Origin of the sequence: Amycolatopsis sp. NPDC051903, assembly GCF_044452505.1 — a bacterium.
GTDB lineage: Bacteria > Actinomycetota > Actinomycetes > Mycobacteriales > Pseudonocardiaceae > Amycolatopsis.
In genome coordinates this window covers 345330-402122 of sequence record NZ_JBITBT010000003.1, presented here as the reverse complement: position 1 = coordinate 402122, position 56793 = coordinate 345330, and the positions used below count along the sequence as shown (strand labels likewise).

The window sequence follows — 56793 nt, the reverse complement described above, 5'->3', positions numbered from 1 at the left end:
GGCATCGCCGTCGCGCTTCGGGTGGTTGGCGGCCGCGTCGGCTTGGCCGGACGTGCACCGCCGCGGCGCAGGTTCGCACCGTGCGGTGAGAACGGGCACGCCGCTCTGTGGACCGAGCTACGCCCGCGGCGGCATCGCCATGGCGCTGCGCTGACTGCTCGAGGCCGCGAAGGCTTAACCGGACGCTGCGCCCGGCGCGGGCTTGTCTTCGTGTGGTGAGACCGGGTGTGCTGTTCTTGTTTGGCGAGCAATGCGTGCGCTGGCATCGCCGTCGCGCTTCGGGTGGTTGGCGGCCGCGATGGCTTGGCCGGGCGCGCTGCGCCCGGCGCGGGCTTGTCCTCGTGTGGTGAGAACGGGTGCGCTGCTCTTGTTTGACGAGCTACGCCTGCGGCGGCATCGCCGTCGGGTTCCGGGTGGTCGGCGGCCGCGCCGGCTTGGCCGGGCGCGCACTGCCGAGGCCTGGTCATCGTGCGGTGAGAATTGGTGCGCCGCGCTTGATTGGCGACCAACGCCTACGGCCGCATCGACGTCGCGCTTCGGGTGGTCGGCGGCGGCAGCGACGGCCGGGCGCGTACTAGCGAGGCGCGGGCTGGTCATCGTGCGGTGAGAACCGCCGGGCCGCCCTTGCCCGGCGAACGCCGCCCGCTCGCATCGCCGGGTCGGCGGTGGCCGTCAGGCGTTGGCGCGGCGTGAGTGGTGAGCGCTGCGGCCCATCCGCGTCCATCCGCGCCCGGCCCGTTCGGAGATGACACCTCACGTGTCCTTTCTGTGCAGTTCACGGTGTTGTCAGACCCCCGCCACCGGGGTGAGGCGCAATGGGTTACGTGGCTAGCCGTCTGCTGGTATCGCTGTCCGGGACCGCCCCGCGCACGCTGCACCGCTGCGCCGACCTCGCCGCGGAGCTGGAGCGGCGCAAGGTGCCGTTGTCGATCCTGCACGTGGCGCGGACCGAGGACGGGCCGGTGACCGCGTGGGTGCGCACGCGCGCCGAGGCGGGCGATTCCGTGCTGTTGCACGGGTACGACCACCGCATCACGCCGACGCACCGGCCCATGCACCTGGGCAAGCGCGCGGAGTTCGCGGACCTGCCGGCGCACGAGGCGCGGCTGCGCCTGATCGCGGCGAAGGCGGCGCTCGCCACGACCGGCGTGACCGTCGACGGGTTCGCGCCGCCGCGGTGGCTGGCGTCGGCGGGGACGTTGCTGGCGTTGCGGGAGCACGGGTTCACGTTGTGCGCGGACGCGAACGCCGTCCGCGACCTGGTGACTGGCGAGGCGCACCGGGCGCGCGTGCAGGAGTTCGCGAGCCAGTCGCAGCGCACGGAAACCGTCCGCTGCTTCGCGCTCGTGCTGGCCTCCGCCCGCGCGGCCCGGCGCGGTGGCCTCGTCCGCCTCGGGATCGACGCCGCCGACCTCGCCCGCCCCGGCTTGCGCCAGGCGCTGCTCGACGCCGTCGACGTCGCCCTCGAGAACCGCGCGTTCGGCAGCACCTACGGCTCCCTGCGCAGCGCTGCCGCGGCCTGAGCTACTCCGCTCCGAGACCCGTCGCCGCCCGCACGCGCAGTTCGGTGAACTTCGTGTCGTCCTCGCGCGCCCGGCTCAGCTTCGACCCGACCACGCAGCCGAGGAACCCGAGCGGGATCGACACGAGCGTCGGGTAGTCCAAGGGGAACGGCGCGTGCGCGGCCCCGCCCGGCCACACCGCCGGGCTCAGCACGATCGGCACCACCGAACTCACCAGCCCGCTCGCGATGCCCGTCAGCGCGCCCGCAGTGGTGAAGCCGCGCCACGAGAGCGCCAGCACCAGCGCCGGGAAGTTCGCGCTGGCCGCGACGGACAGCGCGAGCCCGACGAGGAACGCGACGTTGAAGTTCGGCCCGGCCACCAGCGTCACCACCACCGCGACCGCCCCGATCACCGCCGACGACAGCCGCGCCACGAGCTTCTGCTCGCGTTCGGTCGCGGTGCCGCGGCGGATCACGTTGGACCACAGGTCGTGCGACGCCGAGCCCGACGCCGACAGCACCAGCCCCGCCACCACCGCGAGGATCGTGGCGAACGCGACCGCCCCGACGAACGCCATGAACACCTGGCCGCCGAACGCGTCCGGCCCGCCGCCGAGGTGCTGGGCGAGCAGCGGCGCCGCGAGGTTCGCACCCGGCCCGGCCGGTTTCTCGCCCGCGGACCCGAGCAGCGCGCGGGCGCCGTAGCCGATGATCGACGTCAGCACGAAGAACGTGCCGATCAGCCCGATCGCCCAGCCCACCGACGCGCGGGCGGTCTTCGCGTCCGGCACCGTGAAGAACCGGATCAGGATGTGCGGCAGCGCGGCCGTGCCGATCACGAACGCGACCGCCGCTGCGACCGTGTTCAGCGGGGTGCGGTGCGAACCGCCGGGAGCGAGGTACGCGTCGCCGAGCGGGTGGGCCGCGGCGGCGCGGTCGAACAGGCTGATCGGGTTCCAGCCGACCTGGCTCAGCACGCCGATCGTCAGCGCCAGCCCCGCCGCCATCAGCAGCGCGGCCTTGATGATCTGCACCCAGGTGGTCGCGAGCATGCCGCCGAACACCACGTACAGGAGCATCGCCGCGCCGGTGATGATCACCGCCGGCGTGAACGAGAGCCCGGTCAGCGCCCGGATCAGCACGCCGGAGCCGACCAGTTGCGCGATCAGGTAGATGGTGACGATGAACAGGTTCGCCGACGCCGTCATCGCCCGCACCGGCCGCGCGCGCAGCCGGTAGGACAGCACGTCGGCGACGGTGAACTGGCCCGCGTTGCGCATGCGTTCGGCGAACAGCAGCAGCACGAGCAGGAACGCGACGGCCGCGGCGATCGCGAGCACCCAGCCGTCGAAGCCGCTGAGGAAGATGAGCCCGGTGAAGCCGAGGAACGTGGCCGCGGACATCAGGTCGCCCGCCACCGCGAAACCGTTCTGCGCCGCGGAGATCCCGCGGCCGGCGGCGAGGTATTCGGTGGTCGTGTTCGTCTTGCGGGCCGCGAAGAACGTGACCACCAGCGTCACCGCGATCAGCAGCGCGAACGCGGTGAGCCGCACGGCGTTCACCGGGTCACCATCGCGGTCTGGCCGACAGCGGCGGCCTCGAGCGGGTCGAACAACCGGGCCGCGCGGCGCAGGTACGCCCACGTGATGACCCCGACCAGCACGAACTGGCTCAGGCCCAGCACGTACGCGAGCGTCAGGCCGCGGAACACCGACGAGCCCAGCGAGCCCGGCAGCCACGCGACGAGCACGAGGAAGAGCGTGAACCAGCCGAGCCCGGCCGTGAGGGCGACGGTCACGAACCGGCGCCGCGACCGCACGAGGATCCGGAAGGCCGGCGAGGCTTCCACCTGCGCAAACTCAGTGTCCACAGAGGAGGGGGAGGGAGTCGTCATGGACTGCTCCTTTCAAAGTGGACAGAGGCTAGCTAACGCTCGTAAGTAAGACAAGTGTCCGGTTCGCGAAGTCTGCGTGGCTCACCCGGGGGACGCGCCGCCGGCCCCGGGCGGGGGCTGGAATCATGGACCCATGGCTCAAGCGGCGGTCGGCAAGTCCGAGGCGAAGACGACGGTGAGCCCGGCCGCGGTCCGGGACGCCGCGCTCACGCTGTTCGCCGAGCGCGGCTACCACGGCACGGCGCTCAGCCAGATCGCGGCCGAGCTCAAGATCCGCACGCCCAGCCTGTACAACCACATGCGCGCCAAGCAGGATCTCCTGCGCGACATCGTCGCCGACACCACCGAACAGGTCTGGGCCGACTACGAGCAGGCGGTCGAGGGCGTCGACGACGTCGCCGAACGGCTGCGCAACGCGACCCGTGTGTACGCCCTGCGCCACGCCACCCACCGGCGCGAGGCCCTCATCGTCAACCGCGACATCGCCAGCCTCGAAGAGCCCGCCCGCGGCGAGGTTCTGGAGCTGCGCCGGCGCCACGCGCAGGCCATCAAGGACCTCATCGAGGAAGGCGTGAAAGCCGGCCGGTTCCACGAGGAGTCCTCGACGCTCGCGGCGTTCGGGATCCTCGAAATGTGCGTGAGCATCGCCCGCTGGTTCCGCGAGGACGGGCCACTTTCGGCTGACGAGGTGGCCGAGAAGTACAGCGAGTACGCCCTGCGCGTCGCCGGCTTGACCTGATCGGCCGCGGCGGCACCGTTCCCCTGTCTGGCGTAGCGCGGACACCTTGCCTAGGCCCTGGCCGCTCTCTACACTCCAGCAACTAACTATCATTAGTTAATCTCGTGGTGGAGATGTCGATGCTCAGAGTCGAGTTGATCCGTCCCATCCCCCAGCTGCTGGTCGGGCACGCGGCGCGCTTCGGCGGGAAGGTCGCGTTCTACGACGACCGCCGGTCGGTCACGTATGCGGACCTGGCCGAGCGCACGCGGCGGCTCGCGGGGAACCTCGTGGACGAGGGCGTGGCGCACGGCGACCGCGTGCTGATCTACCTGGACAACAGCGTGGAAACGGCCGAGGCGTACCTGCTGACGACCCGCCTGGGCGCTGTCGGCGTGTGCGCGAACCCGAACGCCGCGCCCGCCGAAGTGGCTTACCAGCTTGGCGACAGTGACGCCCGGGTGGTGATCACCGACGACGCGCACCTCGACCACGTCCGCACGATGGTCGCGGCGCGGGGCGTCGACACGCTGGTCCTGCTGGTCACCGACGGCGCCGTCCCGCGGGACGCCCGCTCGTACGAGGAGTTCGCGACCGCGGAACCGCAGCACGCGCCCCGCGACGACCTCGGTCTGGACGACGTCGCGTGGATGCTCTACACGTCCGGCACCACCGGCCGGCCCAAGGGCGTGCTGCTGACGCAACGCAGCTGCTTGTGGGTCGTCGCCGCGTGCTGGGCGCCGATCGTGGGGCTCACCTCGGCCGACCGCGTGCTGTGCCCGCTGCCCCTGTTCCACTCGTACGCGCTGGACCTGTGCGTGCTCGGCGTCTTCGCCGTCGGCGCCACGGAACGGATCCTGCCGCGGTTCGCGACGCCGCGGGTGCTGGAACTGCTCACCAGCGAGCCGTTCACCCTCATGCCCGGCGTGCCCACGATGTTCCAGTACCTGCTCCACGGCGCGCGCGGAAAAGGCTTCCGCAGCACCACGTTGCGCCTGTGCGTGTCGGCCGGCGCGATCATGCCGGCCGCGCTCAACGCCGAGTTCGAGCAGGAGTTCGGCGTGCAGCTGCTGGAGGGCTACGGCATCACGGAAACGTCCACGATGGTCACCATGAACACGCCCGGTGGCGGGCGGGTGCTGGGCTCGTGCGGCCTGCCGCTGCCCGGTGTCGGCGTGCGGCTCGTGGACCCGGTGACCGGTGAGGACGTCGGCGTCGGCGAGGAGGGTGAGCTGTGGGTGAGCGGCCCGAACATCATGCAGGGCTACCACAACCGCGCCGAAGCGAGTGCCGAGGCGCTGCGGCTCGGCTGGTACCACACGGGTGACCTCGGCCGGCGCGACGCCAACGGCTTTCTCACGATTTCCGGGCGCACCAAGGAACTCATCATCCGCGGCGGCGAGAACATCTACCCCGCCGAGGTGGAGGCCGTGCTGCTGAAGGTCGCCGGCGTGGCCGACGCCGCCGTGGTCGCGCGCAAGCACGCCGACCTGGGTGAGGTGCCCGTCGCGTTCGTGGTGCCCGACGAGGCGGGCAAGCTCGATGAGCCGGCGCTGCTGGCCGCGTGCCGGCAGGAGCTGTCGCACTTCAAGGTGCCCGAGCAGATCCTCGAGATCGACGCGATCCCGCGCACCGGCTCGGGCAAGATCATGCGCTTCCGCCTGCAGGAACGCCTGATCGACGCGTGACGCCCGGCGCACCGGGTTGACCCGGGGACGACGTCGGCCCTACTCTGCGAACTAACGTTAATTAGTAAGGTGGTGTGCGTGGACCTCTCCAACACCTTCACCGTCGACTTGCCGGTCGAGGACGCCTGGCGCGTGCTGACCGACCTCGAGCGCGTGGCCCCGTGCCTGCCCGGCGCCGCGCTGCTCGGCGTCGAGAACGGCGTGTACCAGGGCGCGGTGAAGATCAAGGTGGGCCCCGTTTCGGCGAAGTACCAGGGCACGGCGCGGTTCGTCGAGAAGGACGAAACCGCCCACCGCGCGGTGCTGCGGGCCGAGGGCAAGGACGCCGGCGGCCAGGGCAACGCGGCTGCCACCGTCACCGCGACGCTCACCGCGCAGGGCAGCGGGACCAAAGTGGACGTTCGGACGGACCTCGCGCTGTCGGGGCGGGTGGCGCAGTTCGGCCGCGGGGTGATCGCCGACGTCACCGGCAAGCTGCTCGGCCAGTTCGTCCAGCGCCTGGAAGCGGAGGTCGCCGGCACCGTCCAGCGCCTCAACGGCAAGCCGGTCACCCTCGACGACGTGGCACCGCTCGACGTGATGGGGAGTGTCGGCGGCACCGTCGCGAAGCGCGCGCTGCCCGTCGCGGCGGCCTTGCTGCTGGCCGTGCTGGCGATCCTGGTGGCGCGCAAGGGAAAGGGGACACGATGAGCGACCTGGTGCGGGAACCCCACCTCTACGTCGGCGGCCGGTGGATCGCCGGCGGCGGCAGCGACGCCGAGGTCGAGAACCCGGCGACCGAGCAACTCGCCGGGGTCGTCACGCAGGCCTCGCCCGCCGTCGTGAACCTCGCGGTGGCCTCGGCGAACGCGGCGTTCGACGGCTGGTCCACCACGCCCGTCGCCGAGCGGGCCGCGGCGCTGCGGCGGCTGCACGACGTGCTCTCCGAGCGGGCCGACCGGTTCGCCGAGCTCATCACGCTCGAACAGGGTTCGCCGCCGCCGGTGGCGCGGAAGCTGCACGTGGACACCCCACTTGCGGTGCTCGCCCGCACGGCCGACGCACTGGAGGAGTTCGAGTTCCGCCGCGAGCTCGGCAACTCCGTGATCCTGCGCGAGCCCGTCGGGGTCGTCGCCGCGATCACGCCGTGGAACCTGCCGTTGCACCAGATCATCGTCAAGGTCGTGCCCGCGCTGGCCGCCGGCTGCACCGTGGTGCTCAAGCCGGCGGCGCTGACGCCGCTCACCGCGTTCGAGCTGATGCGCGCCTTCGAGGCTGCGGGTTTCCCGGCCGGCGCGATCAACCTCGTCACCGGCAGCGGTGGCGACGTCGGCGACCAGCTGACGCGCAGCGCGAGCGTGGACCACGTGTCGTTCACCGGATCCACGCCGGTCGGCGCGCAGGTCGCGGCCGCCGCGGCGGAGACGATCAAGGGCGTCACGCTGGAGCTGGGTGGCAAGTCCGCCAGCGTCGTGCTGTCCGATGTGGACGACGCGCTGCTCGCCAAGGCGGTGAAGGTCACCGTGGCGAACTGCTACCTCAACGGCGGCCAGACGTGCACCGCGCTTTCGCGGCTGATCGTCCCGGCCGGCCGCCTCGCGCAGGTGGAGGAACTGGCGGCCGCCGCGTCGGCGAAGTACGTGCCGGGCGAGCGGCTCGGTCCGCTGATCTCGGCCGGGCAGCGCAAGGAGGTCGAGACCTTCCTCGCCCCGGGTGAAGCCCGCGCCATCACCGGCCCCGTCGAACTGCCGGACCGCGGTTACTACGTGCAGCCCACCGTCTACAGTGGAGTCGATCCCGACTCCCGGCTGGCACAGGAGGAGGTCTTCGGCCCCGTCCTGGCGATCCTCGCCGCCGAGTCGGACGACGAAGCCATCGCCATCGCGAACAACTCGCGCTACGGGCTCGGTGGTGCACTGTGGACCGGCGACCCGGACCACGCGCTGGACTACGCCGCGCGCATCCGCACCGGCCAGGTCGACGTCAACGCCGCGCCGTTCAACCCGCGCGCGCCGTTCGGCGGCTACAAGGCTTCGGGCGTCGGGCGCGAGATCGGCGACTACGGCATCGAGGACGTGCTCGAGATCAAGGCGGTGCAGCTGTGACCGAGATCAACGCGCTGGTCCTGCGGGAAACCGGAGTCCCCATGGCCGTGGAACGCATCCGGTTGCGCGACGTCGGGCCCGGTGACGTGCGGGTGCGCATCGACGCCACCGGCGTCTGCCACTCCGATCTGTCACTGGCCCGCGGGGTGCTCGCGCAGCAGCTGCCGGCCGTGCTCGGCCACGAAGCGTGCGGCACGGTGCTGGAAGCCGGCGCGGAGGTCACGGACCTGGCCGTCGGCGACCGCGTGATCCTGCTGTGGATCACCCCGTGTGGCGATTGCGTCCACTGTGGACGCGGCGAGGCGCACCTGTGCGTCAACGGATCGTCGCGCGGCGCCGAGCCGTATGCGGTGGACGCCGGGGGAAATCCCGTCTACGCCGGTCTGACGGTCGGCTCGTTCGCCGAGCAGACCGTCGTCCCGGCGGCGGCCGCGGTCAAGGTGCCCGACGACATCAGCTCGGCCGACGCCGCGTTGCTCGGCTGCGCGGTGACCACCGGCGTCGGCGCCGTCACGAAGACGGCGCGCGTGACGCCCGGTTCGTCCGTGCTGGTCATCGGTCTCGGCGGCGTCGGCCTGGCCGCGATCCAGGGTGCGAAGCTGGCGGGTGCGGGCCCGGTGATCGCCGTGGACCGCAACGTCGACAAGGCGGCGTACGCGACGAAACTCGGCGCCGACCACTTCGTCCCGGCTGATGACACCACGAAGAAGGCCGTCCGAGCGCTGACCGGCGGCGAGGGTGTGGACTACGCGTTCGACTGCGTCGGATCGGCCCGCACCATCCGCGACGCGTGGGGGATGACCCGGCGCGGCGGCACCGCGTGCGTGGTGGGTGTCGGCGGCAAGGACGACCAGGTCTCCTTCAGCGCGCTGGAGCTGTTCCACTTCGCGCGCACGCTCGTCGGCTGCGTCGCCGGTTCCCTCGACGCGGCCCACGACCTGCCGCGCTACTTCGACGACGTCCGTGCCGGCCGCCTCGACCTGGCCGCGATGGTGACCGGCCACGGTGGACTCGCGGACATCGAGAACGCCTTGACCGCCATGGCCGCCGGCCAGGGTGTGCGGACGCTGGTGGTGCCGGCGTGAAGGTCGGAGCGCTCACCATCGAACCGGTTTACGACGGCTACGGCCGCGAACCCGGCCGCGAGGTCCTGACCCGCCCGGGCGAGGCCGACGCGTGGGCCTGCCACGAGCACCTGCTCGACGACCGCGGCGACCTCGACCTCACACTCGGCGGGTTCCTGCTGCGCACGGGCGATCGCGTGGTGCTGGTCGACGCCGGCGTCGGCACGATCGACAACGACAAGTACCACGGCGGGCGCTTCCTCGAAAGCCTGCGCGGGCACGGTGTCGCTCCCGAAGACGTGACCGACGTCGTGTTCACGCACCTGCACTTCGACCACGTCGGCTGGGCCACGAAGAAGGGCCAGGTCGTGTTCCCGAACGCGACCTACCGCGTGCACGCGGCCGACTGGGCGCACTTCGTCGACAGCCCGGACGCCGAACCCGGCGCCGTGCGGAAGCTCTCGCCCCTGGCCGATCGGCTGCAGCCGTTCACCGAGGACACCACGCTCGCACCGGGCCTGGACACCCGGCACGTGCCCGGCCACACGCCCGGCTCGACGATCTTCGTCGTGTCCAGCGAAGGGGAACGCGCGTTGCTGCTCGGCGACGTCGCACACTCCACAGTGGAGCTGACCGACCCGGCGTGGGAAGCGGTCTTCGACGTCGACCGCACGGCCGCCCGCCGGGTGCGCGCCGGGTTGATCGACGAGCTCACCGACAGCCCGCACGCGGTCGCCGCCGCGCACTTCCCCGGCCTGCGCTTCGGCCGGGTGGTGACCGTCGCCGGCGAGCGCCGGTTCGAGTTCATCTGAAAGGGGATCCCGTGGACCTCAAGCTCAACGGCAAGAACGTGCTGGTCACCGGCGCGGGCCAGGGACTCGGCCGCGCGATCGGGATGGCGTTCGCGCAGGAGGGCGCCAACGTCGCCTTCCACTACAACACCTCGGCCGACGGTGCCGAAGCCGGCGCGAAGGAAGCGGCCGCACTCGGCGTGAAGGCCATCGCGGTGGGCGCGAACCTGCGCGACGGCGACTCCGTGCGCACCGCGATCGACGACGTCACGGCCCAGCTCGGCTCGATCGACGTGCTGGTCAACAACGCGGCGGCCACGCAGAGCAAGCCGTTCCTCGAGACGACCGAGGAGGACTGGGACCCGCAGATCGGCGTCACCGTGGCCGGCACCCTGCGGATCACGCAGGCCGTGGCCAGGAAGATGGTCGACAGTGGTGGCGGCGCCATCGTGAACCTCATGGGCGATTCGGGCCGCGTCGGCGAATCGCGGCTGCTGGTCACCGCCACCACGCGGTCGACCACGGTCGGCCTGACCAAATCGCTCGCGAAGGAGCTGGCGCGCCACGGCATCCGCGCCAACGCCGTGTCCATCGCGCTCGTGCAGACGTCCAGTTTGGCCGACCACACCGGACACGCCGACGACGCCAAGATGAAGAAGATCCTTTCCGCGTACCCGTTGCGCCGCCTCGGCCGTCCCGAGGACGTCGTGCCGACCGTGCTGCTGCTGGCCTCCCCGCTCTCGTCCTGGACCACCGGGCAGATCGTGTCGGTCAACGGCGGCTACACGATGCCGTGACGGCCATGGACGAGCGGACGGCGATCGGCAAGGTGGTGCGGCGCAAGGAGGACGCGCGGCTGATCACCGGCCGCGGCCGCTACGTGTCCGACCTGCAGCTGCCGCGGATGCGGCACGTCGCGTTCCTGCGCAGCCCGTTCGGGCACGCGCGGATCACCCGGCTCGACGCGGCTGCCGCGCGGGAACGGGCGGACGTGTTCACCGGCGACCAGCCCGAGTTCGCGAACGTGCCGCTGCGGGCGCTCTCGGCGCTGCCGTCCTACGTGGAGACCGAACAGCCGTTGCTGGCCCGGGACAAGGTGCGGTTCGCGGGCGAGCCCGTGGCCGCCGTCGTCGCCGCCGACCGCTACCGCGCCGAAGACGCGCTGGAGCTGATCGACGTCGACTACGAGCCGCTGCCCGTGAACGTCACGGCGTGGCTGCCGGTGACCGAACCGCTGCACGCCGAGGCGCCGGACAACGTGCTGCTGGAGCGCACCTTCGACACCGGCGAGGTGCCGGACGCGCTGGCTGGCGCGCATCTGGTGGTCGAGCGGGAGCTGATCACCAACCGGCACGCCGGCAACCCGATGGAGTGCCGGGCGGGCGTCGCGCTGTGGGATCCGGCCGACGACAAGCTGACGCTGTGGTCGGGCACGCAGGTCCCGCACCTCGCGCGCAACATGATCGCCGAACTGCTCGGCGTCCCCGAGGGCGACGTGCGGGTGATCGCGCCGGACGTCGGCGGCGGGTTCGGCGTGAAAGCCGTGGTGTACCCGGAAGACGTCGCGTTGTGCGTGATCGCGCGGCAGCTGCGCGGCACGCCCGTGAAGTGGGTCGAGGACCGCGCGGAGCACCTGCTCGCCGCCACGCACGCGCGTGACCACCGCTACGTCGTCAAGGCCGGGTTCCGGTCCGACGGCGAGCTGGTGGCGCTCGACGCGGACGTGACCTGCAACGTCGGCGCGTACTCCGTCTACCCGTGGACGGCCGGGATCGAACCCTTGATGGCCGGTGGTCTGCTGTCGGGTCCGTACCGGCTGCAGCACTACCGCTGCACCGTGCGCGGGGTCGCGACGAACACCGCGCCGTCCGGCCCGTACCGCGGGGTCGCGCGGCCGGCGAGCGTGTTCGCGATGGAGTCGGTGCTCGACGCGGCGGCCGCCGAGCTGGGACTGTCCGGTGTGGACATCCGGCGGCGCAACCTGATCCGGCCGGAGGAGATCCCCTACCGCATGCCGTCACGGCTGGTCGACGACTCCGGCTGGTACGGCGAATGCCTGGAGCAGGCCGTCGAATCGATCGGGTACGACGAATTCCGCGCGGAGCAGCAGCGCCGGCGCACCCAGGGCGAGAACCCGATCGGCCTCGGGCTCGCTTGCTACAACGAGCTGACCGGACTGGGCCGCGCGGCCGCCGCCGGTCCGCGGATGCCGTTCCGCACCGGCCACGACGCGTGCACTGTGCGCGTCAACCCCGACGGCCGGGTCACCGTGCTGTCCGGCGTGACGTCGCAGGGGCAAGGCCTCGAAACGACCGTGGCGCAGATCGTCGCGGACGCCGTCGGAGTGCCCTACGCGGACGTCGAGGTGCGCATCGGCGACACCAACGAATCGTTGTGGGGCTTCGGCGCGTTCTCCTCGCGCCAGGCCGTGATCGGTGGCGGCGCGGCGCACCGGTCGGCGGTCACCGTGCGGGAGAAGATCATCCGGCTCGCCGCGGAGCTGTACGAAGCCAACCCGGACGACCTCAAGCTCGTGAACGGCGAGGTGTTCGTCGTCGGCGAGGCCAAGCCGCTCGGCACGCTCGCGGAGCTGGCACGAGTGGCCTACCTGGAGTCGAACCGGCTGCCCGACGGCATCGAGCCCGGCCTGGAGTCCACGCAGTTCTACGACCCGATCCGCGGCGCGTTCGCGGCCGGCGCGCAGGCGGCGGTCGTCGAGATCGATCGGGCGACCGGCGAGCTGAAGATCCTCAAGTACGTGTGCGTGGAGGACGCCGGCACGGTGATCAACCCGCAGGTCGTCGAGGGCCAGATCGCCGGGTCGATCGCACAGGGCATCGGCGGCGCGCTGTACGAGCACCTCATCTACGACGAGGGCGGCAACCTCTCGACGGGCACGCTCATGGACTACCTCATGCCGACGAGCGCCGAGGTGCCCGAGCTCGTGATCGGCCACCTGTCGCACCCGGCGGACAACCCGCTGGGCGTCCGCGGCGTCGGCGAGGGCGGCACGCTGGGCCCGAACGCCGTGCTCGCGGGCGCGGTGGCCGACGCGCTCGGCGTGCAGATCACGCACCTGCCGCTGACGCCGGCCGCGATTTGGGAGGCGATCCGATGATCACGTCCGAGGTCCGCGACGACGTGGGCATCGTCGCGCTCGACCGGCACGAACGGCGCAACGCGCTGGACGTCGAGCACCTGGACGACCTGCGCAAGGCGGTCGAGGACATCGGCGCGCGCGTGCGCGCGCTCGTCATCACCGGGCGGGGCACGAGCTTCTGCGCCGGCGCCGACCTGCGCGGGGTCCACGGCGACGGCTTCCGGACCGCGCTCTACGCCGCTCTGCACAGCATCACGGCGCTGCCGATCCCGGTGCTCGCGGCCGTCAACGGGCCGGCGATCGGCGCGGGGACGCAGCTGGCGATCGCCTGTGACCTGCGGGTGGCCGCGCCGTCCGCGGTGTTCGCGGTGCCGACCGCGCGCAACGGCCTGGTCGTGGACCCGTGGACGGTCCGGCGCCTCGGCTTGCTCGCCGGCGGCGGCGCCGCGCGGGCGCTGCTGCTCGGCTGCGATCGGCTCGACGCCGCACTGGCCCACACCCGTGGGCTCGTCGACCGGCTCGGCGACTTCGACGCGGCTTTCGCGTGGGCGCGGGAGATCGCCGAGTTCTCGCCGTCGTCGCTGCGGTACTCGAAACAGGCCCTCGACACGCTCTTCGAGGGTGCCTGGAGTGCCACCTTGGACGATCTTTTCGAAGCGAGCTGGCCGAAGGAGGTGCCGACGTGAAACCCGCCCCGTTCGACTACGTCCGGGCGCACAGCGTCGACGAGGCCGTGCGGACGCTCGCCGACGCCGACGGGGAGGGCAAGGTCCTCGCCGGCGGGCAGAGCCTGATGCCGGTGCTCGCGTTGCGCATGGCCCGCCCGCGCGTGCTGGTGGACGTCAACCGGATCCCCGGCCTGGCCACGATCACGCCGATCGACGGTGGCGTCCGGCTGGGTGCCCTGGTGCGGCACGCGCGGTTGCTCGACCAGCCGCACCACCCGTTGCTGGCCGAAGCCGCGCGCTGGATCGGGCACACCGCGATCCGCACGCGCGGCACGAGCGGCGGCAGCATCGCGCACGCCGACCCGTCGGCCGAGCTACCGGTGGTCGCGGCGGCGCTGGAGGCGACCGTCCACATCGCCGGGCCGGCCGGGCGCCGGTCCGAAGTGGCCACCGACTTCTTCGCCGGGCCACTGGAAACCACGCTCGCCGACGACGAGCTGATCACCGCCGTGGACCTGCCGGTACCGCAGCGCTGGGGGTTCGCGGAGTTTTCCCGGCGCCACGGCGACTTCGGGCTCGTGCTCGTCGCCGCGGCGGAGGTCGCGGGCCGGTGGCGGCTGGCGATCGGTGGCGTCGGCGGGGTCCCGCTGCGGCCCGCGGAAGCCGAGCAGCTGCTGAACGACGGCGCGAGCGCCGACGCGGTCGCGGCCGCCGCCGCAGCGGAAACCCGGCCGCAGAGCGACATCCACGCGTCGGCCGAGTACCGGCGGGCGATGACGGCGGAGTTCGTCCGCCGCGCCCTGGCGCCCCACGGAAAGAGAGCCGCCGCATGAGAGCCGAGTTCACCGTCAACGGCACCCGCCACGACGTCGACGTCGAACCGCGCCGCACGCTCGCCGACGCGCTGCGCGAGGACCTCGGGCTGACGGGCACGCACCTGGGCTGCGAGCACGGCGTCTGCGGTGCGTGCACCGTGCTGGTCGACGGCGAGCCCGTGCGCGCCTGCCTGATGCTCGCCGTGCAGGCCGACGGGTGCTCCGTCAGCACCGTCGAAGGCCTCGCGGCCGACGACGGCACGCTGCACCCGTTGCAGGAAGCGTTCTGCGCGAAGCACGGGCTCCAATGTGGATTCTGCACGCCCGGCATGCTGATGACGGCGCTCGACCTGCTGGACCGCGAGCCGGCGCCGGATCGCGAACGCATCCGCGAGGAGCTGTCCGGCAACATCTGCCGCTGCACGGGTTACGTCGGCATCGTCGACGCGGTGGAAGCCGCCGCGCGCGAGCTGAACCCGTGAGGACCGCCGCGTGGCTGCGGCTCACCGGTGTGCCGGCCGACGCGGCGCGCGAGACCTGGCGCGAACTCGACCGGCACGGCTGCGCCACGTTCTACGTCGACGGTGACCTCAGCCTGTGCGCGGCGCTCGCGGTCGAGACCACCACCGCGCGCATCTGCTGCTTCGTCCCGCTGGGCCGGCCGGAGCACGTGCTGGCCGGCGCGCGCACCGTGGCGTACCTCAGCACCGGCCGGTTCACGCTCGGGCTGCGCCCGGCCGATGACGACGACGGGGCGTTCGGATCCGTCACCGCGTGCGCGCGGCTCGCGGAGGAGGTGCGGGCGGTGGTGGGGCCGTTGCCGATCACCGTCGCCGGGACGGGGCGGGGTAGCGTGCGGTTGGCGGCGGAGTTCGCGACCTGCTGGCAGACCACGGAAGTTCCGGGCGAACCGGACGCACTCGCCGCGCACTGCGCGGAGTTGGGTCAACCGGAGCCGGAGCGATCCGTGGTCACGACCGGCGCGCGGCGGTGCGCAGTCGCCGCCGACGAGGTGGTGCTGCCGGTCGACCGGCCGCTGACCGGTGCCGAGTTCCTCGGTACCGCCGGCCTCGTGACGGGGAGGAACTGGTGACGGCAGCACGTAGCGCGGTCAGCGAAGAGGTCGTGCTCGACACGGCGCTCACGCTGTTCGCCGAGCGGGGGTACCACGGCACCGCGCTCAGCCAGATCGCCGAGGTGCTGCAGATCCGCACGCCCAGCCTGTACAACCACATGCGGTCCAAAGAGGACCTGCTGCGGGCCATCGTGGACCGGACCACCGCGGCCGTGCTCGAAGACTTCGAGCGCGTGACCGGCGAGGACGACGACTGGGCCGGGCAGCTGGCCCGCGCCACTCGCGTGTACGCCTTCCGCCACGCCACGCACCGGCGCGAAGCCCTGGTGGTCAACCGCGACACCGACTGCCTCGGCGAACCGCACCGCACCCAGTTCCAAGCCCGCCGCCGGCGCCACGAGCACGCGTTCCGCGCGATCATCGCGTGCGGCGTCGACGCGGGGGTGTTCCACGTGGACTCGCCGGCGCTCGCGTCGTTCGCCATCCGCGAGATGTGCGTCAGCATCGCGCGCTGGTTCCGCGACCGCGGCGCCATGACGGCCGACTCCGTGGCCGATGAGTACAGCCGGTACGCGCTGCAGATCGTGGGTTCACAAACCGGTCATCAGTGAATATTTCACCCTAACGGGTAGAACGGGTTGACTCTTCCCGTTCCCTTTGCTTTGATACATGCCACTAACGAACGATAGTTAGTGAATTTCAGCGTTCCTGCGCCGGCGCAGACTCCGCGCCGCGCGGAAACCATTTCCGGAAATCAGCACCGGTGTGCCCACCCGGGTTTGTGGAACCGGGCGGTGATTGTTGTTCATCCGATCAACGGTGACGGTTGATCGACGTCTGGGAAAAGAGTCTCCCCATGTTGCGGAAAAAGCTCATGGCCGGGTCCGTGGTGGTCGTGGTGGCCGCGCTCATCGCCGGAACCACCACGTCCGCGGCCGCCGCGCAACGCCTGGCACCCCCGTTCTTCCAAGGTGCCGCGAACGGCGGTGTCACCACGGCGAAGAGTGATCCGGCGAAGTTCAAGAACTGCGCCGACCCGAAGAAGGGTGAACCGTTCGGCACGGCGACCCCGCAGGAAGCCGGGCTCGACCCGGCGGTGCTGGACCAATTGGCGACCACGCACCTGCTTTCGCTGCAGCGCACGCTCTACGTGCTGCGGTTCGGCTGCCTCGTGAAGACCGGCCCGCTGAACGCGGTGTTCGAGAACACGCCGCAGCACGTGTGGAGCATGACGAAGGGCTTCTCCACGGCGGTGATCGGCCGGGCCGTGACCATGGGCATCTTCGACGTGCACGACACCGTCGGCAAGTACTTCCCCGACCTCGGCGACGCGGTGCACCGGTCCGTGACCGCGCAGCAGCTCCTGCAGCACACGTCGGGCGTGAAGATGAACTGGGCCAACGAAATCCCGGGCATCGAATTCGACCGCGTGCAGGCTTGGGGCTCCGCGCCGATGCAGCACGCGCCCGGCACGTACTTCGAGTACAGCCAGAACGGCCCGGCGACCGTGAACGCGATGGCCGAGAAAGCCATGCAGCAGCACGGGTACAAGGACTTCCAGGACTTCGCGCAGCGCGAGCTGTTCGACGCGATCGGCATCGACCGCGACAACTACTTCTGGATGCGCGACCAGGCCGGGCACACCGAGGGCTACGCCGGGCTCCACATGCGACCGATCGACCTCGCGCGGTTCTCGTTGCTGGAGCAGAACAACGGCGTCTACGGCGGGCAGCGGTTGATCTCGCCCGAGTTCATGCGCGAGGCCGGCACGGGGTCGGAGGCGAACCCCGGCTTCGGTTACCAGACGTGGGTGAACTCGGCGCCCTGGTACAACACCGTCGGGCTCAACGGCTTGAAGGAGAAGATCGACCAGCCGCTGATCGCGAGCGCCCCCACGGACATGACCTACGGCTGGGGCTGGCGCGGCCGGCACTTCTTCACCATGCCGAACTTGGGCCTGGACATCGTGACGACGTCGATCGAGCACGACTTGGAGTACAACCCGGCGACGGCGGGCAGTGAGGTCGTGGTGCAGGGCGAGCAGCTCTCGGGCTACCACGAGTTCTTCCGCACGGCGATGCACGCGGTGACCGACCAGAAGGTGCCGGACCCGGGCCCGTACACCGGCCGGGCGGCGAGCCTGACCGCGTTCAACCCGGGCAACTGGGTCGACCCGATCTACACCGTGCAGGGGCGGTTGGCGGCCGGGATGCTCGACCAGAACAAGCCGGGCATCAAGCAGAACGTGGCCGACCTGGTGCGCGTGATGGCGCACACGGGACCGTTCGTGCTGTACAACTGACCGGCTCCCGGGGTGGCCACCGCAGCGGCGGCCACCCCGGGTTCGTCACAGCTGCGTGGCGACGCCGCGCTCGACGACCTGCACCTCGGTGCCTTGCGGCGCCAGGCTTTCGAACAGTCCGTAGTGGAGAGCCGGGCTCGAGAGCACGGCCTCGTGGATCGGCACGGACTTGCGCGGCGCGACCGCGCGCAGGAAGTCCACGGCCTCGCCGGCCTTGAGCCAGGGCGCGCCCGTCGGCAGCCCGAGGACGTCGATCTTCTGCTCGGGCACGAAGAACGAGTCGCCCGGGTGGTAGAACGCGCCGTGGCCGAGGATGAAGCCGATGTTCGGAATCACCGGGATGTCGCTGTGGATCACGGCGTGCTCGCCGCCGACCACGTTGACGGCGGTGTCCCCGATCTCGAAGGCGTCGCCGGGGTTCGCGACCTCGTACTGCAGGTTCAGCTTCTCCACGGTCTCGACCGACCCCGGGTCGACGACCAGCTTGGCGTCCGGGTTCGCCGCCAGCAGCTTCGGCAGGCGCTCGCCGTCGATGTGGTCGAAGTGCTGGTGGGTGATGAGGACGGCGGACAGCTCGCGTTCGCCCTCGAAGTCGGTGGAGAACGCGCCCGGGTCGATCAGGATCCGCTCGGAGTCGGTCTCCAGCAGCACGCAGGCATGTCCGAAATGGACGATCCGCATCAGGATTCTCCTTCACACGTGGTCACATTCACCCTATGCCCGCCCACAGCGCGTCGCCAAGCTCGGTCCGCCGGTAGAGCACGCGGTGCCCACGGCGCGTCGCCGTCGCCAGTCCCGCTGCTCGCAGCGCCGTGAGGTGCGCGGAAACGGTCGCCTTCGCCAGCCCGAGCCGCTGCGCGAGCTCCGTGGTGGCCGCCGGCCGGTCCAGCGCGGTGAGCAAGATCGCCTTGGTCCGGCCCACCACGGCGGCCAGCGCTTCGGGCGCCCGCGCGGGCTCCGTCCACAGCGCGGCCACGCCCCGCGCGGGGTACAACACCGTGGGTTGCCAAGGCGGCACCGCCACGACCCCCACCGAGGGCCAGGCGAACACGCTCGGCACGAGCAGCAGCCCCCGTTCGTCGAGCGTCAGCCGCTCCCGCGCCGCGACGTCGACCAGCACCGCGTCCCCGGCGACGCGGATCTGCGCGTGCAGATTTTCGAACACCCGCCGGACGCCGTGCTCGCCCAGCACCTGCGTGCGGTACGCGATGTCCGCGGCGATGACGTCGTGCAGCCGCGCCCAGTGCGGTGCCACGTTCGCGCGCCAGACGGCCTCCAGCTGGTCGGCCAGCAGGTCCCGCGCCCGTTCGGGCTCGCGCGGCAGCGCACCGAGGTCGGCGTCCACCATCCCCAGCTCCAGCGCCACCTGCTCCGGCGGCGTCCGGCGGACCACGGCGAGCTGCTCCTCCACCGTGGTCTCGGCCGATTCGGGCGGCGGGCTCAGGAATTCGGTGATGTAGCGCCGCGCGCCGAGCACCGCCTCGAGCTCCGGCACGGCCGGCCGCGCGCCGTGCAGCCACTCGGCGGCGCCGGGCAACCGCCGCCTGCCCAGCGCCACCCGCACCACGCCCACCGCTTCCTCCAGCGGCGACGCGGCGAACCGCACCCCGGCGGGACTGAGGACGAGTTCCAGCACAGATTCGGGTATAGCCGAACCTCTGTCGGCGCACCAGCCGCCCGGCCAGGCTCGACGGCATGCTCACCACCACGTATTGGCGCTGGTCGGCCGGGGTGCAGCTCGCCCGGCTGCCGACCGCGATGGCGCCGCTGGCGTTCACGTCGCTGACCACGGCGGCGACCGGGTCGTACCGGCTCGGCGGAGTGCTGATGGCGGTCTACGTCGTCGCGGAGATGGCGGGCGCCGTGCCGGTCGGGCGGGTGCTGGATCGCGTCGGTGCGGCGCGCGGGCTGCGGGTGTTGCTCGTGCTCGTCGCGGCGGGCACCGTCGGCTTGGCCCTCGCTGCGGCGGGGGGCGCGAGCGGACCGGTGCTGCTCGCCCTCGTCGTCCTGCCCGGGCTCGCGGGTGGCGGGCTCTCGGGCGGCTTCCGGTCCTTACTGGCCACGGTCGTGCGTCCCGACCAGCTCACCCGTGCCATCGCGGTGATGGCCGCCGCTGGGGCCGGGGCCGCCGTGCTCGTGCCGAAGCGGACCGCGAAACGCGCAACCACCCGAGCCAAAGTGCCCCTCGCCGCCTGCCTGCCTTGGCTGGCCTGCCAGTTCACCGTCGGGCTGTTGCTGTCCACGATCGAGGTCGCGCCCCTGCCGCTGGTCCAGCGCCTCGGCGCCCCCGCGGCCGCGGCACCCGTGGTGGTGGCCGTGCTCTGCGGCGCCAGCATCACCGGCAGTGCGGTCTACGCGTGGCGGGGCCGCGGCGGCCCGCGGCTCTTCCTCACCGCCTTCATCGCCGGCGGTGCGCTCGTCGCGGCGGACCTCGGGTGGCCGGGGCTGCTCGCCGGCGTCGTGCTCGTCGGTGCGGTGACGGGACCGCTCGTGACGATCGCGTCCGTCCACATCCAGCGACTGCTGCCCGAGAACCGCCGGTCGGAGGGGTTTTCGGTGTCGTTCACGGTCCAGTCGTGCGGGTACGGGCTGGGGTCGCTGGCCGTCGGGGTCCTGCCGCTGTGGCTGGCGCCGCTGCTCGGCGTCGTGGTCTCGACCGCCACGATCGTGTTGCTCTTTCCCCGGGGCGGCCGCCGGTGCGATGCTGACGCGGAGTCTCGGGCGACTATTGGCACTGCGTCAGCAACCTCGTAGCCTGAACCACAACGCCGAAGAGCAGGGGAGACGCCGATGACCGCCGTCCAGCCGAACCCGACCTCGGTCGGGGAGACCTTCGATTCGCTGAGCCCGGCGACCGACGAGGTCGTGGGCACGTACCCGGTGCACACCGCCGCGGACGTGCGCGCGGCGGTCGATCGCGCGCGCGTGGCGGCGGGGTGGTGGGACGGGCTGGGCTTCGCGGGGCGCGCCGACCGGCTGCGGCAGTGGAAGGGTGTGCTCACGCGGCGGCTCCCGCAGCTGTGCCAGGTCGTGCGCGACGAGACGGGCAAGCCGATCGCCGACGCCCAGCTCGAGAGCGTTCTCGCCATCGAGCACATCGCGTGGGCCGCGAAGCACGCGCGCAAGTACCTCGGCCGGCAGCGCCGCTCCGCCGGGCTGCTGATGTCGAACCAGGCCGCGACGGTCGAGTACCGCCCCCTCGGCGTCGTCGGCGTGATCGGCCCGTGGAACTACCCCGTGTACACGCCGCTCGGCTCGATCACGTACGCGCTCGCCGCCGGCAACGCCGTGGTCTTCAAGCCCAGCGAGTACACGCCGGGTGTCGGGAAGTGGCTGGTCGACGCCTTCGCCGAGATCGTGCCGGAGCAGCCGGTGCTGCAGCTGGTCACCGGCTTCGGCGAAACGGGCGGCGCGCTGGTCACGTCGGGCGTCGACAAGATCGCGTTCACCGGGTCGACCGCGACCGGCAAGAAGATCATGGCCGCCGCCGCGAACACGCTCACCCCGGTCGTGATCGAGGCCGGCGGCAAGGACCCGGTGCTCGTCGACGCGGACGCCAACCTCGACGCCGCCGCCGACGCCACCGTCTGGGGCGCCTTCTCCAACTCCGGTCAGACCTGCATCGGCGTCGAGCGGGTGTACGTCCACGAGCGCGTGCACGACGCGTTCGTCGCGAAGGTCCTGGAGAAGAGCAAGGACGTGCGCGCCGGCTCCGACGAGGACGCGCAGTACGGCCCGGTCACCATGCCGTCGCAGCTCGCGGTGATCCGGCGCCACATCGCCGACGCCATCGAACGCGGCGGGCGCGCGGTGCTCGGCGGGGTGGACAGCGTCGGTGATCGGTACGCCCAGCCCACCGTGCTGGTCGACGTGCCGGAGGACTCCGAAGCCGTGCGCGAGGAGACGTTCGGCCCGACGGTCACCATCGCCAAGGTCCGCGATATGGACGAAGCCGTCGAGAAGGCCAACGCCACCACCTACGGCCTCGGCTCCACCGTGTTCTCCAGGTCGCGCGGCGTCGAGCTCGCGGCGAAGTTGCGCACCGGGATGACGTCGATCAACGCGCCGCTCTCGTTCGCCGGCATCGCCTCGCTGCCGTTCGGCGGTGTCGGGGACTCCGGGTTCGGCCGCATCCACGGCCCGGAGGGACTGCGCGAATTCGCCCGCACCAAGGCCGTCGCGCGGCAGCGCTTCACCGCGCCGGTGACCCTGACTTCCTTCAACCGCAAGGAATCCACCGACGCACTGGTCGCCAAGCTCATCACGATCATGCACGGCAAGCGCTAGGGTCGAGGCCGCGCCCCGGGGTTCCGGGGCGCGTCCGGCACCCAGAAAGAGCCCGCATGACGCGCTACGGCGACTTCCAGAACGAGATCTACTTCGCCGGGCTCACCGGCCGTGTCCCGGCCCTGCCGATGGTCTACGCCGACCTCGAAGCCCGTGCGGCGCAGGCACTTCCGCCGTCGGTGCTGTCCTATGTGGCCGGTGGTGCCGGTGACGAGCGCACCCAGCGCGGCAACGTCGAGGCGTTCTCGCGGTGGGGCCTGGTGCCGCGGATGTTCGTCGGGGCGAAGGACCGCGACCTGTCGGTGGAGCTGTTCGGGCTGACGCTGCCGTCGCCGCTGTTCCTGGCGCCGGTGGGCGTGATCGGCATCTGCGCGCAGGACGGTCACGGTGATCTCGCCACCGCGCAGGCCGCCGCGCGCACGGGAGTGCCGATGGTCGCGTCGACGCTGTCCGTGGATCCGCTGGAGCAGGTCGTGCCGGAGTTCGGGGACACGCCGGGGTTCTTCCAGCTCTACACGCCGACCAACCGCGACCTGGCGGCGTCGCTGGTGCAGCGCGCGGAGGCGGCGGGGTTCAAGGGCATCGTGGTCACGCTCGACACGTGGGTCACCGGGTGGCGGCCGCGGGACCTGTCCACCGCCAACTTCCCGCAGCTGCGCGGTCACTGCCTCGCGAACTACTTCACGGACCCGGTGTTCCGCTCGCTGCTGGGGAAGGCGCCGGAGGACGACCCCATGGCCGCGGTCGGGCTGTGGGCGCAGCTGTTCGGCAACCCGCTGACCTGGGACGACCTGCCGTGGCTGCGGTCGCTGACGAAGCTGCCCCTGATCGTGAAGGGCATCCAGCACCCGGACGACGCCCGCCGCGCCATCGACGGCGGCGTCGACGGCATCTACTGCTCCAACCACGGCGGCCGCCAAGCCAACGGCGGCCTCCCGGCCCTCGACTGCCTCGCCTCGGTCGTCGACGCGTCCGGCGACACCCCGGTCCTGTTCGACTCGGGGATCCGCTCCGGTGCCGACGTGGTCAAGGCGCTGGCCCTCGGCGCCCGCGCCGTGGGCATCGGCCGCCCGTACGCGTGGGGCCTCGCCCTCGGCGGCGCGGACGGCGCCGTCCACGTCCTGCGCACCCTCCTGGCCGAAACCGACCTGATCATGGCCGTCGACGGCTACCCCACCCTCGCCGACCTCACGCGGGACAGCCTGCGGACGGTCGGTTAGGTCCGACCCACCCCGCGGCTCGCCTGGCTCCGGCCCACCTGGGGACAGCTGCCTGGGTCGGACCAAGCTGGGGACAACTGCCTGGGTCCGACCCATCTGGGGACAGGTCGCTGGGTCCGACCCAGCTGGAGACAACTGCCTGGGCCGGACCCATCTGGGGACAGGTCGCTGGGTCCGGCCCAGCTGGGGACAACTGACTAGGTCCGGCCCACTCAGGGACAGGTCACTGGGTCGGACCTAGCTTGGGGACAGCTGCCTAGGTCCGGCCCACCTGGGGACAACTGACTGGGTCTGACCCACCTGGGGACAACTGACTGGGTCCGACCCACCTGGGGACGGGTCACTGGGTCCGACCCAGGATGGGGACAGCTGCCTGGGTCGGACCCACCCAGGGACAACCGACTGGGTCTGACCCACCTGGGGACAGCTGCTTGGGCTCGACCTAAGCGGACCGGCCACTGATCAGGTCGGCGGCCTTTTCGGCGACCATGATCGTCGGGGCGTTGGTGTTGCCGCGCGGGACGACGGGCATGACCGAGGCGTCGACGACGCGCAGGCCGTCGATTCCGCGGACCTTCAGTGCCGGGTCGACGACCGCGCGCTCGTCCGTGCCCATGGCGCAAGTGCCGACCGGGTGGTAGAGCGTCTGGGTGTTCTCGCGCACGTGCTCCGTCAGCGCATCGTCCGACAGGTCGTGGGTTTCCGGCAGGAAGGGCTTGTCCAAGAAGCGCGCGAGCGGGCCCGACTTGCCGATTTCGATGAGTGAGCGCAGCGCGGTCTTCATGGTCTCGAGGTCGATCGGCTCGGAGTAGTAGGCCGGGTCGATCTCGGGCTTCCACAAGGGATTCGCGGACTTCAGGCGGAGCCGTCCGCGGCTGGCGACGTCGACGAGGGTCGCCGCGGAGGTGAAACCCGGGACGGTGGGTTCGCGCAGGCCGTTGTCGTAGAAGAGCGTCGGGGCGACGTGGATCTGCATGTCGGGAGCCGAAATCCCGTCGCGCGTCTCGTAGAACGCGCCCGCCTCGCCGATGTTCGACGCGAGCGGCCCGCGGCGGGTCAGCTGCCAGCGCACGAGTCCGGCGGGCGTCGCCGCGTCGACGAGGTCCGTGGTGCCCTTGGTCGACCAGATGATCCCGGCGGCCGGGTGGTCGTGCAGGTTCTCGCCGACGCCCGGCAAGCCCGCGACGACGTCGATGCCCCGCTCACGCAGGTGCTCCGCCGGCCCGACACCCGACAGCATCAGCAGCTGCGGCGAGTTGATCGCGCCGCCCGAGAGCAGCACTTCGGCGCTCGCGCGGGCCGTGACCTCGACGCCCTTGTGCAGGTACGCGACGCCGACCGCACGCGTGCCCTCGAACAGGATCCGCGTCGCCTGCGCGTGGGTGTGGACAGTCAGGTTGGGCCGGTCCCACGCCGGGCGCAGGTACGCGTCTGCGGCCGACCAGCGGCGGCCGCGCTTGCACGTGACCTGGTAGAGGCCCGCACCCTCCTGGGACTCGCCGTTGAAGTCGTCGGTGTGCTTCAAGCCCCAGGCCACGGCGCTGTCGACCCACGCGCTCGACAGTTCGTGGGTGAAGCGGCGGTCTTCGACGTGCAGCGGTCCGTCGGTGCCGTGCAGCGGGCCGCCGAGGCGCTGGTTGCCCTCGGCGCGCTTGAAGTACGGCAGCACGTCGTCCCAGCCCCAGCCGGTGGCGCCGTGGGCGTCGCGCCAGCCGTCGTAGTCGGCGCGGTTGCCGCGGATGTAGATCATGGCGTTGATCGACGAGCAGCCGCCCAGCATCTTGCCGCGCGGCCAGTACGCGGGCTTGCCGGTGTGCTTCTGCTCGACGGTCTCGTAGTTCCAGTCCCACTTCGTCTTGAACAGCGCCGCGAACGCGGCGGGGATGTGGATCTCGTCGGCGGTGTCCTCACCGCCCGCCTCGAGCAGCAGCACCTGGGCCGACGGGTCCTCGCTCAGCCGCGCCGCGAGCACGCACCCCGCGCTCCCCGCGCCGACGATGACGTAGTCGAAGGACTCCTGACCGGCCACGAATGCCTCCAGCTGCTCATGTTGGCGTGCTGTCAACGACTCATCATGGCCCAGCACGCGGGCCGGGGAAAGGCCCCGCGAGCAGCATCCTCCAGCCGTGCGGTGCGGGCCAGTTGTGACCTGCGCTGCCCTCGCCGCCACCGGACGGGCGTCGGCCGCCGCCGGTCAAGTACGCTGCGTCCGTACCCACGACCTGCGTGAATAAGGAGCAGCCTGCCGTGGCCCGAGTCGTCGTCGACGTCATGCCGAAACCCGAGATCCTCGACCCGCAGGGCCAGGCGGTGGCCCGCGCACTGCCGCGGCTGGGGTTCACCGGTGTCACGGAAGTGCGCCAGGGCAAGCACTTCGAACTCGAGGTCGACGACACCGTCGACGACGAGACGCTCGCCAAGATCGCCGAGGGTTTCCTCGCGAACCCCGTGATCGAGCAGTGGACGATCCGCCGGGTGGACGCGTGAGCGCGCGCATCGGGGTCATCACCTTCCCGGGCACCCTCGACGACGGCGACGCCGCCCGCGCGGTCCGCTACGCCGACGCCGAGGCCGTACCCCTGTGGCACGCGGACGCCGACCTGCGCGGCGTCGACGGCGTGGTCGTCCCCGGCGGCTTCTCCTACGGCGACTACCTGCGCGCCGGCGTCATCGCGCGTTTCGCGCCCGTGATGGAGTCGGTCATCGACGCGGCCCGCAAGGGCATGCCGGTGCTCGGCATCTGCAACGGCTTCCAGATCCTCTGCGAAGCCGGCCTGCTGCCCGGCGCGATGATCCGCAACGTCGGCCTCCACTTCGTGTGCCGCGACCAGTGGCTCCGCGTTGACGACAACACCACGGCCTGGACCAGCCGCTACGACAAGGGCGCGGAGATCCTCATCCCGCTCAAGAACAACGACGGCTGCTACGTCGCGGACCAGTCCACTTTGGACATGCTCGAGGCCGAGGGCCGCGTCGCGTTCCGCTACGTGGACGGCAACCCCAACGGCTCGCGCAACGACATCGCGGGCGTCCGCAGCGAGAACGGCCGCGTCGTCGGCCTCATGCCCCACCCGGAACACGCGATCGACGCACTGACCGGCCCGTCCGACGACGGGCTCGGCATGTTCCTCAGCGCCGTCGACGCGCTGGTGAAGGCCTGAGCTTTTCGACTTGAGACGGGGCGGCATCGCCCGTTCGCGTGCGCCGAGGTGGCAGATACCACAGCCGCGTGGACGTCAGCGGGCGGTGACCACCGTCGAGACGGTGGCGGTCACGGGCGGGACCGGGTGCAAGTCGCTGTTGCGTTCGCACGACGAGGTGCCGAACACGACGGCAGCTGCGAGGGCGGCTGCCGACACCCGCCGTGCGCGCGTCCTGGCTCGCCCAGTGTGCATCGCGGTCAGTTGAACTCGCGGGCGAACGCCGCGTAGGTCGGTTCGCCGGCACGCTTGTCCAGCACGGCGAAGACGACATGGTCGAAGCCGGCGTGGCGCGCCAGCGCCTGGCGGAACGCGTCGGCGACCACGGCGGGGTCGTTTTCGAAGACGCCGCAGCCCCACGCGCCGAGCACGAGCGAGCGGTGGCCGTGCGCCGCCGCGATCGCGACCACGCGTTCGGCGCGCCGCCGCAAGACGGCCGGTACCGAGGCGGCGCGGTCGGGCTGGGTGCGCCGGATCGCCCCGAGGTTCGGCGCGGCGGCGGTCAGGAACGACACCGGGTACGCCTCGCTCAGCAGCGCGCCGGAGTCGTCGCGGAAGACCGGCACACCCGGTGAGTGGATCACGCGGTCGCTGTAGCGCAGATCCGGGTCGGCGCGGTGGTGGGCGTAGAACTCGCGGGCTTCCAGCAGGCACGCGTAGAGCGCCGACCCGCGGGCGATCGCTTCTTCCTGGGCCTGGGCCCCGTTGAGGAACCCGCCGCCGGGATTACGAGCCGAGGCGAACACCAGGCACGCGACGTCCCCGCCCAGCCGGCGCGCGGCCGCGAGGCTGGATTCGTTGGTGACCTCGATCTCCGGGGTGACCCGCGTCCGCGACTCGGGGCGCGGCAGCGCCTCCTCGGGCAGGTGGAGCCGGGTCGACTCGCGGGCCCGGGTCACCAGGTCGCGGAGCACGACCTCCGTGTCGCCCGAGTGGTACGAGCCGCGGTCGACGATCTGCACCGTCTCGGCGGCGAGGGCTCTCAACCTGCTGCTCACGCGCGCCATCGTCCTCGAGCGAACGGCTGCGGCACAACAGGATTACGACGCCGCCGCCACCAACCGGGCGTACGGGCCCGAAGCGGCCATCAGCTCCGCGTGCGAACCGAGCTCCGTGATCCGCCCGCCCTCGACGACCGCGACGCGGTCCGCCGCCGCGGCCGTGTGCAGGCGGTGGGCGATCGCGATCACGGTGCGCCCGGCGAGCACCGCGTTCAGCGAGCGCTCCAGTTCGCGGGCGGAACCCGTGTCCAGCAACGAAGTCGCCTCGTCGAGGACCAGCGTGTGCGGGTCCGCGAGCACCACGCGCGCCAGGGCCAGCTGCTGCGCCAGCGCCGCCGGAACCGCGTACGCGCCCGAACCCAGCTTGGTGTCGAGACCGTCCGGCAGGGTCGAAAACCACGTCGACGCACCGGCCGACGACAGCGCGGCCAGCAGTTCGCCGTCGGTCCACTCGCCGCCGTCCTGGCGGGCCGGCAGGGAGAGGTTTTCCCGCAGGGAACCGGAGAACGTGTGGTGCTCCTGCGTCAGCAGCAGCACCTCGCCGCGCAGCACGTCCTCCGCCAGGGCCGACACCTCCGTGCCACCCACCAGGATCGACCCCGACGACGGTGCCGAGATCCCCGCCAGCAGCCGCCCCAGCGTCGACTTCCCGGCACCCGACGGGCCGACGATCGCGAGCCGCTCGCCGCGCGGCACGACCAGGTCGATGCCGTGCAGGACCTCGCGATCGGCCGTGTACCCGAAGCGCACGTCGCGCACCTCGATGTCCCGGCCCGCCGGCGCGGCCGAAACCGAAGCGCGCGAAGGCGCCGGCTGCACCCCGAGGATCCGGCGCGCGGCGGCCAGCGCCACCTGCAGGTCCTCCATCCAGAACAGCGCCTCGTTCAGCGGCGCGGTCATGGCCTGCGCGTACGCGAGCATCGTCGTGATCGTGCCCAGGTCCGCCCAGCCGTGCGAATACGCGAACACGCCGATCAGCAGCAGCGCCGCGATCGGCAGCACGTAGCTGATCTCCAGCGACGGCAGCCACCGAAGCTGCAACGCCCGCATCCGCCGCTCGCCCAGGACCGCCTCGTCCAGCGCGTCGCGGCCGACGCGCACGCGGCGTTCGGTCAGGCTCAGCGCTTCCGTGGTGCGCGCGCCCTCCACCGTCTCGTGCGTGGCCGACTGAAGGTCGCCCCAGCGGTCGAGCATCCACGCCATCAGCGTCGGGATCCGGCGCTGGTACCAGACGTTCACGGGCACCAGCAGCGGCAGCGCCACCAGCAACGCCAACGCCAGCGGCGGCGACGTGGTGATCATCGCGGCGGTCGTGAGCAGCACCGTCACCACGGCGATCAGGATCTCCGGCGCGGCGAAGCGCACGGCGTGGTCGAGCCGGCTGATGTCGCTCGTCGCGCGGCTCAGCAGGTCGCCGGTGCCCGCGGCCTCGACGGTGCCCAGCGGCAGGCTGAGCGAGTTGGCGACGAACCGTTCGCGCGTCTGGGCGAGCACGCGCTCGCCGAACATCCGCCCGCGCAGCCGCGCCGCCTTCTTCGCCCACGCCTGCAGCACCAGCGCCACGATGAACCCGGCCGCCAGCAGGTCGACGCGGGTTCCGCTACCGCCGTCGACGACACCCTGCACGAGCAGGCCGAGCAGCTGCGGCCCGACCAGTCCGATCAGCGTCGCCAGGCAGAACAGCCCGAGCATCACCGAGAACTCCCGCCGGTGCTCGGCGGCCGTGCGCACCGCCCAGCGCCGCACGTCGCGCCTCGACGCGAGGGGCAGCCGCTTCACACCGTCACCGCCTTCTCGCTCACGACCTCGTCGGCCACATGGGTCCACAGTGGACTCTGGCTGAACACCACCGTCGTGCGGCCGCGCCGCAGCTCGGCCACGCGCCGGGTGATCCGCGCCTCCGTGTGCGCGTCGACGGCCGACGTCGGCTCGTCGAGCAGCAGCACGTCGGCGTCGGTCGCCAGCGCCCGCGCCAGGCTCAGCCGCTGGCGCTGCCCGCCCGACACCTCGCGCCCGCGCTCGCCGATCAGCTCGTCGACTCCCCGGGGCAGCGCCTCGATGATGTCGTCGGCATCGGCCGCGGACAGGGCGTCTTCGACGCTCACCGCACTCGGCCGCGCGGGCGCCAGCTGGTCGCGCAACACGCCCGAGAACCACAGGTCCTGGTTGTGCGCGTACACGACCCGGGAACGCAGCTCCGCCAGCGCCACCTGGTCCACCGGCACCCCGCCCACGAGCACGCGCTCGCCCTCGGCCGCGTCGGCGAACCGCGCCATCCGCTCGGCGATCGCCTCCGCCCCGGCGCCCAGGTCGACGACCGTGAGCTTGCCCGGCTCGACGCGGATGCCGCTCTCGGTGTCCACCAGCTCCAGCGGCCCGGCGGGCAGCGGCACCGGCGAATCCGGTTCCGCCAGTTTCGGCTGCAGCGACAGCAGGCCGCACACCTTGCGCGCCGCGACGAGCCCGGAGCTCACCGCGCCCACGGCCTCCGTCGCCGTGTCCACCGGCACGATCAGGAACGCCGACACGCCGTAGAACGCCACCAGTTCGCCGACGCCGATCGTCCCGTCGAGCGCGAGGTGCGCACCCAGCCACGTGATCGCGACGGTGACCAGGCCCGGCAGCACGATCGCCGCCGCGGCCAGCCACGCCTCCGCGCGCCCGACCTCGACACCCGAGCGGCGCACGAGCTGGCTCGCGGCGCGGAACCGCTTCAGGAACCGCCGTTCACCCCCGACGCCGCGCAGGATCCGCAGCCCGGACACGATGTCGGCGCCCAGGGCGTTGACATCGCTCAGGTTTTCGCGCTGCACGGTCTTGCGCTTCTGCAGCGGCCGCAGCAACGGCCCGATGCCCAGCACCGCCAGCGGCACACCGACGAGCGCCACCACGCCGAGCAGCGGCGACGTGCCCAGCATCGCCACACCGATCACCACGAACGCCACGACCGAACCGACGGTCCGGCCGATCACCTCGTACGTGTTGCCGATCCAGTTGATGTCCGACGACGTGACAGCCACGACGTTGCCCGTGGTCGTCGCGTCGCGCAGGGTCGCGCCCAGGCGCGTGGTGTGCGCCGTGACCAGGCGCTGCGTGGTGCCCGCGCCGTGCAGCCACATGCCGTAGGAGGTGAAGTGCAGCCACGTGCCGAAGCCCGCCTGGAACACGCCTAGACCCGCGGCGACGAACGCCCACCGCCACAGCGCACCCGTGTCCTCGGCCGCGATCGCGTCGATGCCGCGGCCGATCACGAGCGGCAGCAGCGCGCTCGGCAACGACCAGCAGGCACCCGTGAGCGCGGCCGTCACGACCATCCACGGGCGCGAGCGCAGCACCGCGAACAGGTAGCGGCCGGCCGTCGGCCGGGCAGGCAGCCGGGGCGTGGCGAAGGGATATGTGGCGGAGAGCACGATAGTCGACGGTAAGTGCGCCGATGCAGCTCGCGCGACTCATTTACCAATCGGGCCAAAAGTAGGCGGACACCCAGCCGGACGTTACCGCGTGAGCCAACTGTTTCCGCCGTGGCTGTGGTCGGATTGGTAAACGAGCAGATCAGTATCCAGGGGCGAACGATCCGGGCGGCTGTGGGTGTGACCTGGCCGACACGTAGTCTTGACGGTGTGGCGAACCCTGACACGGACACTGGGACAAACACTGTGACCAGCAGCTCTGTTATCGCAGACACCACCGCGCGGGCAGCGGAGACCCCTGACACCACGCAGCCCTACGTCGAGCTCGGTCTCGCCGAAGACGAGTACGCCCGGATCCGCGAGATCCTCGGCCGCCGGCCCACCGACGCCGAACTGGCCATGTACTCCGTCATGTGGAGCGAGCACTGCTCGTACAAGTCGTCGAAGAAGCACCTGCGCTACTTCGGCGAGACGGCCACCGACGAGATGAAGGCGAAGATGCTCGCGGGCATCGGCGAGAACGCCGGCGTGGTCGACATCGGCGACGGCTGGGCGGTCACCTTCAAGGTCGAGAGCCACAACCACCCGTCCTATGTGGAGCCGTACCAGGGCGCGGCCACGGGCGTCGGCGGCATCGTCCGCGACATCATGGCCATGGGCGCGCGCCCGCTCGCGGTGGCCGACGCGCTGCGCTTCGGCCCGGCGGACGCACCCGACACGAAGCGCGTGCTGCCCGGCGTGGTCGCCGGTGTCGGCGGCTACGGCAACTGCCTCGGCCTGCCGAACATCGGCGGCGAGCTGGTGTTCGACCCGTCCTACAGCGGCAACCCGCTGGTCAACGCCCTGTGTGTGGGCGCCATGCGGGTCGAGGACCTGCACCTGGCGTTCGCCTCGGGCACGGGCAACAAGATCATCCTGTTCGGCGCGCGCACCGGCCTCGACGGCATCGGCGGCGTGTCCGTGCTGGCGAGCGACACGTTCTCCGGCGACGAGACGGCGGCCGGCCGGCGCAAGCTGCCGAGCGTGCAGGTCGGCGACCCGTTCACCGAGAAGGTGCTCATCGAGTGCTGCCTCGACCTGTTCAAGGAAAAGCTCGTCGTCGGCATCCAGGACCTCGGCGGGGCCGGGCTGTCCTGCGCGACGTCGGAGCTCGCGGCCGCCGGTGACGGCGGGATGCACGTCTACCTCGACCGCGTGCCGCTGCGCGCCACCGGCATGACGCCCGCCGAGGTGCTCTCGAGCGAATCGCAGGAACGCATGTGCGCGGTCGTGGCGCCGGAGAACGTCGAGGCGTTCATGGCCGTGTGCGCGAAGTGGGACGTGATCGCCACCGACATCGGCGAGGTCACCGACGGCGACAACCTCGTGATCACCTGGCACGACGAGGTCGTGGTCGACGTCCCGGCCCACACCGTCGCCCACCAGGGCCCGGTGTACGACCGGCCGATCCAGCGCCCCGCGAGCCAGGACACGCTGATCGCGGACACGTCGGCGGCGCTGCCGCGGCCGTCGACGCCGGACGAGCTGCGGGCCGACGTGCTCAAGCTCATCGCGGCGCCGAACCAGGCGTCGAAGGAATGGGTCACGGCGCAGTACGACCGCTACGTGCGCGGCAACTCCGTGCTCGCCCAGCCGTCCGACTCCGGCATGATCCGCATCGACGAGTCGAGCGGCCGCGGCGTGTCGGTGGCCACCGACTGCAACGCGAAGTTCGTGTACCTCGACCCGTACCGCGGCGCGCAGCTCGCGCTGGCCGAGGCGTACCGCAACGTCGCCACGGGCGGCGCCACGCCTGTCGCGGTGTCCGACTGCCTGAACTTCGGCGCCCCGACCGACCCGGCCGTGATGTGGCAGTTCGAGCAGGCCGTGCACGGTCTCGCCGACGCGTGCGTCGAGCTCGGCATCCCGGTGACGGGCGGCAACGTGAGCTTCTTCAACCAGACCGGCGACACGGCGATCCTGCCGACGCCGGTGATCGCCGTGCTCGGCGTGATCGACGACGTCACCCGCCGCATCCCCACCGGCATCGGCGCGGAGGCCGGCGAGACGCTCCTGCTGCTCGGCGACACCCACGACGAGCTCGACGGCTCCGCCTGGGCGCGCGAGCTCCACGGTCACCTCGGCGGCGTGCCGCCGCGCATTGATCTGGCCCGCGAGAAGCTCTTGGGCGAGATCCTCGTCGCCGGCTCGCGCGACGGCATGATCTCCGCCGCCCACGACCTCGCCGACGGTGGCCTCGCCCAGGCGCTCGTCGAGACCGTCCTCATCGGACAGTGCGGCGCGCGGGTCTTCCTCGACCGCGACCAGGACCCGTTCGTGCAGCTGTTCTCGGAGTCCTCGGGCCGCGTCCTCGTCGCGGTGCCGCGCACGGAGGAGCTGCGCTTCACGGAGATGTGCACGGCCCGCGGCCTGCCGTGGCGCAAGACCGGCGTGGTCGACCCGGAGTCCGGCACGCTCGAACTGCAGGGCATCACGGAGTTCTCGCTCGACGAGCTGCGCGAAGCGTGGGAAGGCACGCTGCCGGCGCTGTTCGACTGAGGCACCGCTGACGGAGGGCCGCTTCCCCGAGAGGGAGCGGCCCTTCGTCGTTCGTGTCAGCCACTGTGAGGCCGGAGTTACACTCGGCCCATGGTCAGCGAAGGACGGCGCGGCGGGCTGCGCGAGGTCACGCGCAGGGCGGTCACGGCGGAGATCTCCGCGAAGGCGATGGAGCTGTTCGCCGAGCGGGGGTTCGAGGAGACGACCGTGGACCAGATCGCGGCCGCGGTCGGGGTGTCGACGCGGACCGTGTTCCGGTACTTCGCCGGCAAGGAGGACATGGTCGTCGGCAGCCTGATGGACCTCGGGCACGAGCTGGCCCGCGCACTGGAAGCCCGCCCCGCCGAAGAAGAACCGTGGGTCGCGCTGCGAGCGGCGCTTCAGGTGTGCGTGGTGTCGCTCGAGGAATCGGGGATCAGGCGCGCGCGGATGCTGGCCGAGACGCCCGCGTTGCGCATCGCCTTGCTGCGCAAGCACCTGCAGTGGCAGGAGCTGCTGGTACCGGTCCTGGCCGAGCGGCTCGAGGACGAACTCGCCGCCCACGCGCTCGCGGCGGCCGCACTGTCCTGTTTGGACGTCGCGGGGTTCGAGTGGACGCGCGGGCAGAAACCGTTGGGTGAGCTGCTGGACCGGGCGATCGCGGCCGTCAGTTCCCGGCCACGGTGATCCGGGCGACGCCGTCGTCGAGCGGTTCCAGCAGCCAGCCCTCGGGCAGCTGGTTGTCCTTCACCGCCCGCACCTTCGTGTTGTACAGCGACAAGTGCTCCGGCACGCGCGCGAACCGAAGGTCCGTCTGGCCGCCGAACGACGCGTGGCGCAGGTCCAGTGAGTCCTCGAACACCACGCCGGTGAACACGGCGTCCTTGGTGAACACCGCGTCCTTGAAGGCGGTGCGCCCGGCGAACGTCGTCTCGGTGAAGTCGGCGTTCTCGGCGAACGAAGTGCCGCTGAACCAGGCGTAGTCGAGGAACTTCGCGCCGCGGCAACGGAAGTTGCCGATGAGCCGCCCCTTGCCGGTGCCGGCGGCGGTGAAGTAGGCGCGGTCGGTGATCACACAGCCGCTGAGGTTCGTGCTGCTGTGCAGCGACGCGTAGCGCAGCAGCAGGCGACCGATCTTCCGGCGGGACAAGTCGAGGTACTCCACCACGGCGCCGGTCAGGTCGAGGTCGTAGCTCGGGGCGTCCACTTCGGACGCCCACGGCAGCAGTTCGGCGACGAGGCGCTGCGCGGTCAGCCGCACCTGCAGCTCACGCTCCACCTCGGGCTCGGGATCGGCGCGGTCCGGCCCGTGGTAGCGGGAGTGGTCGAACGGCCGCCGCAGGTAGGAACACAGCACGTCGAGCACCGTCTGCGTGTACTCCGGCCGGCTGCGCGCCAGGCCGGCCAGCGCGTGCAGCGCTCCGACGCGCACCTGATCGGCTTCGTGCCCCAGCAGCTCCACGGACTTGGCGAACCGCTCGTCGGACACGCGCTCGCGGTCCTGGTCGGCGCGGCGCATCTCCAGGTCGTGGCGCTGGCGCTCGATCTCCTGGCGCGCCTCCTCGACGCGGCGGCGCCGGTCGTTGAGCCACAGCGCGTACAGCGCGACGACGGCGCCCCCGGCGAGACCGCCGGTCTTCAGCGCGTCGCTGCGGCTCGTGGCGGGGTCGGCGAGCAGCCAGCCGCCGACCCCGACGAGCAGCAGCACGGACGCGACGAACGTCCAGAGCAGTGGGGACCGCACGCGTCAGACGGCCAGCACGAAGAAGAACCCGATGCACCAGTTGCCGCCGACGCTGGTGGCGATCACCGAGCCGTTGGCGTCCTTTCCGGACAGGGAACCGCCGACGCTGGCGGTGACGGTCGCGGTGCCGTCGTAGCCCTCGACCTTCAGCTGCGGCTCGCCGCCGGTGGCCTCGTCGATGCTGTCCTTCGAGAAACCCTCACTGCCCTGGCACGTCATCGCGGTGGCACCGGCGGCGTCCTTGGCGTTGATCTTGGCCACGAAGTCGTCGACGGCCTGCTTGCCCTCGGCCGGCGAACCGCTGCCGTCGCCGGTGCCGGGGATGTCCGTCTCGTCGGTCGGCAGGCCCGGCTCCGACGGCTCACCCGTCGGCAGCTGCGGCCGTGACGTGTTCGGCGTCGACGCCGGCGGCGGCGCGGGGTTCTGCGACTGCGCCGTGGTGCCCGAGGAGTCCTTGCTCAGGAAGAAGCCGGGCGCGACGAACCCGGTGATGCCGAGCGCCACCACGACCACCACGGCCACCGCGATGCCGATCCACAGCCCGGTCTTGTTGTTCTTCGGCGGCTGCGGCCCGCCGCCGTACCCGCCGCCGTACGGCTGGTTCGGGTCCCAGCCCTGCTGCGGGTACTGCTGGGTGCCGGGGTAGGGCTGCCCGTACGGCTGGGTGCCGGGGTAGGGCTGCTGGCCGTACTGCTGCGTGTTCGGGTCCCACCCGGGCTGCTGGCCGTACTGCGGCTGTGGCGCGTTGGGGTCCCAGCCCGGCTGCTGCTGTGGCGCGTTCGGATCCCACCCCGGCTGCTGACCCGGCTGCTGCTGGGGCACCCCGCCCGGCCCGGGTTGCTGCCAGCCCTGGCCGTAGGGGTCGGGCTGGCCGCCCTGCCCGGGCTGCGGTGGGTAGGTCATCTCCGGTTCCGCCTTCCTGCTGCACCGTCTCGCGCCGTGGTCTGACGACCGGCGAGCGCCGGCGGTTCCTGCCCCGCCCCACGTGACCAGCATTCTGCAAGGTCGGACGGCCCGGCACAAAAGAGGCTCCCGGCCGCACGCGGCGGCCGGGAGCGTCGTTTTCCCGTCAGGAGTGGCTCAGCCGTTGGCCAGCGCCTGCACCCGGTCGTAGGCACCGTTGAAGGTGTCCTGGTCGAGCGGGCTCGAGGTGTACTGCCAGACGGTGTAGTAACCCCAGCCGTTCGGCAGGGTGCCGGCCGACGAGGCGTACCGCGCGACCCACAGCGGCACCGTGCTCGAGAAGTTCTGCGACGTGCCCACGCACTGGTTCCACCAGCTCGTCGAGGTGTAGATGACGGGCCAGCGGCCGGTCTTGGCGTGGTAGGTGTCGTGGAAGTCGCGGATCCACGAACCCATCGCGGCCTGGCTCAGGCCGTAACACGTCGCGCCGTACGGGTTGTACTCCATGTCCAGTGCGCCCGGCAGCGTTTTGCCGTCCTTGGACCAGCCGCCGCCGTGGGCGACGAAGTAAGTGGCCTGCGCCGCGCCACTGGAGGTGTTCGGGGTGGCGAAGTGGTACGCGCCGCGGATGAAGCCCTGGTTGTAGGAGCCGTTGTATTGCTGAGTGAAATAGGGGTTGGTGTAGGACGTGCTTTCTGTCGCCTTGGTCCAGACGAACCGCTTGCCCTGGCTCCACCAGCTCGCCCAGTTGACGTTGCCCTGGTAGCTGGCGACGTCCATGCCGGCCACAGTGGCCAGTGCTTGGTTCGGGATGGCGGCCGCGGGCTGCGGCTGCTGGGCGGCGACCTTCGACGCGGACGTCGACTCGTCACCCTCGACGCGCCGGATCTGGGACCCCAGTTCGTGGTTGTGCGCCTGGATGTCGGCGTTGATCGAATTGACCTGGCTCGTCGTGAGGACCGAACCGGGTGGTGCGGCCAATGCCGGTGCTCCTGCGCCGAGCAGGAGCGCCACGGTGGGGACGGCCAGGACGGAGAGCAGGGTTGCTCGCAGTCCTCTTCGGGAAGTGGACATCGTTGAATCCCTTCACAGATACCCTCGCTGTGAGCGGCTATGTGCAGGTAGCCGCCCGGGGGAGATTCTTGATGACGGTCTTCGGTTTGTCATCAAGTTCCGTGAATTCACATGGACGCGTGGGTGATTTTCATCGGTTCCTGATGACTATTCCGTGGTCCGGCAACAAATGTTCACCCGATTGCCAGATCGCGGAGGGTTGCCAGGGGACCGTTGAGCCAGTTCTGGTCTCCCGGCAGCGTGCCCTTGTCCGCGAACTGCCAGATCGCCTGGCTGTGCCAGCCGGCCGGCAGTTCGCCGATCTGCGTGTTGTAGCGCGCGAGCCACAGTGGATTCGCGCCGAACGCCGCGCTGTTGCCGGTGCAGCGTTTCCACCAGCTCGTGGACGTGTAGATCGCCGGCAACCGGCCGGTCCGGGCGCGGTAGGTGTCCGAGAAGGACCGGATCCACGCGACCAGGCCGGCGGCGTCCTTGCCGTAACAGGTTTCGCCGTAGGGGTTGTACTCCAGGTCCACCGCGCCCGGCAGCGTCTTGCCGTCGTTCGACCAGCCGCCGCCGTGCGCGAGGAAGTAGTTCGCCTGCGCCGCGCCGTCCGACACGTCGGGCCGCGCGAAGTGGTACGAACCACGGATGATCCCGGCCTGGTACGAACCGTTGTACTGCTGGGCGAACTGCGGGCTGACGAACCCGGTGCCCTCCGTGGCCTTCACGTAGACGAACTTCGCCCCGGCCTTGACGGCCGCGGTCCAGTCCACCGCGCCCTGGTGCCCGCTCACGTCGTGGCCGAGCACCTGGTCGCTCGCGGTGTACTCCACGTGCGGGGCGCCTTCGACGCCCTCGTACTTCTCGATCTGCGAACCGGCGTAGTGGTCGTCCGCGCCCTGGTAGCTCGGCGCGGCGGTGGCCGGGGCGCACAGGGCGAGCCCGGTGCAGACCACAGTGCCCCACGCGGTGGCACCCCCCAGCACGGTCCGCTTGAAGGAAACACGGTCGGTGACCCGGCGCAGCAGCGGACGACGCTTCACCCTGGACTCCCCACCGGACGCGTGTACTCCTTCGCAGTGCACGATGCCCGGAAGCCGCCGTTCCTGCGACTCGGTGATCACCCGACCGGGTCAGTTGCGCAGGTCGAGACCAGGCGGTTTTCGTGTGGGTGACAGGCCCCGCGTACGAAAAGGCCCGCCGTCCGGAGTGGACGGCGGGCCTTTTCGTGAACCGCCGGTGTGAAAATCCCGGCGGGGAACTTCAGCGCCGTTCTTCGGCCACGGCCTTGAGGAGGTGCTCGGCCGGGACGACGGCGGTGATGAGGTCGTGCGGGTTGATCGTCAGCGGGTGACCGGCGAGCAGGCTCACGATGTCGCGGCCCAGCACGGCGCGCGCGTGCGGCCACTCGCGCGGCACGAGCGACTTGGTCGTGTACGCGGGCACCATCACCCGGCCGTCGGCGTTGTGGAAGCCGATCACGGTGCGCTGCACGGGCGAGAGGGCGTAGACGAACAGCGTCGAGTCGAGGATGACCTTCGGCAGGTCCTCGGCCGGGCGGTGCTCGGTGCGCACGAGCTGCAGCAGCCGCTCGAGCTCGGTCTTGGGCTCGGGGAAGCCGAGCGCCTTCGGCGAGGGGCGGTAACGGTCGTTGGGGTGGAAGTCCTCGACGACGTCACCCGCGGCGTTCACCGGGTACGCGCCCACCACGGCCCACGACGGCACCGGGCCGGCCGGGTCGAAGGCCTCGTCGATCACGTAGAGCCAGCTGTTCGGGTTGGCGCGCGCGTTCGCCCGCATCTCGGGGGTGATCTCCGGTTTGCCCTGCGGTCCGCGCCGGCCGTGCCGGCCCGCTGCGGCCGGCTTGCCCGCCGCCTTGCCGCGGGGACCCGCGGGGGAAACCATCCGATCTGCCTCGTCCCGTTGCGCCATCGCCGTCCCTCGGTGCCGGGTGCCTGAATGTCGGTCCGACGTCACTCTACTGTTGAGCCATGGCCTCTTCGCGTTCGGTCGATCCCGCTGAGTTACGGGCGGCGATCTGGGCCGTTTCGAGCTGGTTGCGAGGTGAGGGCCCGGATCCGGCCCGCCCCGAGCTGGCCGCCGCGGTCCGGCTGAGCCTGCGGACGCTCGCCGCCGACGCACCGGGCCGCAGCGTCGAGGTGCGGGTGCCGCCGTTCGCCGCCGTGCAGTGCGTCGAGGGTCCCCGCCACACCCGCGGCACGCCGCCCAACGTGATCGAGACCGACGCGCGGACGTGGCTCGAGCTGGCGACCGGCCTGCTCGAGTGGACCACCGCCGTGGAGGCCGCGCGCGTGTCCGCGTCGGGCTCGCGCGCCGACCTCTCGCACTGGCTGCCGGTGATCCGGCTTTGACCGTCCGTGGTCTTGACCTGTGATTACTCACCTGTCCGTGTGCTTCCGGGCGCACTCTCCGTAGAATCGTGAGGACAAACGCGACGCGAGCCAAGCCGTGCTATACGGGTTGGCTCTGTACGTGTACTTTGGGTAGCCGGGCTGGAATCCCACAGGTCAACGAGCGGCGCACGGAAGGTCCCGGTCAATGAACGCGGTGAACGCGTCCGGTGGCGAGCAGAGTCTCGGCCCGACTGCGCGCCGGATGATCCTGGGCTCGCAGCTGCGCAAGCTGCGTGAGGAAGCCGGGATCACGCGCCAGCAGGCCGGCTACAACATCCGCGGTTCCGAGTCCAAGATCTCGCGCCTCGAGCTGGGCCGCGTCGGCTTCAAGGAGCGCGACGTCGCCGACCTGCTCACCATGTACGGCGTCGCCGACGACGAGGAGCGCCGCGCGTTCCTCGACATGGTGAAGCAGTCGAACGAGGCCGGCTGGTGGCGCAAGTTCGGCGACACCGTGCCCGGCTGGTTCACCGACCTCGTCGGGCTGGAGGAAGCCGCGTCCCGGATCCAGATCTGGGAGCCGCTGTTCGTCTCCGGCCTGCTGCAGATCGAGCCGTACGCCCGCGCGATCTTCAGCCACGGCCGCCCGGAGATGGCCGACGAGAAGGTCGACCAGCTCGTGGCCCTGCGCATGCGGCGGCAGAAGATGCTGGCCCGCCCCGACGCGCCCCGCATCTGGGCGGTGCTCGACGAGTCGGTGCTCTACCGGCCGATCGGCGGGCCGAAGGTGTTCAAGCAGCAGCTGGAGTACCTGCTCGAGGTGACCACGCTGCCGCACGTGTCGGTGCAGATCCTGCCGTACTGCCGCAGCGGTCTGTCGGCCGAGCACGGCTTCGCGCTGCTGCGGTTCGCGGAGACGGAGCTGCCGAACATCGCGTACGTCGAGTACCTGACCGGTGCCCACTACCTCGACAAACGCGACGAGATCGAGAAGTACGGCCGTGCGCTCGACCTGCTGGCCGTCGACGCGGAGACGCCGGAGCGCAGCCGTACCCGCCTGGCGAAGCGGCGCGCCGAGATCTGAGTGGGGTTTCGGCGGTTCCGCTGAAAACTTCGTCCTCACCCCTGGGTGGTGTTCCTTCACGCACTGCCACTGGGTGATCGGAGGTTCTTCGCTCTACGCGACGAACCCGCGATCAACAGCAACTCTGCGTGATATTTCACCCCTTCGGGTGGCGCTCCGTACGTCCGACAGGGACTTTCTACTGAACTTTGTCGTCACGCAGTGAGAAACTTGCAGAAACTTCTGCACGTGCATTTACCACTGCATGAGCGCGTGCTAGCGTCCCAGTCACAGGTAGATGCACGTGCAGATGCCTGAGCTTTTCACCGTCCCGGAAGGTGGGGATCATGGCTCAGCGGTTCGAGAACGGCGTTCCGGCCGATCGTTTGACCGGCGCCCAGTGGCGCAAGGCGAGCTACAGCGGCGCCGTGGGCAACTGCGTGGAGGTCGCTCCGCTGGCCTCGGGAGAGATCGCGATGCGCAACTCCCGCTTCCCGACCGGTCCCGCGCTCGTCTACACGCGCGCCGAGATGGCCGCCTTCCTCGCCGGGGCGAAAGACGGCGAATTCGACGATGTCCTCGGGTGAGGCCCTCGGGTCCTGCTGCGACGTCGAGGCCGGCCTGCAGGAGCTCATGAGCCGCGGGTACCAGTTCGTGCACCAGACGGACGCGAGCGGTGAGGTCGAGGCCGTGGTCGGCGTGCGGGTGCACGACAACGTGGTGGACGTCGTCCGGCTCAACGCCGAGGACGACGCCGTCGCGACGCGGCTGCCGGGAACTGAGGACAACGTCTTCGACCCCGAGAAGTGGCTGTGGCGCCGCAGCGGCGACGCGGCCGGTGTGCTGACCGAGGTGCTCGCCCTGCCCGACGAGGACGACGACACCGCCCCCGCGCCCGCCAAGGGTTGCTGGGTGCCCGGGCGTGGTGGCACGTCCAAGTGGCTCGCCGCCCGCTGAACACCCCCGAACTCCAGGCCCCGGCCGACGTGCACGAGACACGACGGCCGGGGCCTGGCTCACGTCCGGGACCGGTTGCAAGATCAACACCGGTCCGAAACGCGAGCACCGATCTCCCCGGAAGTGGGCAGCACCACGTCTTGTCCGGTGAACACGCCCTTAACACCCCTTACACTTGGACTTGGCCCGACCACGTCTTCCTGGGAGCACCTCGGTGGTTTCCGACCATTCCGCCAGCCCTGATCAGCCCGAACCGGAACCCCGTGAGGAGTGCGGCGTCTTCGGCGTCTGGGCTCCAGGCGAAGAAGTCGCCAAGCTGACCTACTACGGCCTGTACGCGCTACAGCACCGTGGGCAGGAGGCTGCCGGCATCTCCGTCTCGGACGGTTCGCAGATCGTCGTCTTCAAGGACCTCGGCCTGGTGAGCCAGGTGTTCGACGAGCAAGTGCTGCAGTCGCTGCAGGGGCACATCGCCGTCGGGCACTGCCGCTACTCCACGACCGGCTCGACGATCTGGGAGAACGCGCAGCCGATCTTCCGCACGACCGCCACCGGCAGCGGGATTTCGTTCGCGCACAACGGCAACCTCGTCAACACCGCCGAGCTGCGCGACCGCACCGCGGCCGCCGGCCTCAAGCCGCACGCCGGCCTGACGGGTTCGTCCAGCGACTCCGACCTCGTCTGCGGTCTGCTCGCCGCGAACGCCGCCGACAAGGGCATCGAGGCCGCGGCCATGGAGCTGCTGCCGACACTGCGCGGCGCGTTCTGCCTGGTCTTCGCCGACGAGAACACCCTGTACGCCGCGCGCGACCCCCACGGCGTGCACCCGCTCGTGCTCGGCCGCCTCGAGCGCGGCTGGGTCGTGGCGAGCGAGACGGCCGCCCTCGACATCTGCGGCGCGTCGTTCGTCCGCGAAGTCGAGCCCGGTGAGCTGATCGCCATCGACGCCGAGGGGCTGCGCTCGTCGCGCTTCGCGAGCCCGGAGCCGAAGGGCTGCGTGTTCGAGTATGTCTACCTCGCCCGCCCCGACACCACGATCGCCGGCCGCAGCGTGCACGCCACGCGCGTGGAGATCGGCCGCCGCCTGGCGGGCGAGCACCCGGCCGACGCCGACCTGGTCATGCCGGTGCCGGAGTCCGGCACGCCGGCCGCGATCGGGTACGCGCAGGGCTCGGGCATCCCGTACGGCACCGGTCTGGTGAAGAACGCCTACGTCGGGCGCACGTTCATCCAGCCGTCGCAGACGATCCGGCAGCTGGGTATCCGCCTGAAGCTGAACCCGCTGCGCGACGTGATCCGCGGGAAGCGGCTCGTGGTGGTGGACGACTCGATCGTGCGCGGCAACACGCAGCGGGCGCTCGTGCGCATGCTGCGGGAGGCCGGCGCGCTCGAGGTCCACGTGCGGATCGCGTCGCCGCCGGTGCGCTGGCCGTGCTTCTACGGCATCGACTTCGCCTCGCGCGCCGAACTGGTGGCCAACGGCGTCGACCTCGACGGCATCCGCCGTTCCATCGGGGCCGACTCCCTGGGCTACATCTCGCTCGACGGCCTGGTCGCGGCGTCGGAACAGCCCCGGTCGCGGCTGTGCACGGCCTGCTTCTCCGGCGAGTACCCCATCGACCTGCCCGACGACGCCCTCATCGGCAAGCACCTGCTGGAAAGCATGGACTCGGTCAATGGGGCGGCGACTCCCGTCAGCCCCGCCGGGTACGGTGCCGAAGACGCCGTCCGGCGTCCCTAGTCAGAGTTGTCCAGTAGGGAGTCCGCTTCCGTGAGCGAGTCCACGAGCGCCACGTACGCCGCCGCCGGCGTCAGCATCGAAGCCGGTGACCAGGCCGTCGAGCTGCTCAAGCCCCACGCCGAGCGCGCCACGCGGCCGGAGGTGCGCGGCGGCGTCGGCGGGTTCGCCGGGCTGTTCTCGCTGAAGCTGGACAAGTGGAAGGAGCCGGTGCTCGCTTCGTCCACCGACGGCGTCGGCACCAAGATCGCGGTCGCGCAGGCGCTGGACAAGCACGACACCGTGGGCATCGACCTGGTGGCCATGGTCGTCGACGACCTGGTGGTCACCGGCGCCGAGCCGCTGTTCCTGCAGGACTACATCGCGGTCGGCAAGGTCGTGCCGGAGAAGATCGCGGCTCTGGTCGGCGGCATCGCCGAGGGCTGCGTGCAGGCCGGTTGCGCGCTGCTCGGTGGCGAGACGGCCGAGCACCCGGGCCTGATGGGCGAGCACGACTACGACGTGTCGGCCACCGGCGTCGGCGTGGTGGAGGCGTCGCAGCTGCTCACGCCCGAGAAGGTGCGCCCGGGTGACGTCGCGCTGGCGATGGGCTCGTCCGGCCTGCACTCCAACGGCTACTCGCTGGCCCGGCACGTATTGCTGGACATCGCGCGCATGCCGCTCGACGGGCACGTCGAGGAGTTCGGCCGCACGCTCGGCGAGGAGCTGCTGGAGCCCACGAAGATCTACGCGAAGGACTGCCTGGCGCTCGCCGCCGAAACCGAGGTGCGGACGTTCGCGCACATCACCGGCGGTGGTCTCGAGGCGAACCTCGCGCGCGTGATGCCGCGCGGCCTCGTCGCGCGGCTGGAACGCGGCACGTGGACCCCGGCGCCGGTCTTCGCCCTGATCGGCCAGCGCGGCAAGGTCGAGCGCGCCGAGCTGGAGAAGACGTTCAACATGGGCGTCGGCATGGTCGCGATCGTGGCGGCCGAGGACGTCGACCGCGCGCTCGCGGTGCTCACCGCCCGCCACGTCCCCGCCTGGATCCTCGGCGACGTCCAGCCGGCGGAAGACCCGGACGGCCCGCGCGCGGTGCTGTCGGGGGACCACCCGCGGTTCTGACTTTTCGGTTGCCCCGGCTGCGAGACTGGTCCCGTGACTGAGGACGTGCCCGTCGGCTCCCGCTTCGTGATCCCCGCGGCGGAGCTGCGCGAGCGCTTCTCGCGCTCCTCGGGCCCCGGCGGCCAGGGCGTGAACACGACGGACTCGCGCGTGGAGCTGTCCTTCGACGTCGCCCGCTCGGCGGTCGTCCCGGAGGCGTTGCGGGCGCGGATAGTGGACCGCCTGTCCGGCCGCCTGGTCGACGGCGTGCTGACCATCGCCGCCAGCGAACACCGCTCCCAGCTGCAAAACCGCGACGCAGCCCGCGAGCGGCTCGCGGACGTCCTGCTGAAGGCCTCCGCACCGCCACCCGCTAAACGCCGCCCGACCAAGCCGTCGCGCGGCTCGAAGGAACGCCGCCTGGCGGCGAAAAAACGCCGCAGCGATGTGAAACGCAGCCGGGGCGGCCGCTTCGACGATTAGGTCAGGTCGGTGCCGCGCGGGTGGTCCGGTCGCGTGTGGTGGCTCGGGTGCGAGTGGTCCCCTGGTGCCGTTGGCTCGGCACGACCGGTCCACTCGCGGAGGTGAGGCGGCGCGAGTGGACCGTTCGTGCAGCGAACGGGCGTGGTGGCTCGGGTGCGAGTGGTCCCCTGGCGCCGTTGGCCGGCGTGAGCGGTCCATTCGCGGAGATGAGGTGGTGCGAGTGGACCGTTCGTCATTGTCGTGGCGGGGCCGCCCGATTTGGCGATCGATTTGCGAGAGTGATGTCGCCGCGCGATCGGCTTGGCGCGGGTGGTTCGGCGGCGTCATCAAGGTGGAGCGAGCGGTCCACTCATGCGATCCAGTTGGTGCGAAGGGGCCGTTCGCTCACTTGGGGCCGCGCTAGCGGTCCACTCGCGCGGGTAAGGCAGCGCGAGTGGACCGTACGTGCAGCGAACGGGCGGGATCGGCCCGAGGGCTACCGCCGTGGCAGCGACAGGTGCACGCACTCACCCGCAGGCTGGTAGCCGACGCGGCGGTACACCGTGGCGATGCCCAGGTCGCCCGGGGTGAGGAAGGCCGTGGGGGCGCCGCGGGTGTGGACGAGCTGCGTGAGGTGCGCGGTGATCGCCGCGGCGATGCCGCGGTGGCGGTGCGGCTCGGCGACCGCGATGCCGGCGATCTCGGACGTGCCGTGGACGATCTCGAGGGCGAAGCCGCCGCCGGTGATGGCGCCGGTGGCGGTGTCTTCGGCGAGGACTGCGCGGTCGCCGAAGGAGCGGGTGCCGGCGAGTTCGGCGGCGGAGACTTCGGGGGATTCGCCGAAGGCCACGTTCTGCGTCGAGCGCAGGCCGAGGAGGTCGGCGTCCGACGAAGGGGTGCGCAGGGTGATGCCGGCGGGAGCCGGGCGCGCGACGAAGTCCGAGACGCCGCAGGTCATGACCGGGACGCGGCGTTCCAGCTCGTAATCCTGGCCGACGAGCGCGGCCTCGAGCGCCGGCGCCGCTTCGGTGAAGAACTCCAGCCGGGGCAGTAGCCCACGACGGGAGTAGGCCGTGGTCAGCGCGGCGATCTCCGCGGGCGACGGCGTGGCGCCGTCGTCGGGGATGGCGTAGTTGAGCATCGGGTGGTCGGAGTCGCGGGCGAAGGTGGCGAGGAACGGGCCGATCCGTTCGACGGCACGGTTGCGAGGTGCGGTGGCGCGGACATACGCCTGAAGGGCGGACATGCTGGATGAACCCTTTCGGGGGTTGAAGGAAACCGCGCGAGGCGAGGCACGAGGACCGCGCCGAAGAGCCACGGGCAACTCACGCACGACGCGGGGAACCCCACGCACGCCTCGGCACGCAGAACCCCCACGCGACGAGGCACGTGAGAACCGAGCGCGAAACGAAAACCCGGCACACGACGAGGCACGTGAGAACCGAGCGCGAAACGAAAACCCGGCACACGACGAGGCACGTGAGAACCGAGCGCGAAACGAAAACCCGGGCAGCGCACAGCGCGAGACCCGCACCCAACTCGGCGCGAGAAGAGAGACTCGCGTCAGGCCGGGCGGCCGTCGCGAGCAGCGGCGGCGAACATAGGCGTTTCCTTCATCCGGGGGATCGGCACGATCCGCTCAGCAACTTCAGTCTCCCGGCACCCGCAACCGAATTCTTCAACGCCGCTCCGGATGCCCCACCCCCGCGTACCTCGTGTCCCACACCGACCGGGGGACGCGCAGGCGCACGGGGGCGTCACAGACCGTCCGCCGGACCTGGCGGGGGATCGAGACGACGGGCGCGACGTCGAACACCCGCCACCCGCGGCGGGTCAGTGCGGCGCCCAAGGTCGCGCCGATGGTGTTCAGCAGCACGTCGTCCGTGGAGGTCACGCGCCCGGTGTGGATGAGGAACTGCGTGGCCTCCACCAGCACGGACGCGGCGAACGCGGTCAGCGCGATCCGGGTCAGCGAACGCATGCGGCGCAGGCGCAAGGGGACGAGGCCGCCCAGTGGTGACAGCAGCAGCACGTTGCCGATCACCTGCCACAGCGAGCCGTCGTCGGAGAAGGCGGCGGAGAGGTCGGCGCCGGGGACCAGGTCGAGGGTGCTGACGGGCGCTGAGCCGACCGGCATGGTCACCAGGCACAGCACCAGAACGCCCACGGTGACCGCCGAAACGTCGACGGCGGCGGTCGCCGACGCGTGGCCGAGGCTCACGTCGCCGCTTCTTCGGCGCCTGCGCACCGTGAGCAGCGGCCAGCAGAGCAGCGCGTAGGGCAGCGCGATGGCCGTGACCGGGATGATCCCCCAGAAAGCGCGCAGCAGGGCTCCCATGCGCTTCCCTTCTCGAACCCCTCTGAACTGCTTCTTCCCACCCTTCCAAGATCACCTTCGCATTGGGAGATCAACTCGGCACGCCCAGCGGGGCGCACTATTCGGTGATCTTTCCGCTGGCGCGAAACGGCTTCCCGTGGTTCGGTCGAGGCGCGGACCGTCCATAGTGGATGCTGTGGACAACTCTGTGGAAGAAGCCGGAAGGCGGGGCGAAAAGCCTCCGTCCACAAGGGAAAACAGGGGCTCGGCCCCTGTGTATTACCCGGCCAGTTCGCGGGCGCGTTCGATGAGCGCGGACAGGTGCACGCCGCGGTGGACGTCGCACGGGTGCGTGGTCGTGCCGCTCGCGACCATCGCAGCGAAGTCGTCCAGCAGGGCGGTGTAGGACTCGCCGGCCGTGCCCGGCTTGCGACCGAGCGTGCGGTACCCGTGGTCCCCGTAAACGGCGATTTCGGCCACGGTCGGCTGAACCGGCAGGCGCAACGACAGCGTCGCGGTGCTCGTGGCGCCGCCCTCGTGCGCGAACATCAGCTGCCACAGGTCGTCGGGCCCGCGGTGGGCCGCGAGCACGTCCGTGATCCGCCCGAGGGCGGCGTCGAGCAGGTCGAACGCGTGCGGGCCGACGTCGGCGAGCGCGCCGCCCGCCGGGTCGAGCCGCCAGGCCGAAGCCGCGTACTGGCCGCCGAGCAGGGCGCCCGACAGCCACCGCGCGCCGCCGCCGCGCCAGCCGCCCGATCGGGCGAGGCCGTCGAGCCAGTCGCGCGTCTGCTGGGAGAACCGCAGGGTCAGCATCACCAGCGACGCGACTCCGGCCTGCGAAACCGCGTCGGCGAGCCGCCGCGCGCTCGCCAGGTCGGGTGCGATCGGCTTCTCCAGGATCAGGTGCTTGCCGGCCGCGGCCGCGCGCGCCGCGATCTCGGCCTGCACGGCGGGCGGGACGGCGAACGCGAGCGCGTCGACCTGGGCGAACAGTTCGTCGAGGTCGTCGGTCCCCACCGCGCCGTGGGCTTCGGCGAGCGCGCGGGCGTTCTCGGCCCGGCGGCCCCAGACGGCGGAGAGCTGCGTGCCCGGGTGGTCGGCCAGCCCCGGTGCGTGCACCGTGGTCGCCCACGGCCCGGTTCCGACGAGGCCGACGCGCAGCTGTCCCAGGTCCACACCCGGAAGTGTAGGTGTGGGCGGCACCGCTTCCGGCGGGTACCTCCGGTGGGTTAACGTCGGACAGCTGAACACCACGAACGGGGGAAGCCGGTGGGAATCCGGCGCTGACCCGCAACCGTGATCGGCCCGCGCGGCCGTGAGCCGGATCGCCCGTGCGTGGTCCGATTCGATGCGAGGACTCATCAACGATGCGGTTGTTCCCCGTGCGGCTGTTCGCCGCCTGTGCCCTGCTGCTCGGTGCCGGTCTGTCCGGTGCCGCGCCCGCCTCCGCGACCGTGCCCGGCAAGGGCACCGCGGGCTACTGTCCCGACGCCACCGGCGTCACCGTGGTCGTCGACTTCCAGGACCTGGGCGGCGACACCCTCATCCGCTGCGCCCCCGGCCCGCAGGAGAACGGCGTGACGGCCCTGCAGAACGCCGGCCTCGACCTCGCCGGCGTCGGCAAGTACGGGCTTGCGCTGATCTGCAAGATCGAAGGCAAACCGGCCGACCAGTCGTGCTCGGCGATGCCGCCGGAGAGCGCGTCGTGGAGCTTCTGGACGGCGGCGAACGGCGGGAAGTGGGCCTCGAGCCAGGTCGGGGTGCAGAGCTGGCAGCCGCCGGCCGGCAGCTTCGAGGGCTGGTCGTTCGCGCACGACAAGTCCTTCCAGGACTACCCGCCGCCGCGCGTCGCGCCCGTCCGCAAGGCCAACGCGCCCGCGCCGGCACCGACGGCAGCGAGCAGCAGCAACGGCTTCCCGACCGGGCTCGTGGTCGGGCTCGTCGTGGTCGTGGTGCTCGTCGGCGCGGGCCTGGTCGCCGCGGTGCGGCGCCGGCGTGCTTGAGCCGCGGGCGCTGCATCCGGGCGCGTGGTGGGTGTGGGCGCTCGGGCTCGCCGTCGCCGCGAGCCGCACCACCAACCCGCTGCTGCTCGCGCTCGTGCTCGCCGTGGCGGGGTTCGTGGTCGTCAGCCGCCGCGGCGACGCGCCGTGGGCGCTGGCTTTCCGCGTGTACGCGTGGGTGGCGGGCGTGATCGTGCTGTCGCGCGTGCTGTTCCGGATCCTGATCGGCGGCGAGGACGGCGGGCACGTGCTGTTCACGCTCCCGGCCATCCCGTTGCCGGCGGCCGCCGCCGGGATCGAGCTGCTCGGCCCGACCTCGGCCGAAGAGCTCCTCGGCGGGTTCTACGACGGCCTGCGGCTCGCGACGATCGTGCTCTGCGTCGGCGCCGCGAACGCGCTGGCCAACCCGAAACGCCTGCTGAAAGCCGTGCCGGGCGCGCTGGCCGAGGTGAGCACGGCCGTCACCGTCGCGCTGTCGGTGGCGCCGCAGCTGGTCGAGAGCGTGCAGCGGGTGCGGCGGGCGCGCCGGCTGCGGGCGGCCCGCGGGCGCGGGCTGCGGTTCCTGCGGGGGATCTTCGTGCCGGTGCTGGCGGACGCGATGGACCGCTCGCTCCAGTTGGCGGCGGCCATGGATTCGCGGGGGTACGGCCGGCGCGGGCACCTCGAGCGGCGCGTGCGGGTGGTGATCGCGGTGTGCGTGCCGGCCGGGTTCGCCGGGGTCGCCGTGGGGATCTACGGCGTGCTCGACGGGTCGGCGGGCTGGTTGGGCGTGCCGATGCTCGTGGCCGGGCTGGTCGTGGCGGGCGCCGGGTTCGTGCTGGGCGGGCGGCGGATCCGGCGCACGACGTACCGGCCCGACCCGTGGCGGCTGCCGGAAACGCTGGTGGCGCTGTGTGGCGTGCTCGCCTGCGCTCTGGTGCTGGTGGCTTCACCGGCGTCGCTGGAGACGCCCGTGAGCCCGCCGAGCTGGCCGACGTTGCCGGTGTTGCCGGCCGTGGCCGTGCTGATCGCGGTGCTGCCGGCGTGGCTCGCGCCGCGCCCGGCGCCGCTCGTGGAGGTGGCGAAGTGATCGAGTTTTCGCAGGTCAGCGTGACGTACGACGGGGCTTCACAGGCCGTGCTGCGCGACGTGAACCTCGTGGTGGAGGAGGGTGAGCTGTGCCTCGTCGCCGGGCGCACCGGCGTCGGCAAGTCGACCTTCCTCGGCACGATCAACGGCCTCGTCCCCCACTTCACCGGCGGGCGGCTGGCCGGGCGCGTGCTCGTCGACGGCTTCGACACGGCGACGCACCCGCCGCGCGAGCTGGCGTCCGTGGTGGGCGTCGTCGGGCAGGACCCGCTCGCGGGGTTCGTGACCGACACCGTCGAGGAAGAACTCGCGTACGCCATGGAGCAGCTGGCCGTGGCCCCGGACGTGATGCGCAAGCGCGTCGAGGAGACGCTCGACCTGCTGGGCATCGCGGACCTGCGCGACCGTCCACTTCGGACGCTGTCGGGCGGGCAGCAGCAGCGCGTGGCGATCGGGTCGGTGCTCACGGCGCACCCGCGCGTGCTCGTGCTGGACGAGCCGACGTCGGCGCTCGACCCGACGGCCGCCGAGGAGGTGCTGGCCGCGATCACGCGCCTGGTGCACGACCTCGGGACGACCGTGGTCGTCGCGGAGCACCGGATGGAGCGCGTCGCGCAGTACGCCGACCGGCTGCTGTACCTGCGGGGTGACGGTGCGGTCGTGTCCGGTCCGCCGGCGGAGGTGTTCGCGGAGGCCGACGTGGCGCCGCCGATCGTGGAGCTGGGGCGGCTGGCCGGGTGGTCGCCGTTGCCGCTGTCGGTGCGCGACGCACGGCGGAAAGCGGGGCCGTTGCGGGAGCGGCTGGCTTCGGCCGTGGTGGCCCGGCCGGCGGCCGCGCCTACGGACGACGTGCTGACGGCCCGGGCAGTGCAAGTGCGCTACGGCGGCGTAGTCGCGGTGCGGGGGGTCGACCTGACGCTGCGGCGCGGTGAGGTCGTGGCGCTGATGGGGCGGAACGGGTCGGGGAAGTCGTCGTTGCTGTGGGCACTGCAGGGCAGTGGGCCGCGGTCTGCCGGCGTGGTTTCCGTGCTGGGCGTGGATCCGGGGGCCGCGCGGCCGCGGGTGGCGCGGTCGCGCGTCGGGCTGGTGCCGCAGACGCCGGGTGACCTGCTGTACCTGGATTCGGCCGAGGCGGAGTGCCGGCAGGCGGACGCGGAATCGGGCGCTTCGCCCGGGACGACGCGGTCGTTGCTGGACCGCCTCGTGCCCGGTGTCGATCCCTCGGCCAACCCGCGGGACCTGTCGGAGGGGCAGCGGCTGGCGCTGGTGCTGGCCGTGCAGCTGGCCGCGGCGCCGCCCGTGGTCCTGCTCGACGAGCCGACGCGCGGGCTCGATTACCCCGCGAAGCGGCACTTCGCGGCGGTGCTCGCTTCGCTGGCTTCGGCCGGGCACGCGGTGCTGCTGGCGACGCACGACGTGGAGTTCGTGGCCGCCGCCGCTGCGCGGGTCGTGGTGCTGGCCGAGGGTGAGGTCGTCGCGGACGGGCCTACTGCCGACGTCGTGGTGTCCTCGCCCGCGTTCGCCCCGCAGGTCGCGAAGGTCTTGGCGCCGCAGGAGTGGCTGACGGTGGACGAGGTCGCGCGGGCGCTGCGGTCCGAGGTGGCGTCGTGACGGACTTCCTCGGCCCGGCCGTGCGGCTCCGGTTCCGCTCGGCGCTGGTCCTGATCCCGGCGGTGGTGTTCGGCCTGGTGATGTTCTGCTGGCCGCTGTTCGCGACGTCGCGCCCCGACGGCCACACGGCCGACGCGCCGTTCGTCTTCCTGGTGACGCTGCCGGTGCTCATCCTGATCGTCCTGGCGGAGCTGTCCAGCGGCGGCCTCGACGCGAAGGCCCTCGCGCTGCTCGGCGTGCTGTCCGCAGTGGACGCCGCCCTGCGCCCCCTCGGCGCCGGCACCGGCGGCATCGAGCTGGTGTTCTTCCTGCTCGTGCTCGCCGGCCGCGTCTTCGGCCCGGGCTTCGGCTTCGTCCTGGGCGCGACGTCGCTGTTCGCCTCGGCCCTGCTGACCGGCGGCGTCGGACCGTGGCTGCCGTTCCAGATGCTCGCGTCGTCCCTGGTCGGCCTCGGTGCCGGGCTCCTGCCGCGGCGGGTCCGGGGCCGCGGGGAGCTTGCGCTGCTCGCCGCGTACGGGGTTGTGGCGGCGTACTTCTACGGCCTCGCGATGAGCATGTTCACCTGGCCGTTCCTCGCCGGCACGTCGGCACTGGACTTCGTGCCGGGCGCGCCACTGGGCGAGAACCTGCACCGGTTCCTGGTGTTCACCGTGCTGACGTCCACGCTGGGCTGGGACACCGGCCGCGCCCTGACGAACCTGATCGCGATCCTCGTCCTGGGCCCGGCGATCCTGACCATCCTCCGCCGCACCGCCCGCCGGGCCGCGTTCGTCCGCTGAGGCGCGGGATTTCGCCGGGTCCGAGGGGACCGTTCACGCCACTCCCGACGACCGACGGGACCGTTCGTACCTGCGTTCTCGGTGCGGCCGGATCACTCGCGCCAGCGGCGAGCGTGATGGGACCATTCGCGCCTGTCGCGGCGGTGGATCAGTTGGGGCAGCACGGCCGGACTCGTGGGACCGTTCGCGCGCCAATGAGAGCACGGGGACCGGTCGCGTCGGAGTGAGCGGACCGTTCGCGCCGGGACGACGGGTCCGAGGGGACCGTTCGCACCGCTGCGGCGGGAGTGAGGGGACCGTTCGCGCCGGGACGACGGGTCCGAGGGGACCGTTCGCACCGCTGCGGCGGGAGTGAGGGGACCGTTCGCGCCGGGACGACGGGTCCGAGGGGACCGTTCGCACCGCTGCGGTGGGAGTGAGGGGACCGTTCGCACCGCAGCGGTCCGAAGGGACCGTTCGCGAGGCCCGGCGGACTCAGTACGAGTAAAAACCCCGCCCGGACTTCTTCCCCAGCAACCCCGCGTCGACCATGCGCAGGAGGAGCGGCGGGGCCGCGTACAGGGGTTCCTTGAACTCGTCGTACATCGAGTCGGCGATGGCTTTGACGGTGTCGAGGCCGATGAGGTCCGAGAGGCGCAGCGGGCCCATCGGGTGGGCGGTTCCGAGTTCCATGCCGCGGTCGATGTCTTCGGCGGTGGCGAAGCCGGATTCGACCATGCGGATCGCGGACAGCAGGTAGGGCACCAGCAGGGAGTTCACGATGAAGCCCGCGCGGTCCTGGGCGCGGATGACCGTCTTGCCCAGCGCCGCGGCGTGCTCTTCCGCGCGCCGCGCGGTGTCGTCGCTCGTGAGCAGCGAGGGGACGAGCTCCACGAGCGGCAGCACGGGCACGGGGTTGAAGAAGTGGATCCCCACGACCTGCGCCGGCCGCTGGGTGGCCATCGCGATCTTCACGATCGGGATGGACGAGGTGTTGGAGGCGAAGATCGCGTCCTCGCGGGAGACGATCTTGTCGAGCTGCGCGAAGACGTCGACCTTGGCCTGCTCCTGCTCGAGGATGGCTTCGATCACGAGATCGCGGTCGGCGAGGTCCGCCAGGTCGGTGGTGAAGCGCAGGCGCCCGAGCGCCGCGTCGGCGTCGTCCGCGGCGAGCTTGCCGTTCTTCACGGCCCGCTGCAGGGACTTCTCGATGCGCGCCTTGCCGGCGTCCAGTGCGGACTGGCTGACTTCGGTGATCACCACGTCCACACCGGACTTGGCGTGCACCTCGGCGATCCCGGAGCCCATCTGACCCGCTCCGACCACTCCGACTTTCCGGACGTCCGACACTGGCACATCTCCTTCGCGACTAGCGAGAACCGAAAATGGGCAGCACGCGACGCGCGAGGGTGGCGTCGGGCGCGTGCCCGGACCCCACCCTCGCGTAAGTCGCCCTGCTCAACGACGGTAGTCGTCGTACCCGTCGTCGTACGGGTCTTCGTACCGGTCGTCGTCCTCGTGCGTGTTGTTGTCCGAGGAATTACTCGACAGCTCGCGCTGCAAAGCATCGAAATCGGTGTCGTGGGAGCTGTACTTGAGCTCGCGCGCCACCTTCGTCTGCTTGGCCTTAGCCCGGCCGCGCCCCATGGCTCGACCCCCTCGCACAGGGGCGGGGCGGCCGGGGGAATCGGCGGCCCCGCATCGTCTCGACAGTTCTTTCCTGGTCACACCGTACCGTGTCCCGGGGGTTCGATGCGACGTGGCACGGTGTGCCGGTGGCGACAGTGTCCGCCGAACGCCGGTTACCGGCCTGTCGGTGGGGATCGGCGCAGGTGGGCGTGCCACGATGCTGTGGTGCTCCGTCCCTTCGTGGCCTATCTGCGGGTGTACGAACCCCTGCTCGCCCTGGGTGACCCGCCGGACGAGCGGCTGCGGGACGCCGTGGCCGCGGCGAAGCTGCGCCGTGCCGCGATCGGCGAACGCGAACAGTACATGTGGCTCAAGTCACAAGCCGTTGTGCCGGCTCGGTTGCTGCCCGCCGAGCTCGCCGACGGCCGGCCCGCGCCGAGCCTCACCAACGACGTCCTCGTGCTCGACCCGGCGGAGGTGCCGTCCGGGCACCCCGGCGCCGGCCCGTTCGTGTGCCCGCTCGAGCTGCGCGCCCGTTCGGCCGCCGCGCTGGTCACGTTCCTGGGCGACGCGCACCCGGCGTTGAAGAACGCGGTGCTCGACGCCGGCGGCGTCACCGCGGACCGCGCCCGCTCGCGCACGAAGGCCGCGATGTCCGACCTCACCGCCGCCGCGGCCCACACCCTGACCACGACCTGGACGGTGCCGCTGCCGTGGTTCGTCCTCGTCGACCCCGACGAGCGCAAGCTCGTGCTGGGCAAGGGCCAGAGCGACCCGGTGCGCGAACTGTCGTGGCGCACCTCGATGTCCACCGCGCTGACCCGCGCGGCGGAGGCGAGCGAGCTGATCGAGGGCGTGTTCGGTGATTCCGGCCCGGGCCGCGTGCTCTCGCAGACGCGCCAGTGGCTCGAGAGCTTCGACCCGGAGTCGGTGGTGGAACTCGACTACGGCGGCCTCGTGCAGCTGTTCGCCGACTCGATCCTCGAATCCGACACCACGGCCGAGGAGGTCCACGACATCCTCGACGCGCTGCGCACCGGCAACGTCGAAGAGCTGGCCGAGCTGTTCTCCGAGCTGCGCGAGTTCTGGGGCGACCTCGCGGCTAGGGAGCACTCCAACTGACCCGCAGGTGACCAACGGGCCGGCCGCCGCCGAGCACGGGCGGCCGCGCCAACTCGTCGAGGTCCGCGACGTCGGCACCCAGGTGCGCGAGCACGGCCACGGCCAGCGGCGCACACCCGCGCTTCGCTCCGTCGGACATCTTGAACGCCACCGCCGTGCCGTCGGCCAGGGCGAACGCCAGCACGCCCTCCGCGCCGATCTTCGACAGCAGCCCGGGCACCGCGCCCATCAGCACCGTGTCCTCCCGGTCGGTGCCGGCGACCAGCCACGGGTGCGCACGCATGGCGTCGGCCACGCGCAGCTCCGCGGAACCGGTTTCGGCCTGCACCAGCCGGCCGAACGCGCGGGCCAGGCCGGTGAGCGAGTACGCGAACAGCGGCGCCCCGCAGCCGTCGACGCCGGTGGTGGCGATCGGCTCGCCGGTCAGGTCCACCACGGTTTCGGCGATGGCCTTCTGCAGCGGGTGGTCCGGCTGCTCGTACCCGTCGGTCGGCCAGCCCGCGGCGACGCAGGTGGCGAGCATCGCGGCGTGCTTGCCGGAGCAGTTCATGGTGACGCGCAGCGGCTCGGTCGCCGCGTGCAGGCTCGCCTCGTTCAGCGGGTATGCGGGCGGGCAGGCCAGCGCCGCCGCGTCGAGGCCCGCGGCCGCGAGCATCGCCCCCACGCGTTCGACGTGGCCGGGCTCGCCGGAGTGGGATCCGCAGGCCAGGGCCAGGTCAGCGCCGTCGTAGCCGAGGCCCGCGCGCAGCAGGCCGGCACCCTGCAGCGGTTTCGTCGACGAGCGCGGGAACACCTGGCTCGTCACGTCGCCCGCCGAATGCGTGACGCTCCCGTCCGGCGCCGTGATCACGAGCGAACCGCGGTGCACGCTTTCCACGAGGCCCGAGCGCTCGACCTCGACCAGAACCGGTTCCGTCACTCTTCGTTCCGGCCCAGCTCGGAGTCCAGCAGCTCGTCGACGCTCGCGGCGCCGCGCTGGTAGCGGGCGGCGATCTCGGCGTTGAGCGTGTCCATCACGCCCTGGACCTGCCGCCGGAACGTGGACACGGACACCTCTTCGGTCGCGTACGTGTCGAGCGCCGTGGCGAGTTTCGAGTCGGTCAGCGAGCCGACGTCGGTGAGGTCGGTGTCGCCGATCAGCGCCTCGGCGTGGCGGCGGTGCTCACCCGCGCGCGACGGTTCGAGCTGCTGGTGGCGCCCGGAACCGGTTGCGGGGCCCAGTGCGTTGTCCGCGAGGATCGAGGCGAGCTGGTCGACGATGCTGGTGTCGCCGCCGGAGGACCGGCGCTGCTGCTCGGCGCGCACGATGTCGATCCGCGCGTGCAGCAGCCGGCGCAGGTACGAGAGGTCGGTCTCCTCCTGCGCGGCCTCGTCACGGCGTTCGCGCAGCACCGGCAGCGGCAAGTCGCCGACTCCGGTGAGGTATCCCGGGGCGAGGACGCGGTCGATCCGCCGTCGCCCACCGGGACGCACTTCGATCACGGGCACATCCTGCTCTAGATTCCCCCACAATGCTACCGCCGGGTTCACTTCACCCCCGGAGGCGCTGCGCGGCCTCCCGGCCGGGCGCGGCGTGCTCACCCGGCACCG

General features: G+C 71.6%; 55 protein-coding genes and 1 riboswitch (1 of these 56 cut by a window edge). Of the genes, 34 read left to right on the top strand and 21 right to left on the bottom strand.

The genetic code is table 11. The features are described from left to right. Positions 1 to 815 precede the first annotated feature (815 nt). Entirely contained in the window at positions 816 to 1523 is a 708-nt protein-coding gene (locus tag ACIA77_RS09460) for a DUF2334 domain-containing protein (protein WP_395885324.1), read from the top strand. A 1-nt stretch (position 1524) separates the two neighbouring features. Here ACIA77_RS09460 and ACIA77_RS09455 read toward each other — a convergent pair whose 3' ends face one another. Both ACIA77_RS09455 and ACIA77_RS09450 read right to left on the bottom strand, forming a co-directional pair. After that, positions 1525 to 3066, bottom strand: coding sequence for a cation acetate symporter (locus ACIA77_RS09455; protein ID WP_395885323.1), 1542 nt, complete (start codon positions 3064 to 3066; stop codon positions 1525 to 1527). Then, positions 3063 to 3398, bottom strand: coding sequence for a DUF485 domain-containing protein (locus ACIA77_RS09450; RefSeq protein WP_395885322.1), 336 nt, complete (start codon positions 3396 to 3398; stop codon positions 3063 to 3065). The genes ACIA77_RS09455 and ACIA77_RS09450 overlap by 4 nt, the downstream gene beginning before the upstream one ends. 133 nt (positions 3399 to 3531) lie before the next feature. On the opposite strand from ACIA77_RS09450, the gene ACIA77_RS09445 reads away from it, so the two are divergent. From ACIA77_RS09445 to ACIA77_RS09380, 14 genes are all read left to right on the top strand, one after another. Continuing rightward, a complete protein-coding gene (locus ACIA77_RS09445; RefSeq protein WP_395885321.1) occupies positions 3532 to 4137 on the top strand; it encodes a TetR/AcrR family transcriptional regulator in 606 nt (201 codons plus the stop codon). A 119-nt stretch (positions 4138 to 4256) separates the two neighbouring features. Next, on the top strand, positions 4257 to 5804 hold the full coding sequence (locus ACIA77_RS09440) for a class I adenylate-forming enzyme family protein (protein WP_395885320.1): 1548 nt from the start codon (positions 4257 to 4259) through the stop codon (positions 5802 to 5804). Between the two features lie 78 nt (positions 5805 to 5882). Continuing rightward, positions 5883 to 6494 carry an SRPBCC family protein gene (locus tag ACIA77_RS09435; RefSeq protein ID WP_395885319.1) on the top strand — a complete coding sequence of 204 codons (612 nt, stop codon included), beginning with the start codon at positions 5883 to 5885 and terminating at the stop codon, positions 6492 to 6494. Further along, entirely contained in the window at positions 6491 to 7888 is a 1398-nt protein-coding gene (locus ACIA77_RS09430; protein ID WP_395885318.1) for an aldehyde dehydrogenase family protein, read from the top strand. The genes ACIA77_RS09435 and ACIA77_RS09430 overlap by 4 nt, the downstream gene beginning before the upstream one ends. Further along, positions 7885 to 8973, top strand: coding sequence for a zinc-binding dehydrogenase (locus tag ACIA77_RS09425; RefSeq protein WP_395885317.1), 1089 nt, complete (start codon positions 7885 to 7887; stop codon positions 8971 to 8973). The genes ACIA77_RS09430 and ACIA77_RS09425 overlap by 4 nt, the downstream gene beginning before the upstream one ends. Next, positions 8970 to 9764: an MBL fold metallo-hydrolase gene (locus tag ACIA77_RS09420; RefSeq protein ID WP_395885316.1), complete on the top strand. Its 795-nt coding sequence runs from the start codon at positions 8970 to 8972 to the stop codon at positions 9762 to 9764. The genes ACIA77_RS09425 and ACIA77_RS09420 overlap by 4 nt, the downstream gene beginning before the upstream one ends. A gap of 11 nt (positions 9765 to 9775) precedes the next feature. Beyond that, complete coding sequence (locus ACIA77_RS09415) at positions 9776 to 10540, top strand: SDR family NAD(P)-dependent oxidoreductase (protein ID WP_395885315.1); 765 nt, start codon at positions 9776 to 9778, stop codon at positions 10538 to 10540. 5 nt (positions 10541 to 10545) lie between these two features. Next, positions 10546 to 12861 carry a xanthine dehydrogenase family protein molybdopterin-binding subunit gene (locus ACIA77_RS09410; RefSeq protein ID WP_395885313.1) on the top strand — a complete coding sequence of 772 codons (2316 nt, stop codon included), beginning with the start codon at positions 10546 to 10548 and terminating at the stop codon, positions 12859 to 12861. Next, the gene (locus tag ACIA77_RS09405) at positions 12858 to 13529 is read left to right on the top strand and encodes an enoyl-CoA hydratase (RefSeq protein ID WP_395885312.1); all 672 of its coding nucleotides are present in this window, start codon (positions 12858 to 12860) and stop codon (positions 13527 to 13529) included. The genes ACIA77_RS09410 and ACIA77_RS09405 overlap by 4 nt, the downstream gene beginning before the upstream one ends. After that, on the top strand, positions 13526 to 14344 hold the full coding sequence (locus tag ACIA77_RS09400) for an FAD binding domain-containing protein (RefSeq protein ID WP_395885311.1): 819 nt from the start codon (positions 13526 to 13528) through the stop codon (positions 14342 to 14344). Before ACIA77_RS09405 ends, ACIA77_RS09400 begins: the two co-directional genes overlap by 4 nt. Beyond that, complete coding sequence (locus ACIA77_RS09395) at positions 14341 to 14808, top strand: (2Fe-2S)-binding protein (RefSeq protein ID WP_204092639.1); 468 nt, start codon at positions 14341 to 14343, stop codon at positions 14806 to 14808. The genes ACIA77_RS09400 and ACIA77_RS09395 overlap by 4 nt, the downstream gene beginning before the upstream one ends. After that, positions 14805 to 15419, top strand: coding sequence for a hypothetical protein (locus ACIA77_RS09390; protein WP_395885310.1), 615 nt, complete (start codon positions 14805 to 14807; stop codon positions 15417 to 15419). The genes ACIA77_RS09395 and ACIA77_RS09390 overlap by 4 nt, the downstream gene beginning before the upstream one ends. Then, entirely contained in the window at positions 15416 to 16012 is a 597-nt protein-coding gene (locus ACIA77_RS09385) for a TetR/AcrR family transcriptional regulator (protein WP_395885309.1), read from the top strand. The genes ACIA77_RS09390 and ACIA77_RS09385 overlap by 4 nt, the downstream gene beginning before the upstream one ends. Positions 16013 to 16257: 245 nt before the next feature. After that, entirely contained in the window at positions 16258 to 17703 is a 1446-nt protein-coding gene (locus ACIA77_RS09380; RefSeq protein ID WP_395885308.1) for a serine hydrolase domain-containing protein, read from the top strand. A gap of 45 nt (positions 17704 to 17748) precedes the next feature. Here ACIA77_RS09380 and ACIA77_RS09375 read toward each other — a convergent pair whose 3' ends face one another. Both ACIA77_RS09375 and ACIA77_RS09370 read right to left on the bottom strand, forming a co-directional pair. Next, positions 17749 to 18384, bottom strand: coding sequence for an MBL fold metallo-hydrolase (locus ACIA77_RS09375; protein ID WP_395885307.1), 636 nt, complete (start codon positions 18382 to 18384; stop codon positions 17749 to 17751). 28 nt (positions 18385 to 18412) lie between these two features. Next, positions 18413 to 19339, bottom strand: coding sequence for a DUF5937 family protein (locus tag ACIA77_RS09370; RefSeq protein WP_395885306.1), 927 nt, complete (start codon positions 19337 to 19339; stop codon positions 18413 to 18415). A 59-nt stretch (positions 19340 to 19398) separates the two neighbouring features. Between ACIA77_RS09370 and ACIA77_RS09365 the strand changes: the two genes are divergently transcribed. Genes ACIA77_RS09365 through ACIA77_RS09355 form a run of 3 tightly spaced genes read left to right on the top strand, consistent with a single transcriptional unit; the run spans position 19399 to position 23210 of the window. Further along, positions 19399 to 20457 carry an MFS transporter gene (locus ACIA77_RS09365; RefSeq protein ID WP_395885305.1) on the top strand — a complete coding sequence of 353 codons (1059 nt, stop codon included), beginning with the start codon at positions 19399 to 19401 and terminating at the stop codon, positions 20455 to 20457. A gap of 36 nt (positions 20458 to 20493) precedes the next feature. After that, positions 20494 to 21990, top strand: coding sequence for an aldehyde dehydrogenase family protein (locus tag ACIA77_RS09360; RefSeq protein WP_395885304.1), 1497 nt, complete (start codon positions 20494 to 20496; stop codon positions 21988 to 21990). Positions 21991 to 22046: 56 nt separating this feature from the next. Beyond that, positions 22047 to 23210 carry a lactate 2-monooxygenase gene (locus tag ACIA77_RS09355; protein ID WP_395885303.1) on the top strand — a complete coding sequence of 388 codons (1164 nt, stop codon included), beginning with the start codon at positions 22047 to 22049 and terminating at the stop codon, positions 23208 to 23210. A gap of 442 nt (positions 23211 to 23652) precedes the next feature. Here ACIA77_RS09355 and ACIA77_RS09350 read toward each other — a convergent pair whose 3' ends face one another. After that, positions 23653 to 25239: a GMC family oxidoreductase gene (locus ACIA77_RS09350; protein WP_395885302.1), complete on the bottom strand. Its 1587-nt coding sequence runs from the start codon at positions 25237 to 25239 to the stop codon at positions 23653 to 23655. A 218-nt stretch (positions 25240 to 25457) separates the two neighbouring features. On the opposite strand from ACIA77_RS09350, the gene purS reads away from it, so the two are divergent. Together purS and purQ are read left to right on the top strand one after the other, a co-directional pair. Continuing rightward, positions 25458 to 25697: a phosphoribosylformylglycinamidine synthase subunit PurS gene (purS, locus tag ACIA77_RS09345; protein ID WP_204092648.1), complete on the top strand. Its 240-nt coding sequence runs from the start codon at positions 25458 to 25460 to the stop codon at positions 25695 to 25697. Then, positions 25694 to 26371, top strand: coding sequence for a phosphoribosylformylglycinamidine synthase subunit PurQ (gene purQ, locus ACIA77_RS09340; protein ID WP_395885301.1), 678 nt, complete (start codon positions 25694 to 25696; stop codon positions 26369 to 26371). The genes purS and purQ overlap by 4 nt, the downstream gene beginning before the upstream one ends. 239 nt (positions 26372 to 26610) lie before the next feature. Here the strand turns inward: purQ and ACIA77_RS09335 are convergent, their stop codons facing one another. Genes ACIA77_RS09335 through ACIA77_RS09325 form a run of 3 tightly spaced genes read right to left on the bottom strand, consistent with a single transcriptional unit; the run spans position 26611 to position 30821 of the window. After that, the gene (locus ACIA77_RS09335; protein WP_395885300.1) at positions 26611 to 27408 is read right to left on the bottom strand and encodes a TIGR02452 family protein; all 798 of its coding nucleotides are present in this window, start codon (positions 27406 to 27408) and stop codon (positions 26611 to 26613) included. A gap of 42 nt (positions 27409 to 27450) precedes the next feature. After that, positions 27451 to 29190 carry an ABC transporter ATP-binding protein gene (locus ACIA77_RS09330; RefSeq protein ID WP_395885299.1) on the bottom strand — a complete coding sequence of 580 codons (1740 nt, stop codon included), beginning with the start codon at positions 29188 to 29190 and terminating at the stop codon, positions 27451 to 27453. Further along, positions 29187 to 30821 (bottom strand): ABC transporter ATP-binding protein, encoded by a 1635-nt coding sequence (locus ACIA77_RS09325; RefSeq protein WP_395885298.1) that lies wholly within the window; start codon positions 30819 to 30821, stop codon positions 29187 to 29189. Before ACIA77_RS09325 ends, ACIA77_RS09330 begins: the two co-directional genes overlap by 4 nt. Before the next feature lie 210 nt (positions 30822 to 31031). Between ACIA77_RS09325 and purL the strand changes: the two genes are divergently transcribed. Both purL and ACIA77_RS09315 read left to right on the top strand, forming a co-directional pair. Further along, positions 31032 to 33359 carry a phosphoribosylformylglycinamidine synthase subunit PurL gene (gene purL / locus ACIA77_RS09320; protein WP_395885297.1) on the top strand — a complete coding sequence of 776 codons (2328 nt, stop codon included), beginning with the start codon at positions 31032 to 31034 and terminating at the stop codon, positions 33357 to 33359. A 90-nt stretch (positions 33360 to 33449) separates the two neighbouring features. Further along, entirely contained in the window at positions 33450 to 34025 is a 576-nt protein-coding gene (locus ACIA77_RS09315; protein ID WP_395885296.1) for a TetR family transcriptional regulator, read from the top strand. Here the strand turns inward: ACIA77_RS09315 and ACIA77_RS09310 are convergent. The 5 genes from ACIA77_RS09310 to ACIA77_RS09290 all read right to left on the bottom strand — a co-directional run bounded on the left by ACIA77_RS09310 (position 34006) and on the right by ACIA77_RS09290 (position 38973). After that, positions 34006 to 35082, bottom strand: coding sequence for a pentapeptide repeat-containing protein (locus tag ACIA77_RS09310; RefSeq protein WP_395885295.1), 1077 nt, complete (start codon positions 35080 to 35082; stop codon positions 34006 to 34008). The genes ACIA77_RS09315 and ACIA77_RS09310 overlap by 20 nt on opposite strands. Positions 35083 to 35085: 3 nt before the next feature. Continuing rightward, positions 35086 to 35985 (bottom strand): hypothetical protein, encoded by a 900-nt coding sequence (locus tag ACIA77_RS09305; protein ID WP_395885294.1) that lies wholly within the window; start codon positions 35983 to 35985, stop codon positions 35086 to 35088. A gap of 177 nt (positions 35986 to 36162) precedes the next feature. Beyond that, positions 36163 to 37059 carry a lysozyme gene (locus tag ACIA77_RS09300; protein WP_395885293.1) on the bottom strand — a complete coding sequence of 299 codons (897 nt, stop codon included), beginning with the start codon at positions 37057 to 37059 and terminating at the stop codon, positions 36163 to 36165. Between the two features lie 173 nt (positions 37060 to 37232). Next, positions 37233 to 38027 carry a lysozyme gene (locus ACIA77_RS09295; protein WP_395885634.1) on the bottom strand — a complete coding sequence of 265 codons (795 nt, stop codon included), beginning with the start codon at positions 38025 to 38027 and terminating at the stop codon, positions 37233 to 37235. A 277-nt stretch (positions 38028 to 38304) separates the two neighbouring features. Beyond that, complete coding sequence (locus ACIA77_RS09290) at positions 38305 to 38973, bottom strand: type VII secretion system-associated protein (protein WP_395885292.1); 669 nt, start codon at positions 38971 to 38973, stop codon at positions 38305 to 38307. Between the two features lie 59 nt (positions 38974 to 39032). Between ACIA77_RS09290 and ACIA77_RS09285 the strand changes: the two genes are divergently transcribed. The 7 genes from ACIA77_RS09285 to arfB all read left to right on the top strand — a co-directional run bounded on the left by ACIA77_RS09285 (position 39033) and on the right by arfB (position 44719). After that, positions 39033 to 39413 carry a sterol carrier family protein gene (locus ACIA77_RS09285; RefSeq protein ID WP_395885291.1) on the top strand — a complete coding sequence of 127 codons (381 nt, stop codon included), beginning with the start codon at positions 39033 to 39035 and terminating at the stop codon, positions 39411 to 39413. Between the two features lie 187 nt (positions 39414 to 39600). Then, positions 39601 to 40479, top strand: a complete 879-nt coding sequence (locus ACIA77_RS09280) for a helix-turn-helix domain-containing protein (RefSeq protein ID WP_395885290.1) — start codon at positions 39601 to 39603, stop codon at positions 40477 to 40479. A gap of 326 nt (positions 40480 to 40805) precedes the next feature. Then, positions 40806 to 41045, top strand: coding sequence for a DUF397 domain-containing protein (locus tag ACIA77_RS09275; RefSeq protein ID WP_395885289.1), 240 nt, complete (start codon positions 40806 to 40808; stop codon positions 41043 to 41045). After that, positions 41032 to 41415 carry a hypothetical protein gene (locus ACIA77_RS09270; protein WP_395885288.1) on the top strand — a complete coding sequence of 128 codons (384 nt, stop codon included), beginning with the start codon at positions 41032 to 41034 and terminating at the stop codon, positions 41413 to 41415. The genes ACIA77_RS09275 and ACIA77_RS09270 overlap by 14 nt, the downstream gene beginning before the upstream one ends. 214 nt (positions 41416 to 41629) lie before the next feature. After that, a complete protein-coding gene (purF, locus tag ACIA77_RS09265; protein ID WP_395885287.1) occupies positions 41630 to 43156 on the top strand; it encodes an amidophosphoribosyltransferase in 1527 nt (508 codons plus the stop codon). A 30-nt stretch (positions 43157 to 43186) separates the two neighbouring features. Beyond that, positions 43187 to 44257, top strand: coding sequence for a phosphoribosylformylglycinamidine cyclo-ligase (gene purM, locus ACIA77_RS09260; RefSeq protein WP_395885286.1), 1071 nt, complete (start codon positions 43187 to 43189; stop codon positions 44255 to 44257). Between the two features lie 33 nt (positions 44258 to 44290). After that, the gene (arfB, locus tag ACIA77_RS09255) at positions 44291 to 44719 is read left to right on the top strand and encodes an alternative ribosome rescue aminoacyl-tRNA hydrolase ArfB (protein WP_395885285.1); all 429 of its coding nucleotides are present in this window, start codon (positions 44291 to 44293) and stop codon (positions 44717 to 44719) included. Between the two features lie 475 nt (positions 44720 to 45194). Here arfB and ACIA77_RS09250 read toward each other — a convergent pair whose 3' ends face one another. The 3 genes from ACIA77_RS09250 to ACIA77_RS09240 form a co-directional block, all read right to left on the bottom strand. After that, positions 45195 to 45944 carry a GNAT family N-acetyltransferase gene (locus ACIA77_RS09250; protein WP_395885284.1) on the bottom strand — a complete coding sequence of 250 codons (750 nt, stop codon included), beginning with the start codon at positions 45942 to 45944 and terminating at the stop codon, positions 45195 to 45197. A 432-nt stretch (positions 45945 to 46376) separates the two neighbouring features. Beyond that, entirely contained in the window at positions 46377 to 47036 is a 660-nt protein-coding gene (locus ACIA77_RS09245) for a VanZ family protein (protein ID WP_395885283.1), read from the bottom strand. Between the two features lie 258 nt (positions 47037 to 47294). Next, complete coding sequence (locus ACIA77_RS09240; protein ID WP_395885282.1) at positions 47295 to 48191, bottom strand: Gfo/Idh/MocA family protein; 897 nt, start codon at positions 48189 to 48191, stop codon at positions 47295 to 47297. Between the two features lie 39 nt (positions 48192 to 48230). After that, positions 48231 to 48367, top strand: a riboswitch (cobalamin riboswitch). Positions 48368 to 48382: 15 nt separating this feature from the next. Between ACIA77_RS09240 and ACIA77_RS09235 the strand changes: the two genes are divergently transcribed. The 4 genes from ACIA77_RS09235 to ACIA77_RS09220 are packed head-to-tail and all read left to right on the top strand — an operon-like array spanning position 48383 to position 52473. After that, a complete protein-coding gene (locus tag ACIA77_RS09235) occupies positions 48383 to 49018 on the top strand; it encodes a hypothetical protein (protein ID WP_395885281.1) in 636 nt (211 codons plus the stop codon). Beyond that, positions 49011 to 50084, top strand: a complete 1074-nt coding sequence (locus ACIA77_RS09230; RefSeq protein ID WP_395885280.1) for a CbiQ family ECF transporter T component — start codon at positions 49011 to 49013, stop codon at positions 50082 to 50084. Before ACIA77_RS09235 ends, ACIA77_RS09230 begins: the two co-directional genes overlap by 8 nt. Then, positions 50081 to 51694, top strand: a complete 1614-nt coding sequence (locus tag ACIA77_RS09225; RefSeq protein WP_395885279.1) for an ABC transporter ATP-binding protein — start codon at positions 50081 to 50083, stop codon at positions 51692 to 51694. Before ACIA77_RS09230 ends, ACIA77_RS09225 begins: the two co-directional genes overlap by 4 nt. After that, positions 51691 to 52473, top strand: coding sequence for an ECF transporter S component (locus ACIA77_RS09220; RefSeq protein ID WP_395885278.1), 783 nt, complete (start codon positions 51691 to 51693; stop codon positions 52471 to 52473). Before ACIA77_RS09225 ends, ACIA77_RS09220 begins: the two co-directional genes overlap by 4 nt. Before the next feature lie 474 nt (positions 52474 to 52947). Here the strand turns inward: ACIA77_RS09220 and ACIA77_RS09215 are convergent, their stop codons facing one another. Continuing rightward, positions 52948 to 53802, bottom strand: coding sequence for a 3-hydroxybutyryl-CoA dehydrogenase (locus tag ACIA77_RS09215; protein ID WP_395885277.1), 855 nt, complete (start codon positions 53800 to 53802; stop codon positions 52948 to 52950). A 108-nt stretch (positions 53803 to 53910) separates the two neighbouring features. Next, positions 53911 to 54099 (bottom strand): DUF3073 domain-containing protein, encoded by a 189-nt coding sequence (locus ACIA77_RS09210; protein WP_204092668.1) that lies wholly within the window; start codon positions 54097 to 54099, stop codon positions 53911 to 53913. A 207-nt stretch (positions 54100 to 54306) separates the two neighbouring features. Between ACIA77_RS09210 and ACIA77_RS09205 the strand changes: the two genes are divergently transcribed. After that, on the top strand, positions 54307 to 55203 hold the full coding sequence (locus tag ACIA77_RS09205; RefSeq protein WP_395885276.1) for a hypothetical protein: 897 nt from the start codon (positions 54307 to 54309) through the stop codon (positions 55201 to 55203). Here ACIA77_RS09205 and ACIA77_RS09200 read toward each other — a convergent pair. The 3 genes in view from ACIA77_RS09200 to ACIA77_RS09190 are tightly spaced (at most 49 nt apart) and all read right to left on the bottom strand, a layout consistent with a single transcriptional unit that may run on beyond the window. Beyond that, a complete protein-coding gene (locus ACIA77_RS09200; RefSeq protein WP_395885275.1) occupies positions 55184 to 56122 on the bottom strand; it encodes an asparaginase in 939 nt (312 codons plus the stop codon). The genes ACIA77_RS09205 and ACIA77_RS09200 overlap by 20 nt on opposite strands. Then, positions 56119 to 56685, bottom strand: a complete 567-nt coding sequence (locus ACIA77_RS09195; protein ID WP_395885274.1) for an aerial mycelium formation protein — start codon at positions 56683 to 56685, stop codon at positions 56119 to 56121. Before ACIA77_RS09195 ends, ACIA77_RS09200 begins: the two co-directional genes overlap by 4 nt. Before the next feature lie 49 nt (positions 56686 to 56734). Further along, on the bottom strand, positions 56735 to 56793 hold the end of the coding sequence (locus ACIA77_RS09190) for a YgfZ/GcvT domain-containing protein (RefSeq protein WP_395885273.1). Its footprint extends 1084 nt past the window's final position; only the last 59 of its 1143 coding nucleotides appear in the window; its start codon lies beyond the right edge, outside the window; it ends in the stop codon at positions 56735 to 56737.

Coding starts and splice junctions, on each gene's coding strand:
- ACIA77_RS09270 (WP_395885288.1), top strand. CDS start 41,032: ATGTCCTCGGGTGAGGCCCTCGGGTCCTGCTGCGACGTCGAGGCCGGC.
- ACIA77_RS09210 (WP_204092668.1), bottom strand. CDS start 54,099: ATGGGGCGCGGCCGGGCTAAGGCCAAGCAGACGAAGGTGGCGCGCGAG.
- ACIA77_RS09395 (WP_204092639.1), top strand. CDS start 14,341: ATGAGAGCCGAGTTCACCGTCAACGGCACCCGCCACGACGTCGACGTC.
- ACIA77_RS09410 (WP_395885313.1), top strand. CDS start 10,546: ATGGACGAGCGGACGGCGATCGGCAAGGTGGTGCGGCGCAAGGAGGAC.
- ACIA77_RS09405 (WP_395885312.1), top strand. CDS start 12,858: ATGATCACGTCCGAGGTCCGCGACGACGTGGGCATCGTCGCGCTCGAC.
- ACIA77_RS09365 (WP_395885305.1), top strand. CDS start 19,399: ATGCTCACCACCACGTATTGGCGCTGGTCGGCCGGGGTGCAGCTCGCC.
- ACIA77_RS09285 (WP_395885291.1), top strand. CDS start 39,033: ATGGCCTCTTCGCGTTCGGTCGATCCCGCTGAGTTACGGGCGGCGATC.
- ACIA77_RS09355 (WP_395885303.1), top strand. CDS start 22,047: ATGACGCGCTACGGCGACTTCCAGAACGAGATCTACTTCGCCGGGCTC.
- ACIA77_RS09245 (WP_395885283.1), bottom strand. CDS start 47,036: ATGGGAGCCCTGCTGCGCGCTTTCTGGGGGATCATCCCGGTCACGGCC.
- ACIA77_RS09300 (WP_395885293.1), bottom strand. CDS start 37,059: ATGTCCACTTCCCGAAGAGGACTGCGAGCAACCCTGCTCTCCGTCCTG.
- ACIA77_RS09375 (WP_395885307.1), bottom strand. CDS start 18,384: ATGCGGATCGTCCATTTCGGACATGCCTGCGTGCTGCTGGAGACCGAC.
- ACIA77_RS09235 (WP_395885281.1), top strand. CDS start 48,383: ATGCGGTTGTTCCCCGTGCGGCTGTTCGCCGCCTGTGCCCTGCTGCTC.
- ACIA77_RS09305 (WP_395885294.1), bottom strand. CDS start 35,985: ATGACCTACCCACCGCAGCCCGGGCAGGGCGGCCAGCCCGACCCCTAC.
- ACIA77_RS09280 (WP_395885290.1), top strand. CDS start 39,601: ATGAACGCGGTGAACGCGTCCGGTGGCGAGCAGAGTCTCGGCCCGACT.
- ACIA77_RS09380 (WP_395885308.1), top strand. CDS start 16,258: ATGTTGCGGAAAAAGCTCATGGCCGGGTCCGTGGTGGTCGTGGTGGCC.
- ACIA77_RS09290 (WP_395885292.1), bottom strand. CDS start 38,973: ATGGCGCAACGGGACGAGGCAGATCGGATGGTTTCCCCCGCGGGTCCC.
- ACIA77_RS09440 (WP_395885320.1), top strand. CDS start 4,257: ATGCTCAGAGTCGAGTTGATCCGTCCCATCCCCCAGCTGCTGGTCGGG.
- ACIA77_RS09460 (WP_395885324.1), top strand. CDS start 816: ATGGGTTACGTGGCTAGCCGTCTGCTGGTATCGCTGTCCGGGACCGCC.
- ACIA77_RS09315 (WP_395885296.1), top strand. CDS start 33,450: ATGGTCAGCGAAGGACGGCGCGGCGGGCTGCGCGAGGTCACGCGCAGG.
- ACIA77_RS09250 (WP_395885284.1), bottom strand. CDS start 45,944: ATGTCCGCCCTTCAGGCGTATGTCCGCGCCACCGCACCTCGCAACCGT.
- ACIA77_RS09450 (WP_395885322.1), bottom strand. CDS start 3,398: ATGACGACTCCCTCCCCCTCCTCTGTGGACACTGAGTTTGCGCAGGTG.
- ACIA77_RS09360 (WP_395885304.1), top strand. CDS start 20,494: ATGACCGCCGTCCAGCCGAACCCGACCTCGGTCGGGGAGACCTTCGAT.
- ACIA77_RS09445 (WP_395885321.1), top strand. CDS start 3,532: ATGGCTCAAGCGGCGGTCGGCAAGTCCGAGGCGAAGACGACGGTGAGC.
- ACIA77_RS09430 (WP_395885318.1), top strand. CDS start 6,491: ATGAGCGACCTGGTGCGGGAACCCCACCTCTACGTCGGCGGCCGGTGG.
- ACIA77_RS09275 (WP_395885289.1), top strand. CDS start 40,806: ATGGCTCAGCGGTTCGAGAACGGCGTTCCGGCCGATCGTTTGACCGGC.